The organism is Spirillospora sp. NPDC127506 (assembly GCF_040302145.1).
In the GTDB taxonomy this organism is placed as follows: Bacteria; Actinomycetota; Actinomycetes; order Streptosporangiales; family Streptosporangiaceae; genus Spirillospora.
Map to the genome: position 1 here is coordinate 55,616 of NZ_JBEORG010000017.1, position 55,269 is coordinate 110,884.

The 55,269-nt window shown below is 73.0% G+C and carries 53 protein-coding genes and 1 pseudogene (2 of these 54 only partly in view); 25 read left to right on the forward strand and 29 right to left on the reverse strand.

Annotated features, from left to right (window positions below; translation table 11 throughout):
* From ABTW95_RS17940 to ABTW95_RS17960, 5 genes and pseudogenes are all read left to right on the forward strand, one after another.
* Window positions 1–147, forward strand: partial view of a zinc-dependent alcohol dehydrogenase gene (locus ABTW95_RS17940; protein ID WP_500226837.1) — the final stretch only. The gene continues 825 nt to the left of window position 1, outside the view; only the last 147 of its 972 coding nucleotides appear in the window; the start codon falls outside the window, past its left edge; the stop codon is at window positions 145–147.
* A 40-nt stretch (window positions 148–187) separates the two neighbouring features.
* Entirely contained in the window at window positions 188–586 is a 399-nt protein-coding gene (locus tag ABTW95_RS17945) for a 6-pyruvoyl trahydropterin synthase family protein (RefSeq protein ID WP_396445356.1), read from the forward strand.
* A complete protein-coding gene (locus ABTW95_RS17950; RefSeq protein ID WP_500226838.1) occupies window positions 583–1,656 on the forward strand; it encodes a glycosyltransferase family 4 protein in 1,074 nt (357 codons plus the stop codon). The genes ABTW95_RS17945 and ABTW95_RS17950 overlap by 4 nt, the downstream gene beginning before the upstream one ends.
* Window positions 1,653–2,447, forward strand: coding sequence for a small ribosomal subunit Rsm22 family protein (locus ABTW95_RS17955; protein WP_396445358.1), 795 nt, complete (start codon window positions 1,653–1,655; stop codon window positions 2,445–2,447). Before ABTW95_RS17950 ends, ABTW95_RS17955 begins: the two co-directional genes overlap by 4 nt.
* Window positions 2,444–3,208: pseudogene (locus ABTW95_RS17960) on the forward strand (lysylphosphatidylglycerol synthase transmembrane domain-containing protein); the annotation flags it as partial. The gene ABTW95_RS17955 and the pseudogene ABTW95_RS17960, both read left to right, overlap by 4 nt.
* Window positions 3,209–3,211: 3 nt before the next feature.
* Here ABTW95_RS17960 and ABTW95_RS17965 read toward each other — a convergent pair.
* From ABTW95_RS17965 to ABTW95_RS17980, 4 genes are all read right to left on the reverse strand, one after another.
* Window positions 3,212–3,973 carry a creatininase family protein gene (locus ABTW95_RS17965; RefSeq protein WP_500226839.1) on the reverse strand — a complete coding sequence of 254 codons (762 nt, stop codon included), beginning with the start codon at window positions 3,971–3,973 and terminating at the stop codon, window positions 3,212–3,214.
* Between the two features lie 40 nt (window positions 3,974–4,013).
* Complete coding sequence (gene metX / locus ABTW95_RS17970; RefSeq protein ID WP_500226879.1) at window positions 4,014–5,162, reverse strand: homoserine O-acetyltransferase MetX; 1,149 nt, start codon at window positions 5,160–5,162, stop codon at window positions 4,014–4,016.
* A gap of 2 nt (window positions 5,163–5,164) precedes the next feature.
* Window positions 5,165–6,493, reverse strand: coding sequence for a bifunctional o-acetylhomoserine/o-acetylserine sulfhydrylase (locus tag ABTW95_RS17975; RefSeq protein ID WP_396445360.1), 1,329 nt, complete (start codon window positions 6,491–6,493; stop codon window positions 5,165–5,167).
* 334 nt (window positions 6,494–6,827) lie between these two features.
* Complete coding sequence (locus ABTW95_RS17980; RefSeq protein ID WP_500226840.1) at window positions 6,828–7,598, reverse strand: phosphatase PAP2 family protein; 771 nt, start codon at window positions 7,596–7,598, stop codon at window positions 6,828–6,830.
* 148 nt (window positions 7,599–7,746) lie between these two features.
* On the opposite strand from ABTW95_RS17980, the gene ABTW95_RS17985 reads away from it, so the two are divergent.
* From ABTW95_RS17985 to ABTW95_RS17995, 3 genes are read left to right on the forward strand one after another with little or no spacing between them, the layout of a single operon-like run.
* Window positions 7,747–8,310: a DUF1349 domain-containing protein gene (locus ABTW95_RS17985; protein WP_500226841.1), complete on the forward strand. Its 564-nt coding sequence runs from the start codon at window positions 7,747–7,749 to the stop codon at window positions 8,308–8,310.
* A 55-nt stretch (window positions 8,311–8,365) separates the two neighbouring features.
* Window positions 8,366–9,331 carry an alpha/beta hydrolase gene (locus tag ABTW95_RS17990; RefSeq protein ID WP_396445363.1) on the forward strand — a complete coding sequence of 322 codons (966 nt, stop codon included), beginning with the start codon at window positions 8,366–8,368 and terminating at the stop codon, window positions 9,329–9,331.
* Between the two features lie 43 nt (window positions 9,332–9,374).
* The gene (locus ABTW95_RS17995) at window positions 9,375–9,758 is read left to right on the forward strand and encodes a VOC family protein (RefSeq protein WP_396445364.1); all 384 of its coding nucleotides are present in this window, start codon (window positions 9,375–9,377) and stop codon (window positions 9,756–9,758) included.
* Between the two features lie 42 nt (window positions 9,759–9,800).
* On the opposite strand, the gene ABTW95_RS18000 is transcribed toward ABTW95_RS17995, so the two are convergent.
* Both ABTW95_RS18000 and ABTW95_RS18005 read right to left on the reverse strand, forming a co-directional pair.
* Window positions 9,801–10,328 carry a DUF4352 domain-containing protein gene (locus ABTW95_RS18000; RefSeq protein WP_396445365.1) on the reverse strand — a complete coding sequence of 176 codons (528 nt, stop codon included), beginning with the start codon at window positions 10,326–10,328 and terminating at the stop codon, window positions 9,801–9,803.
* Window positions 10,325–10,588 carry a YbaB/EbfC family nucleoid-associated protein gene (locus ABTW95_RS18005; RefSeq protein ID WP_500226842.1) on the reverse strand — a complete coding sequence of 88 codons (264 nt, stop codon included), beginning with the start codon at window positions 10,586–10,588 and terminating at the stop codon, window positions 10,325–10,327. The genes ABTW95_RS18000 and ABTW95_RS18005 overlap by 4 nt, the downstream gene beginning before the upstream one ends.
* 155 nt (window positions 10,589–10,743) lie before the next feature.
* Between ABTW95_RS18005 and ABTW95_RS18010 the strand changes: the two genes are divergently transcribed.
* Window positions 10,744–11,163, forward strand: a complete 420-nt coding sequence (locus tag ABTW95_RS18010; RefSeq protein ID WP_500226843.1) for a hypothetical protein — start codon at window positions 10,744–10,746, stop codon at window positions 11,161–11,163.
* Between the two features lie 70 nt (window positions 11,164–11,233).
* Here the strand turns inward: ABTW95_RS18010 and ABTW95_RS18015 are convergent, their stop codons facing one another.
* The gene (locus tag ABTW95_RS18015; RefSeq protein WP_500226844.1) at window positions 11,234–12,355 is read right to left on the reverse strand and encodes an ROK family transcriptional regulator; all 1,122 of its coding nucleotides are present in this window, start codon (window positions 12,353–12,355) and stop codon (window positions 11,234–11,236) included.
* Window positions 12,356–12,503: 148 nt separating this feature from the next.
* On the opposite strand from ABTW95_RS18015, the gene edd reads away from it, so the two are divergent.
* From edd to ABTW95_RS18035, 4 genes are read left to right on the forward strand one after another with little or no spacing between them, the layout of a single operon-like run.
* Complete coding sequence (gene edd, locus ABTW95_RS18020; RefSeq protein WP_500226845.1) at window positions 12,504–14,315, forward strand: phosphogluconate dehydratase; 1,812 nt, start codon at window positions 12,504–12,506, stop codon at window positions 14,313–14,315.
* Between the two features lie 31 nt (window positions 14,316–14,346).
* Window positions 14,347–15,324, forward strand: a complete 978-nt coding sequence (glk, locus tag ABTW95_RS18025) for a glucokinase (protein ID WP_396445370.1) — start codon at window positions 14,347–14,349, stop codon at window positions 15,322–15,324.
* The gene (gene eda / locus ABTW95_RS18030; RefSeq protein ID WP_396445371.1) at window positions 15,321–15,941 is read left to right on the forward strand and encodes a bifunctional 4-hydroxy-2-oxoglutarate aldolase/2-dehydro-3-deoxy-phosphogluconate aldolase; all 621 of its coding nucleotides are present in this window, start codon (window positions 15,321–15,323) and stop codon (window positions 15,939–15,941) included. Before glk ends, eda begins: the two co-directional genes overlap by 4 nt.
* A 48-nt stretch (window positions 15,942–15,989) precedes the next feature.
* Complete coding sequence (locus ABTW95_RS18035; RefSeq protein ID WP_396445372.1) at window positions 15,990–16,373, forward strand: PPOX class F420-dependent oxidoreductase; 384 nt, start codon at window positions 15,990–15,992, stop codon at window positions 16,371–16,373.
* Here the strand turns inward: ABTW95_RS18035 and ABTW95_RS18040 are convergent.
* The gene (locus ABTW95_RS18040) at window positions 16,360–16,518 is read right to left on the reverse strand and encodes a hypothetical protein (protein WP_500226846.1); all 159 of its coding nucleotides are present in this window, start codon (window positions 16,516–16,518) and stop codon (window positions 16,360–16,362) included. The two genes, ABTW95_RS18035 and ABTW95_RS18040, sit on opposite strands and share 14 nt — an antisense overlap.
* 74 nt (window positions 16,519–16,592) lie before the next feature.
* On the opposite strand from ABTW95_RS18040, the gene ABTW95_RS18045 reads away from it, so the two are divergent.
* Entirely contained in the window at window positions 16,593–17,522 is a 930-nt protein-coding gene (locus tag ABTW95_RS18045; protein ID WP_396445374.1) for a LysR family transcriptional regulator, read from the forward strand.
* A gap of 112 nt (window positions 17,523–17,634) precedes the next feature.
* Window positions 17,635–17,889, forward strand: a complete 255-nt coding sequence (locus ABTW95_RS18050; RefSeq protein WP_500226847.1) for a response regulator transcription factor — start codon at window positions 17,635–17,637, stop codon at window positions 17,887–17,889.
* A gap of 29 nt (window positions 17,890–17,918) precedes the next feature.
* On the opposite strand, the gene ABTW95_RS18055 is transcribed toward ABTW95_RS18050, so the two are convergent.
* Window positions 17,919–18,398: a DUF1707 SHOCT-like domain-containing protein gene (locus tag ABTW95_RS18055; RefSeq protein ID WP_500226848.1), complete on the reverse strand. Its 480-nt coding sequence runs from the start codon at window positions 18,396–18,398 to the stop codon at window positions 17,919–17,921.
* A gap of 2 nt (window positions 18,399–18,400) precedes the next feature.
* Window positions 18,401–19,090: a PadR family transcriptional regulator gene (locus ABTW95_RS18060; protein WP_500226849.1), complete on the reverse strand. Its 690-nt coding sequence runs from the start codon at window positions 19,088–19,090 to the stop codon at window positions 18,401–18,403.
* 218 nt (window positions 19,091–19,308) lie between these two features.
* Between ABTW95_RS18060 and ABTW95_RS18065 the strand changes: the two genes are divergently transcribed.
* Window positions 19,309–21,291, forward strand: coding sequence for a bifunctional phosphatase PAP2/O-acyltransferase family protein (locus tag ABTW95_RS18065; RefSeq protein ID WP_396445378.1), 1,983 nt, complete (start codon window positions 19,309–19,311; stop codon window positions 21,289–21,291).
* A 3-nt stretch (window positions 21,292–21,294) separates the two neighbouring features.
* On the opposite strand, the gene hpnH is transcribed toward ABTW95_RS18065, so the two are convergent.
* The 6 genes from hpnH to hpnC form a co-directional block, all read right to left on the reverse strand.
* Window positions 21,295–22,299 (reverse strand): adenosyl-hopene transferase HpnH, encoded by a 1,005-nt coding sequence (gene hpnH / locus ABTW95_RS18070; RefSeq protein WP_396445379.1) that lies wholly within the window; start codon window positions 22,297–22,299, stop codon window positions 21,295–21,297.
* 2 nt (window positions 22,300–22,301) lie between these two features.
* On the reverse strand, window positions 22,302–24,191 hold the full coding sequence (shc, locus tag ABTW95_RS18075; RefSeq protein ID WP_500226850.1) for a squalene--hopene cyclase: 1,890 nt from the start codon (window positions 24,189–24,191) through the stop codon (window positions 22,302–22,304).
* Window positions 24,191–25,180, reverse strand: a complete 990-nt coding sequence (locus ABTW95_RS18080) for a polyprenyl synthetase family protein (protein ID WP_396445381.1) — start codon at window positions 25,178–25,180, stop codon at window positions 24,191–24,193. The genes shc and ABTW95_RS18080 overlap by 1 nt, the downstream gene beginning before the upstream one ends.
* A gap of 79 nt (window positions 25,181–25,259) precedes the next feature.
* A complete protein-coding gene (gene hpnE / locus ABTW95_RS18085; RefSeq protein WP_396445382.1) occupies window positions 25,260–26,579 on the reverse strand; it encodes a hydroxysqualene dehydroxylase HpnE in 1,320 nt (439 codons plus the stop codon).
* A gap of 37 nt (window positions 26,580–26,616) precedes the next feature.
* The gene (locus ABTW95_RS18090) at window positions 26,617–27,534 is read right to left on the reverse strand and encodes a phytoene/squalene synthase family protein (protein WP_396445383.1); all 918 of its coding nucleotides are present in this window, start codon (window positions 27,532–27,534) and stop codon (window positions 26,617–26,619) included.
* A complete protein-coding gene (gene hpnC / locus ABTW95_RS18095; RefSeq protein ID WP_500226851.1) occupies window positions 27,531–28,394 on the reverse strand; it encodes a squalene synthase HpnC in 864 nt (287 codons plus the stop codon). The genes ABTW95_RS18090 and hpnC overlap by 4 nt, the downstream gene beginning before the upstream one ends.
* 209 nt (window positions 28,395–28,603) lie before the next feature.
* Here hpnC and ABTW95_RS18100 point away from each other — a divergent pair, with 209 nt between their 5' ends.
* Window positions 28,604–29,587 carry a DUF2804 domain-containing protein gene (locus ABTW95_RS18100; protein ID WP_396445385.1) on the forward strand — a complete coding sequence of 328 codons (984 nt, stop codon included), beginning with the start codon at window positions 28,604–28,606 and terminating at the stop codon, window positions 29,585–29,587.
* A gap of 121 nt (window positions 29,588–29,708) precedes the next feature.
* On the forward strand, window positions 29,709–31,283 hold the full coding sequence (locus ABTW95_RS18105; protein ID WP_396445386.1) for a carboxylesterase/lipase family protein: 1,575 nt from the start codon (window positions 29,709–29,711) through the stop codon (window positions 31,281–31,283).
* 36 nt (window positions 31,284–31,319) lie between these two features.
* Here the strand turns inward: ABTW95_RS18105 and ABTW95_RS18110 are convergent, their stop codons facing one another.
* Window positions 31,320–31,613 (reverse strand): DUF1905 domain-containing protein, encoded by a 294-nt coding sequence (locus tag ABTW95_RS18110; protein ID WP_396445387.1) that lies wholly within the window; start codon window positions 31,611–31,613, stop codon window positions 31,320–31,322.
* 167 nt (window positions 31,614–31,780) lie between these two features.
* Between ABTW95_RS18110 and ABTW95_RS18115 the strand changes: the two genes are divergently transcribed.
* The 5 genes from ABTW95_RS18115 (at window position 31,781) to mug (ending at window position 37,757) form a co-directional block, all read left to right on the forward strand.
* Window positions 31,781–32,212, forward strand: a complete 432-nt coding sequence (locus ABTW95_RS18115) for an acyl-CoA thioesterase (protein WP_500226852.1) — start codon at window positions 31,781–31,783, stop codon at window positions 32,210–32,212.
* A 222-nt stretch (window positions 32,213–32,434) separates the two neighbouring features.
* Window positions 32,435–35,200 (forward strand): aconitate hydratase AcnA, encoded by a 2,766-nt coding sequence (gene acnA, locus ABTW95_RS18120; RefSeq protein ID WP_396445389.1) that lies wholly within the window; start codon window positions 32,435–32,437, stop codon window positions 35,198–35,200.
* Between the two features lie 260 nt (window positions 35,201–35,460).
* Window positions 35,461–36,390 (forward strand): aldo/keto reductase, encoded by a 930-nt coding sequence (locus ABTW95_RS18125; protein ID WP_396445392.1) that lies wholly within the window; start codon window positions 35,461–35,463, stop codon window positions 36,388–36,390.
* Between the two features lie 37 nt (window positions 36,391–36,427).
* A complete protein-coding gene (locus tag ABTW95_RS18130) occupies window positions 36,428–37,147 on the forward strand; it encodes a sulfite exporter TauE/SafE family protein (protein ID WP_396445393.1) in 720 nt (239 codons plus the stop codon).
* Window positions 37,148–37,196: 49 nt separating this feature from the next.
* The gene (gene mug / locus ABTW95_RS18135) at window positions 37,197–37,757 is read left to right on the forward strand and encodes a G/U mismatch-specific DNA glycosylase (RefSeq protein WP_396445394.1); all 561 of its coding nucleotides are present in this window, start codon (window positions 37,197–37,199) and stop codon (window positions 37,755–37,757) included.
* Here mug and ABTW95_RS18140 read toward each other — a convergent pair.
* From ABTW95_RS18140 to idi, 5 genes are all read right to left on the reverse strand, one after another.
* Window positions 37,747–38,160 carry an ASCH domain-containing protein gene (locus ABTW95_RS18140; protein WP_396445395.1) on the reverse strand — a complete coding sequence of 138 codons (414 nt, stop codon included), beginning with the start codon at window positions 38,158–38,160 and terminating at the stop codon, window positions 37,747–37,749. The two genes, mug and ABTW95_RS18140, sit on opposite strands and share 11 nt — an antisense overlap.
* Window positions 38,161–38,501: 341 nt before the next feature.
* On the reverse strand, window positions 38,502–39,428 hold the full coding sequence (locus tag ABTW95_RS18145) for a carbohydrate ABC transporter permease (protein ID WP_396445396.1): 927 nt from the start codon (window positions 39,426–39,428) through the stop codon (window positions 38,502–38,504).
* Window positions 39,425–40,390 (reverse strand): carbohydrate ABC transporter permease, encoded by a 966-nt coding sequence (locus ABTW95_RS18150; RefSeq protein WP_396445397.1) that lies wholly within the window; start codon window positions 40,388–40,390, stop codon window positions 39,425–39,427. Before ABTW95_RS18150 ends, ABTW95_RS18145 begins: the two co-directional genes overlap by 4 nt.
* A complete protein-coding gene (locus tag ABTW95_RS18155) occupies window positions 40,387–41,694 on the reverse strand; it encodes an ABC transporter substrate-binding protein (RefSeq protein WP_500226853.1) in 1,308 nt (435 codons plus the stop codon). The genes ABTW95_RS18150 and ABTW95_RS18155 overlap by 4 nt, the downstream gene beginning before the upstream one ends.
* A gap of 106 nt (window positions 41,695–41,800) precedes the next feature.
* Window positions 41,801–42,376, reverse strand: a complete 576-nt coding sequence (gene idi, locus ABTW95_RS18160) for an isopentenyl-diphosphate Delta-isomerase (protein ID WP_500226854.1) — start codon at window positions 42,374–42,376, stop codon at window positions 41,801–41,803.
* Between the two features lie 150 nt (window positions 42,377–42,526).
* Between idi and dxs the strand changes: the two genes are divergently transcribed.
* Entirely contained in the window at window positions 42,527–44,476 is a 1,950-nt protein-coding gene (gene dxs, locus ABTW95_RS18165) for a 1-deoxy-D-xylulose-5-phosphate synthase (RefSeq protein ID WP_500226855.1), read from the forward strand.
* Between the two features lie 48 nt (window positions 44,477–44,524).
* Here the strand turns inward: dxs and ABTW95_RS18170 are convergent, their stop codons facing one another.
* From ABTW95_RS18170 to ABTW95_RS18190, 5 genes are all read right to left on the reverse strand, one after another.
* A complete protein-coding gene (locus ABTW95_RS18170) occupies window positions 44,525–44,890 on the reverse strand; it encodes a hypothetical protein (RefSeq protein ID WP_396445401.1) in 366 nt (121 codons plus the stop codon).
* Between the two features lie 81 nt (window positions 44,891–44,971).
* Window positions 44,972–46,321 (reverse strand): FAD-dependent oxidoreductase, encoded by a 1,350-nt coding sequence (locus ABTW95_RS18175; RefSeq protein WP_500226856.1) that lies wholly within the window; start codon window positions 46,319–46,321, stop codon window positions 44,972–44,974.
* A 102-nt stretch (window positions 46,322–46,423) separates the two neighbouring features.
* The gene (locus ABTW95_RS18180; RefSeq protein WP_500226857.1) at window positions 46,424–47,908 is read right to left on the reverse strand and encodes an amino acid permease; all 1,485 of its coding nucleotides are present in this window, start codon (window positions 47,906–47,908) and stop codon (window positions 46,424–46,426) included.
* Between the two features lie 217 nt (window positions 47,909–48,125).
* Window positions 48,126–50,213, reverse strand: a complete 2,088-nt coding sequence (locus tag ABTW95_RS18185) for a 3-hydroxyacyl-CoA dehydrogenase NAD-binding domain-containing protein (RefSeq protein WP_500226858.1) — start codon at window positions 50,211–50,213, stop codon at window positions 48,126–48,128.
* A 160-nt stretch (window positions 50,214–50,373) separates the two neighbouring features.
* Window positions 50,374–51,576, reverse strand: coding sequence for a thiolase family protein (locus tag ABTW95_RS18190; RefSeq protein WP_396445405.1), 1,203 nt, complete (start codon window positions 51,574–51,576; stop codon window positions 50,374–50,376).
* Between the two features lie 196 nt (window positions 51,577–51,772).
* Between ABTW95_RS18190 and ABTW95_RS18195 the strand changes: the two genes are divergently transcribed.
* Window positions 51,773–53,563, forward strand: coding sequence for an AMP-binding protein (locus tag ABTW95_RS18195; protein WP_396445406.1), 1,791 nt, complete (start codon window positions 51,773–51,775; stop codon window positions 53,561–53,563).
* On the opposite strand, the gene ABTW95_RS18200 is transcribed toward ABTW95_RS18195, so the two are convergent.
* Entirely contained in the window at window positions 53,478–54,683 is a 1,206-nt protein-coding gene (locus ABTW95_RS18200; protein ID WP_500226859.1) for a sensor histidine kinase, read from the reverse strand. The genes ABTW95_RS18195 and ABTW95_RS18200 overlap by 86 nt on opposite strands.
* Window positions 54,680–55,269 carry the 3' portion of a response regulator transcription factor gene (locus ABTW95_RS18205; RefSeq protein WP_500226860.1) on the reverse strand. The gene runs 73 nt beyond the window's last position, so the window shows 590 of its 663 coding nt (coding positions 74–663); its start codon lies beyond the right edge, outside the window; its stop codon occupies window positions 54,680–54,682. The genes ABTW95_RS18200 and ABTW95_RS18205 overlap by 4 nt, the downstream gene beginning before the upstream one ends.

The following is a 55,269-nucleotide window of genomic DNA, read 5'->3' on the forward strand; positions in this document are numbered from 1 at the left end:
CGGCTCGCGCTGGCGCTGCGGTTCCTCGCGAACCCCGCCTTCGACTCGCTCATCACCGGGGAGAGCCCGTTCGCCGAGCTGCCGGAGCTGATGCCGCGGCTGGCGGGCGGGGAGCTCCCCGCGCTCTGCCATCGGATCGTCTACTGACCCGGATCTTCTACTCGGATCTCTCTGGAGGAGGACGCTGTTGTTCGGTATCACCGTCCGCGACCACGTCATGATCGCGCACAGCTTCCGCGGCGAGGTCTTCGGGCCCGCGCAGCGGCTGCACGGCGCCACGTACGTGGTGGACGCGACGTTCCGCCGGGCCGATCTCGACCCGGACGGGCTCGTCGTCGACATCGGGCTCGCCACCCGCGAGCTGGGCGAGGTCCTGGGCGGGCTGAACTACCGCAACCTGGACGACGAGCCGGACTTCGCCGGGGTCAACACTTCGACGGAGTTCCTCGCCAAGGTCATCGCCGACCGGCTCGCCGACCGGGTCCGCGCCGGCGCGCTGGGCGAGAACGCGCGCGGCCTGTCCGGCATCACGGTGACGCTGCACGAGTCGCACGTCGCCTGGGCCAGTTACGAGCGCGACCTATGACCGCCCCGGAGATCCGCGTCGTCGTCCCCGGCGGCATCGACGACACCGCCGCCCCGAGCGGCGGCAACCGCTACGACCGGCGGCTGTGCGACGAGCTCGCCGCGTCCGGGCGCCCCGTCCGCGAGGTGGCGGTGCCGGGCGCGTGGCCGCGCCCGGACGAGCGGGACCGGGACGGCCTCGCCCGCGCCCTCGCCGAGTTCCCGGACGGGGCCGTCGTCCTCATCGACGGGCTGGTGGCGTGCGGGGTGCCGGACGTCGTCGTGCCGGAGGCGGGACGGCTGCGGATGGCGGTCCTGGTCCACCTCCCGCTGGCGGACGAACCCGGGCAGGCCGACCTGAACGCCGGCGAACGGAAGGTCCTGGAGTCGGCCGGGGCGGTCGTCGCGACCAGCCCCTGGGCCAAGGACCATCTCATCGCCCACCACGGGCTCGACCCGTCCCGCGTCCACGCGGTCGTCCCGGGCACCGACCCGGCGCCGCTCGCGTCCGGCACCGACGGCGCGACCCGCCTGCTGTGCGTGGCGTCGGTGACCCCGCGCAAGGGCCACGACGTCCTGGTGGAGGCGCTGTCCACGATCACGCACCTGCCCTGGCACTGCGAATGCGTCGGCCCCCTCGGCGGCGACCCCGGCTACGTGACCAAGCTGCGCCGGAGCATCGGCGGGCACGACCTCGACGGCCGCGTCGAACTGCGGGGGCCGCTCACCGGGAAGCGGCTGGACGACGCCTACGCCGCCGCGGACGTCCTCGTCCTCGCCTCCCGCGCCGAGACGTTCGGGATGGTGGTGACCGAGGCGCTCGCGCGCGGCGTCCCCGTCGTCGCGACGTCGGTGGACGGCGTCCCCGACACGCTCGGCTGGGACCCGACCGGCGCCGTCCCCGGCCTCCTCGTCCCGCCGGACGACCCCGGCGCGCTGGCCGCGGCGCTGCGCCGCTGGCTCGTCGAACCCGAGCTGCGGGGGCGCCTGCGCGCCGCCGCCCGGCTGCGCCGCGGCATGCTGCCCGGCTGGAACGACACGGCCCGCCGCATGGCGACCGTCCTGTCCCGGCTGCGGAGGGAGGCGCGATGAGCTACGACCCCGACTGGCTCGCGCTCCGGGAGGGCGCCGACGCCGCCGCCCGCGCCGCCGAACTGCTCGACCCGCTGCGCGCCGCGCTCCCGCCGGACGAGCCGCTGGTCATCTGGGACCTCGGCTGCGGCACCGGCTCGCTCGGCCGCTGGCTGTCCGGGCGGCTGCGCGGCCCGCAGCACTGGATCCTGCAGGACCGCGACCCCGCGCTGCTCGACCTGGCCCGCGCCTCCGCCTACACCACCGCCGACGGGCTGCCCGCGACGGTCGAGACGCGCGCCGGCGACCTGGCCGGGCTGCGCGCGTCCGACCTGGTCGGCGCGTCGCTCGTCACCGCGTCGGCGCTGCTGGACGTGCTCACCGCCGCCGAGATCGAGACGATCGCGGCCGCGGCCGGCTGCCCGGCGCTGCTCACCCTGTCGGTCGTCGGCCGCGTCCGGCTCACCCCGTCCGAGCCGCTCGACGCCGTGTTCGCCGCCGCCTTCGACGCCCACCAGCGCCGCGGCGGCCGGCTCGGACCGGACGCCGTCACCGCCGCGATCAAGGCGTTCGGGCGCCGCGGCGCGACCGTCGTCACCCGGCCGAGCCCGTGGCGGCTCGGCCCCGGCCAGTCCGCGCTCACCGAGGCGTGGCTGCGCGGCTGGGTCGGCGCCGCCGTCGAGCAGGACCCGGATCTGGCCGGGATCGCGGACGGCTACCTGGAGCGCCGCCTCGCCGAGTGCGCCGCGGGCCGCCTCTCCGCCGAAGTCCACCACCTGGACCTGCTCGCCATACCTGGGGGAACATCATGAAGCGGCTCTGGCCCTGGGGGCGCCTGCTCATCGGCCTGGGCATCCTCGGCGCGCTGCTGTGGTGGCACAGCACGGACGCGTTCGTGGCGGCGTTCCGCTCCATCGACCCCGGAGCCGTCGTCCTGGCGCTCGCCATCGGGCTCGTCACCACGGCGCTCAGCGCGGCCCGCTGGCGGCTGGTCGCCCGGCGCCTCGGCCTGCACCTGCCGCTGGCCGGCGCCGTCACCGACTACTACCGGTCCCAGTTCCTCAACGCCGTGCTGCCCGCGGGCGTCCTCGGGGACGTGCACCGGGCGGTGAGCCACGGCCACCGGTCCGGTGACGTCGCCCGCGGCGTGCGGGCCGTGTTCCTCGAACGGATCGCCGGCCAGGGCGTCGCCATCGTCGCCGGGGTCGCCGCCCTGTTCGCCTACCCGGCCCTGCTGTCGGCGATGGCCCCGGCCCTCATCCCGGTGGGGATCGTCCTGGTCGCGCTGCCGGTGCTGTGCCGCTGGCGGCATCCCGCCCTGGCGTCCACGTTCAGCGACCTGCGCGCCGCCGCGCGCGCCTGGCCGGGCGTCGTCGGCCTGTCGGCCGCGGCGCTGGGCGGCCACCTGGCGCTGTTCGTCGTCGCGGCCCGCCTGGCGGGCGCGACGGCGCCGGTCCTCACCCTGCTGCCGCTGATGCTGCTCGCGCTGCTGGCGATGGTGCTGCCCGTCAACGTCGGCGGCTGGGGGCCGCGCGAGGCCGTCCTCGCGCTGGCGTTCGGCGCGGCCGGGCTCGGCTCAGCGCAGGGCCTGACCGTCTCCGTCGTGTACGGGGTGCTGAGCTTCGTCGCCTGCCTGCCCGGCGCCGCGACCCTGCTGCTGAAGCACCGCGAGGACGTCCCCGAACGCCGCGACAAGGCTCCGCAGCGCGTCCCGGCCCTTGCCGGCGCGGGCCAGTGAGGGCCGCCCGATGACGCCCGACCGGGTGTAGGCGGCCATCCCGGCCGTCAGCAGATGCCGCCGGTCGCCGGCCAGGTGGTCGGCGGTGTCGTACCCGTCCCTGAGCAGCTCGGGATGCGCGTGCAGCAGGATCGACGCCTCAAGCTCGCCGGCGTGCATGTCGCCGTCCCCGGACGTCTCGACGCCCGCCGCCCGCCGCGCGTCCTCCCAGTCGTCGAAGCCCGGGAACAGCGCCATGTCGCCGTGCGCCTCCTGCACGACGTTGCCGAGGACGTAGTTGCCGCCGTGCCCGTTGACCAGCACGAGCTTCGGCACCCCGGTCCTGCGCAGCGACCCGGCGACGTCCCGGACCACCGCGTGCAGCGTCGCGGCCGAGATGCTCACCGTCCCGGGCCAGCCGGCGTGCTCGTGCGAGCAGGAGATCGTCACGGGCGGCAGCAGCCGCACCGGGTGCGCCTTCGCGATCTCCTCCGCGAGCGTGCAGGCGATCACCGTGTCCGTCGCGAGCGGCAGGTACGGCCCGTGCTGCTCGAAGCTGCCCACCGGCAGCACCGCCACGGGGACGTCCGGGACCTCGGCGCTCGTATGCATCGGCAACATGCCCCAACTCTGCCGCATCCCGCCGCGGCCCGGCGCCGGCTCACCCGCCGAGCAGCTCCCGGACGAGCCCGCCGACCTGCCCGGTCTCGGTGAGGAACCCGTCGTGCCCGGACGGCGACTCGATCACCCGCGGCCGGTCCGCGCCCGGGATGCCGGCCGCCAGCTCCTCCTGCTGGCGCAGCGGGTAGAGCCGGTCGGAGTCGACCCCGGCCACCAGCGTCCGCGCCGTCACCCGGCGCAGCGCGGCGGCCGTCCCGCCCCGCCCGCGGCCGACGTCGTGGCCGTTCATCGCCTCGGTCAGCACCACGTAGCTGCCCGCGTCGAAGCGCCCCACCAGCTTCCCCGCGTGGTGGTCGAGGTAGGACTCCACCTGGTAGCGCCCGCGCCGCCACGGGTCCTCGCCGTCCTGCGGCCGGCGGCCGAAACGGGCCTGCAGCTCCGGCTCGCTGCGGTAGGTGATGTGGGCGAGCCTGCGGGCCGTGCCGAGGCCGGCGTGCGGGCCGTCCCCCGGCGCGGCGTCGTGGTAGTCGCCGCCGCGCCAGCCCGGGTCCGACCGGATGGCGTGCAGCTGCACGCTCGCCATCGCGATCTGCTCGGCGCTCGCCGCCGCCGCGGTGGCGAGCAGCAGCAGCGACGCCGTGCGCTCCGGATGCGTCACCGCCCACTCCAGGGCGCGCATGCCGCCCATCGACCCGCCGGCCACCATCGCCCAGCGGCCGATGCCGAGCTCGTCCGCCAGCCGCGCCTCGGCGGCGACCATGTCGCGCTGCGTCAGGTACGGGAACGACCCTCCCCAGGGCCGGCCGTCCGGGCGGCGCGAGGCCGGCCCGGTGCTGCCCTGGCAGCCGCCCAGCACGTTGGGGGCGACGATGAACCACCGGTCGGTGTCCAGCGGGCGGCCCGGCCCGACCAGGCCGTCCCACCAGCCGGGCGTGGGATGACCCGGCCCGGCCGGCCCGGCGACGTGGCTGTCCCCGGTGAGGGCGTGCAGCACCAGCACCGCGTTGGAGGCGTCGGGGGCGAGCCGCCCCCAGGTCTCGTACGCGAGCCGCACGCCGGGCAGCGCGCCGCCGGCCTCCAGCGGCAGCGGGCCGTGCAGGGCGAACCACTGCCGCCGCCCGGGCGGGTCCCCCTCCCGCCAGGCCCCGGAGGCCGGCGGGAGGGAGACCGGTGCGGTCTCGGCGCCGATGCTCAGGACGCTCCCTTCGCCGCGCGGAAGCCGGCCTCCAGGTCCGCCTTGAGGTCGGCGACGCTCTCGATCCCGATGCACAGCCGGACCAGGCCGGGGGTGACGCCGGCGGCGGCCAGCTCGGCCTCGTTGAGCTGGCTGTGCGTGGTGGACGCCGGGTGGATGATCAGGCTGCGCACGTCCCCGATGTTGGCCAGGTGGCTGAACAGCTGGACGCCCTCCACGAACCGCCGTCCCGCCTCGCTGCCGTCGCGCAGCTCGAAGCACACGATGGCGCCCGTGCCGCGCGGCAGGTACCGCTCGGCGGCCCCGTTCCACGGGCTGGACGCGAGCCCCGGGTAGTGGACGGCCGACACCTCCTCGCGCCGCTCCAGCCACCGGGCCAGCTCCAGCGCGCTCGCGGACTGCCGCTCCATCCGCAGGCTGAGCGTCTCCACGCCCTGCAGCAGCAGGAACGCCGAATGCGGCGCGATGGCGGGGCCGAGGTCGCGCAGCAGCTGGACGCGCAGCTTGATCCCGTAGGCGCCGGGGCCGAGCGCCGGCCAGTACCGCAGGCCGTTGTAGCTCGGGTCCGGCTCGGTGAAGTCGGGGAACCGCTCGGGGTGCGCCCCGAAGTCGAACGTTCCGCCGTCGACCACGACGCCCGCGATGGTGGTGCCGTGCCCGCCGATGAACTTGGTCGCCGAGTGCACCACGATGTCGGCGCCGTGCTCGATCGGCCGCACCAGGTACGGCGTCGCGATCGTGTTGTCCACGATCAGCGGGACGCCCGCGGCGTGCGCGACGTCGGCGACGCCCCGGATGTCCAGCACGTTGCCGCGCGGGTTGCCGATGCTCTCGGCGAACAGCGCCTTGGTGTCCGGCCGGATCGCGGCGCGCCAGGCGTCCAGGTCGTCGGGATCCTCGATGAAGGAGACCTCGATGCCGAACTTCGGCAGGGTGTGCTGGAACAGGTTGTGCGTCCCGCCGTAGATCGTCGAGCTGGACACGATGTGGTCGCCGGCGCGCGCCAGGTTCCAGATCGCCATCGACTCCGCGGCCTGCCCCGAGGCCACCGCGACCGCGCCGACCCCGCCCTCCAGCGCCGCGATGCGCTTCTCGAAGGCGTCCTGCGTCGGGTTCATGATGCGCGTGTAGATGTTGCCCGGCTCGGCGAGCGAGAACAGGTTCGCGGCGTGCTCGGTGTCGCGGAAGACGAACGACGTCGTCTGGTAGATCGGCACCGCCCGCGCGCCGGTGGCCGGGTCGGGCTCGGCGCCGGCGTGCACCTGCTTGGTCTCGAACGACCAGCCGGCCTCGGCGGACGTGGCGGGGTCGGCGTGTTCACTCATGGCTCTCCTAGGACTGGGGCGAGGAAGAAAGGGGTTTCCTGCCGGTCCGGCGCATCACGGCCGTGCGGATGCGGTGGGCGCGGGTCGACGGGCGCCGGGGGCGCGCGGCGCGGGCGCGCCGGGCTCGCGGGACGGCGCCGGGCAGGGCGGCGGCGTCAGCGCGTCGTGCGGCGACAAGCGCAGCTGGTGACGCGCCCGTAGTCGACATTGCGGCGCGCCACGAGCATGGTCATTCGGGCAGTTTATCCTGGTCAGGACGGTTCTCCCGAGTAACGTGCATCACAGCCGAACGGGATTCGCCCTGCCCCCGCCGCGGAGGCGCCGGGCCGCCCGCTCAGGCGGCGACGAGTTCCTCGTCGCGCTCGTCGCGAGCCTGGAGCGGGGCGGCGGTCACCGGGACCGGCCGCCGCCGCGCCCGCCCGGCCGCCGCGACCAGCGCCATGGAGCCGGCGAGCAGGAAGGCGGCCACGATCCCGTCCAGCCAGTAGTGGTTGGCCGTCACGACCACCACGAGGACCGTGACCGGAGCGTGCAGCGCGACGACCCACCGCCAGCGGCTCCGCGACGTCCTGACCACCGCGACCGCGACGAGCAGCGCCCAGCCGACATGCAGCGACGGCATCGCCGCGTACTGGTTCGCGATCCCGTCGGCCGCCGCCGGATAGGCCGACGGCCCCACGGCCAGCATCGTGTCGACGGCCCCGACGCCCGCCAGCCGCGGCGGCGCGAGGGGGAACAGCGTGTGCACGACCAGGCCCGCCGCCGTCAGCACCACCAGCTCGTTGCGCACCCTGCCGTAGGAGGGGCGGTGCCGTACGTACAGCCAGACCAGCAGCAGCGCCGTCCCGGGGAAGTGGACGCCCACGTAGTAGACGTTGGCCAGGAAGGCCGTGTGGTCCCACCCGAGCGCCCACCGCTGGAGATCGATCTCGCTGGGCAGCCATTGTCGCTCGAAGCCCCACAGCCGGTGCGCGTTCGCCATCGCCTGGCCGGGGCCGTGCTCGATGACCGTCCGCCCCCACTTGTAGAAGGCGAACAGGATCGCGAGCAGCCCGGCCTCGGTCGCCAGCGGGCGCAGCCTGCCCGTTATCGTCCCGCTCGCCATCGCGTGCCCCCTCCGTGCCGGTCGTCGTCCAATCACAACCCTCGCGTCCGACACTTCCGGGGACGATGGGCCCAGCCACCCGGTGGCGGGAGGAAAGGTCCATGGAAGAGGGTGGAGCTAACCCCACCCGTTCCGTAGATTTCGGGACATGATCTCCGGTGAATGGCTCAACCGGCCTCCCGCGTCCACCCAGGACGGACCGGCGCTCCTCGTCACCGCCGAGAAGGGCAGCGACTTCTGGCGGACGACGGCCTACGGCTACGACCGCGACAGCGGCCACGCCCTCCTGTCGCCCCTCGGCCCCGAGGCCGCGATCGAGGTCTCGTTCGTCGCCGACTACGACCAGCAGTTCGACCAGGCGGGCGTCCTCGTGCGCCTGGACGAGGAGACCTGGATCAAGGCGGGCGTCGAGTACTGCGACGGGGTCCTCCAGCTCGGCGCGGTCGTCACGCACAAGGCCTCGGACTGGTCGTCGGCCCCCGTCCCGTGGACGGGACGCGAGGTGACGCTCCGGGCCAGCCGCTCGGGCGACGCGGTGACGATCCGGGCGCGCGCCGGCTCCGACCCGTGGCGGATGATCCGCCTGGCCCCCTTCCCGCCGGGCGTCCCGGCGACGGCCGGGCCCTACTGCTGCGCCCCCGAACGCGACGGCCTCACCGTGCGCTTCACCCGCGTGTCCATGGGCCCGCCGGACGAGACGCTGCACAGCTAGATACCCAAGCACTTACTTGGTATCCTCCCGTCGGCGACCGACGGGAGGACGGCACATGGCGCTCGCACCGGTGATCGAGGAACGCGCGGGCTGCGGCCCGGCCGCCCGGGCGGCCGCCCGCATCGCCCGCCGGCTCGTCCGCCCGCTCGTCGCCCGCCTCCCGTGGACCCCGGTCACGCTGCGCCTCGCCCCGCTGATCGACCTGGGCGCCGCGCTGCTGCTCCCGCCGCGCGGCACGAAGGTCACCAAGGTCCGGAACCTCGGCTGCGGGGCCGAGTGGGTCCGCGGCCGCGGCGTGCCCGCGGACTCCCGCCGGGCGATCCTCTACTTCCACGGCGGCGGCTTCGTCGCCTGCGGCCTGCGCACCCACCGCCGCATGATCGCCCGCATCTCGCAGGCCGCCGGCATGCCCGTCCTCTCCGTCGCCTACCGCATGCCGCCGCGCGTCCCCATCCGGACCACGATCGACGACTGCGTGGCCGCCTACCGCTGGCTCCTCGAAACCCGCGCGCCCGGCGACATCGTGATCGCCGGCGACTCGGCGGGCGGCTACCTCGCCTTCATGGCCCCGCTGCACGCCCTGCGCGCCGGCCTGCCCCGCCCCGCCGGCATCGCCGCGCTGTCCCCGTTCACCGACCTGGACATCGCCCCCAAGATCGCGCACGCCAACGCCCCGCTCGACCCGTTCATCCCGGCCCCGCGCATGTGGGACATGGTCCGCACCTGCTTCCCGGACGCCGAGTACACCGACCCCTGGCTGAGCCCCGTCCACGCCGACCTCGGCGGGCTGCCGCCCACGCTCATCCAGGCCGGCTCCATCGAGGTGATCCGCGCCGACGCCGAGCTCATGGCCGAACGCCTCGGCGCCGCGGACGTGCCCTGCACCCTCCAGATCTGGGAGGGCCAGATGCACGTCTTCCAGATCTTCGCCGACATCTCCCGCGAGGGCCTGCTCGCCATCAAGGAGATAGGCGCCTTCGCCCGCTCGGCCACCGCCGGCGCCCACTCCCAAGCCGCCTGACGAGCGCCCGGAATCCCCGATCTTGATCGGTTAGGGTGCCACCATGCACCGCAGCCGCCTGGTCGGAATCCTCATCGACACCCCCGCCGCGCAGGCGGGCGCGGAAGCGGACTTCTGGTCCGCGGCGCTCGGCGCCGAGCCCTACCCCGCGCCGGGCGAGGAGCAGTTCACCGTCCTGGTCGGCGCCGCCGAGAACCTGTTCACCGTCGTCCAGGCGGTCGACGACGGCGGCCCGCGCTACCACGTCGACATCGAGACCGACGACGTGGAGGCGGAGGCCGCCCGCCTGACCGCACTGGGCGCGGAACCGGTGTCGAGCTGGAAGGAGGCCCGCACGCTGCGCACGCCCGGCGGCCACCTGCTCTGCGTGGTCCCGGTCCACAGCGCCCCCGAGACCTTCGCCGCCTCAGCCCGAACCTGGCCCTGACCCGCTGCACGCCGCTGGTCTGCCGAGGGCAGAACCCGCCCTTCAGAGGTCGATGCGGGCCTTGCCTTCGCCGGATATATCGACCCCTATCTCCAACTGCACGGGAGTCGCGCTGCTCGATATGTCGAAGAGCAGTGTCCCACTGTAGTGTTCGGCCGCCGGTACACGATCGGGAAGGGCATGCCCGCCGGATTTCCCTAGAGCCCACTCGACGCTGTAGTTCGCGTTACCGGCGTACAGGCCCGCATTCCATGATGCCGTCGAGTCGCTCGGATTGCGGACTTCCAGGGTGAGTTCGCAGAACTGCCCGTTCTCCGGTCTCTCCCGGGGCACGCCCGGCGCCGCGGAAAGCCCGCAGCGGACGCCGGTCAGACGGTACGCGAGCGTGCCGTCGGTCACCTCCTGCCTCATCCCTCCGCTGCGCGGAAGGTCCGGCCCGTCGTCACCGGAGAAGAAGATCACATAGGCGAGGAAGGCCAGGCTGAGGGAGGTGATGATGAACGACCCCAGCCTCAGCGGGAAGTCCCACCGCGGCCTGGTACGGGCTGCGCGCTCGGCGGGGACCATCATGCCCTCGGAGCGCAGCCCCGGGACAGCCCCGTGGGGTGCCCCCTGGTGATCTCCGCTACTTTCCGCTCGACATCCTGTCGAGCGGCGGTGACCGCAGTGACCATATCGGCCGCAAGGACCTCGGACCCCTTGTCGGCGTATTCGCGCGGGCTTACCTCGACCGAGCGGACGCTGCCACGTGAGTCGCACACCACTGTTACCAGGCCATCGGAGGATCGGCCGGTGAGATCCAGATCGGGTATCGCCCTTGATTCGCTCATCGCTGATCGTCCACCCAGAGTCCGGGATTATTCAGGTCCGCCTTCACCGTGTGAGCAGTGACGTTACCCTTTTCTTGAGGCTCTTGATGTCGTGGAACGGCTTGGTTCCGCTCCAATCCTTCAGGGTGCCGCCGAAGACGCCGAAGAGAGCGGAGATGGCGCTGACGATCACGCCGGCCGCGCCGACCGCCCCGGACATGGCGGCAGCAGCTGCAATTTCGGTTCTGACCTGCTGTGATCATCGGGTGGCCCGGCCGGTGGCAGACGATGCCGGAGGATCCGGTGGGCCGGGCGGCGTGGAGGTGCAAGCGGGTGGAGATCCGACGGCGGTTCGGGGCCCGGCTGGAGGGGCTTCGCCCAAACAAGCGCCCCTCGAGAGATGGCAGGCCACTCCCATCACGATCACCGGAGTCCCCGGCAATCCAGCAAGCGAAGAGGGCACCGTCCGCACATACGGCTGCGGCATCTGGGCCATGATCCCCGAACTCGCCCCCGGCCCGCACAAAGTGGCCATCCGCGGCACCAGCGGCAATTTCCGCACCTCAGTGAACTACGACCTGACCATAGCCTCCTAGCCGCAGTATTCGTGTCCTGCGGCACTGCATCGCCGGCGAGTTCGTGGGCGCGTTAGAGCGCTTCAGTTGGTTACGGGGTGGCGTCTATGGCCTCGGGGGAGAGGATGTTCGTCAGGACCATCGCGGCGCAGCCCGTCAGGCCCGCCTGCTCGCCCAGGCGGCTCGGTTCTATGCGCAGGTTGCGGGTGGCCAGGGCTGTGGAGCGCTGGTAGACGGTCTCGCGGAGGCCCGCTATCAGGGGTTCGTCGGCGCCCACCAGGTCGCCGCCGAGGATCACCAGGGCGGGGTTCAGGAGGTTGACGGCGGTCGCGACGACCTCGCCGATGCGGCGGCCGGCGTCGCGGAGGAGGGCGACGGTCGCCGGGTCGCCGGAGCGGGCCAGGGCGGCGAGGCCGGGCAGGTCGTGCGCCGGTGAGCGGGCCAGGAGGGCGGTGCCGCCGGCGATCGCCTCGACGCAGTTGACGTTGCCGCAGCGGCAGGGGGCGTCGAGGTCGGACGGGACGGGCACGTGGCCGATCTCGCCGGCCGCGCCGAGCGCGCCCCGCTGGATGCGGCCGCCCGCGATGACGCCCGCGCCGATGCCGGTGGAGACCTTGACGAACAGGAGGTCGTCCACGCCGGGGTGGGCCCGGTGCTCGCCGAGGGCGGCGGCGTTGACCTCGTTGTCCAAGTAGGCGGGGACGCCGAAGCGGTCGGAGATCGGGCCGGTGATCTCCACGGCGTCCCAGCGGCCGGCGGCGTGCTCGACCGCGTCCGGGACGCCGAGGCCGGCGCCGCGGATCGACGACTCGTCGATGCCGGCCGAGGAGAGGAGCGACGTCCACTCGTCGAGGAGGCGGGGGAGGGTCTTGCCCGGGGACGTCTCCGCCGGGGGGCCGTCGGTGCGCGCGAGGATCGTCCCGGCGAGGTCGCAGACCGCCAGCTGCCCGCGGGACTGGCCGAGGTTCGCGACGAGGACCGTGCCGCCGGCGGCGTTGAACTCCAGGCGGGCCGGGGGCCGGCCGCCGGTCGACGGGCCGGCCGCGCGCTCGGCCACGAGGCCCCGGGAGATCAGGGACGCCACGCGGGACGCCACCGCGGGACGGGACAGGCCGGTGATGCGGCCCAGGTCGGCGCGGGTGGCGACGCCGTCCTCGCGGATCAGGCGCAGGATGTCGCCGGCCGTTGAGGGACGGTTGACGGGGCGGGCCATCAGGCCAGTCAAGCATGGTCTTGTTCGGTGCGTCCAGTTGGCACAAGAGGCGGACTTTTGTTAGTTGAAGTTCATAAGTGGGTTGAACGGATGACCTATGTCTCGGTAGCTTGCTGATCGAGACACCACCCCTGGTCTGGAGCGTCCAATGCCCGTACATCCCGCGCTGGAGGCAGTGACCCGGCGCGTCGCCGAACGGAGCGCCGAAACGCGCGGCGCGTACCTGAGCCGGATCCGGGACGCCCGGACGGAAGGCCCGGTGCGCACCGGCATGGGCTGCGCGAACCTCGCCCACGGCTTCGCGGCGTGCGGCGTCCAGGACAAGCTGTGGCTCCGCGGCGACGTCACGCCGAACATCGCGATCGTGTCGGCCTACAACGACATGCTCTCCGCGCACCAGCCGCTGCAGGACTACCCCGACATCCTGAAGGGCGCGATCCGGTCCGCGGGCGGGACGGCGCAGTTCGCCGGGGGCGTGCCCGCGATGTGCGACGGCATCACGCAGGGCCGCGCCGGCATGGAGATGTCGCTGTTCAGCCGGGACGTGGTGGCGATGGCGACGGCCGTGGCGCTGTCGCACGACATGTTCGACGGCGCGCTGCTGCTCGGCGTCTGCGACAAGATCGTCCCCGGGCTGGTGATCGGCGCGCTGTCGTTCGGGCACCTGCCGGTGATCCTGGTGCCGGCCGGGCCGATGGCGTCCGGGCTGCCGAACGGGGAGAAGGCGAAGGTCCGCAAGCAGTTCGCGGCCGGGGAGATCGGGCGCGACCGGCTCCTCGCCGCCGAGGCCGCGTCCTACCACTCGCCCGGCACCTGCACCTTCTACGGGACGGCCAACTCCAACCAGATGCTGATGGAGGTCATGGGCCTGCACCTGCCGGGGGCGAGCTTCGTCCCGCCGGGCACGAAGCTGCGGGACGCCCTGACCGAGGCGGCCGGCCGGCGCATCCTGAAGATCACGAACCTGGCGGACGAGTACACGCCGGTCGGCGAGCTGCTGGACGAGCGCGCGTTCGTGAACGGCATCGTCGCCCTGCTCGCCACGGGCGGCTCCACCAACCACACGCTGCATCTCGTCGCGATGGCCGCGGCGGCGGGCATCGAGCTGGCCTGGGACGACTTCGACGAGCTGTCCGCGGTGACGCCGCTGCTGACCCGGCTCTACCCGAACGGGACCGCCGACGTGAACCACTTCCACGCGGCGGGCGGCACCGCGTTCCTCATCGGCGAGCTGATCGACGCGGGGCTCCTGCACCCGGACGCGCGCACGGTCGGCGGCGGCGCCCTCGACGAGTACCGCAAGGTCCCGGAGTTCGCCGGCGGCAAGGCCGAGTGGCGGGAGACCGTGACCGAGTCGGGCGATCCGGGCGTCCTGCGCCCGGTGGCGGAGCCGTTCGACACGCACGGCGGCCTGCGCACCGTGCGCGGCAACCTCGGCCGGGCGGTCATCAAGGTGTCGGCGGTGCGGCCGGAGCACCGGGCGATCGAGGCCCCGGCCCGCGTGTTCGGCTCGCAGGAGGAGCTCCAGGAGGCGTTCGCCGCCGGGGAGCTGGACCGGGACGTGGTGGCGGTCGTCCGCAACCAGGGCCCGCGCGCCAACGGGATGCCGGAGCTGCACCGGCTCACCCCGCCGCTGTCGGTCCTGCAGGACCGCGGCCACCGGGTCGCGCTCGTCACGGACGGTCGCATGTCGGGCGCCTCGGGGGCGGTGCCCGCCGCGATCCACGTGTCGCCGGAGGCGGCCGCGGGCGGCCCGCTCGCCCGCGTCCGCGACGGCGACGTCGTCCGGCTCGACGCCGACGGGGGAGTGCTGGAGGTCCTCGTCCCGGACGAGGAGTTCGCCGCCCGCGAGCCCGCCCCCGGCGCCCCCGAGCAGACCTACGGCACGGGACGCGAGCTGTTCCAGGCGTTCCGCAACGCGGTCGGCCCGGCCGAGCGAGGCGCGGGAGTCTTCACATGAGCGCAGCGGACCGGGGGGAGTGGGGGGTCGCATGAGCGCCCCGTGGCTGGTGGCCGACGTCGGCGGGACCAATGCGCGGTTCGCGCTGGTGGACGGCCCGGACGGCGTCCCGTCCCAGGTGAGGTCGCTGCCCACCCGCGACTACCCGGGCCTGGCCGAGGCCGCCGCAGCGTACCTGGAGGACACCGGCGCCCGCCCGTCCGCCGCCTGCCTGGCCGTGGCCGGGCCGGTCGCCGGCGGGACGTACCACCTCACCAACGCGGGCTGGCCGAAGGGCACCCCGGAGGCGGTGCGCGCCCACCTGGGCCTGCCCCACCTCGACGTCATCAACGACTTCGAGGCGCTGAGCCTCGCCCTCCCGCGCCTCACCGCGGACGACCTGATCGTGATCGGCGAGCGGGCGCCGACCGGGGACGCGCCGCTCGCCGTGGTCGGGCCCGGCACGGGCCTCGGGGTCGCCGGGCTGGTCCCGGCGCCGTGCGGCTGGGTGCCGGTGCCCGGCGAGGGCGGTCAGGTCGACGTCCCGGCGGCGACCGACCGGGAGATCGAGGTGACGCGGCTGCTGCGCGCCGAGAAGGGCGCGGTCCCCGCCGAGTACCTGCTCTCCGGCGCCGGACTGGCCCGCATCCACCGGTACCTGGCGGCCCTCGACGGAGAGCGGGGCGAGGAGCTGACCGCCAAGCAGATCTGCGAGCGCCGCGACGACCCGCGGTGCGACGAGGCGCTGCGCATGTTCTGCGCGCTGCTCGGTTCGCTGGCCGGCAACGTCGCGCTGACGTTCGGCGCCCGCGGGGGCGTCTATCTCGGCGGCGGGATCCTGCCGCGCATCGTGGACGTGCTGCGCGGCAGCGCGTTCCGCGACCGCTTCGAGGGGAAGCCCCCCGTCGAGGACTACGTGCGCGGCATCCCGACCGCGCTGATCGTCCATTCCGGCCCGGCCCTGGTCGGCGCCGCCGTCCGGCTCGCGCAGAGCCTGCCCGACGCTCCGCCCCGGAGGGAGCCCGCATGATCGCCGAAGACCTGCTCGACCTCGCGCCCGTCATCCCGGTCGTGGTGCTGGACGACGCGGACGCCGCCGTCCCGCTCGCCCGCGCCCTGGTCGAGGGCGGCCTCCCGGTGATCGAGGTGACGCTGCGCACCTCGTCCGCGCTGGAGGCGATCGCCCGGATCGCGGCGGAGGTCCCGGACGCGGTGGTCGGCGCCGGCACGGTCGTCCGCCCGGAGGACGCCGAGCGGTCCGCCGCCGCCGGTGCGCGGTTCCTGGTGAGCCCCGGCTGCACGTCCCGGCTGCGGGCGGCGATGGTCGCGACCGGGCTGCCGTTCCTGCCGGGCGTCGCGACCGCGTCGGAGGCGATCGCGCTGCTGGAGGCCGGGATCACCGCGATGAAGTTCTTCCCCGCCGAGGCCGCCGGCGGCACCGCCTACCTGAAGTCGCTCGGCGGGCCGCTGCCGCAGATCCGGTTCTGCCCGACGGGCGGCATCGGCCCGCGGAACGCGGCCGACTACCTCGCGCTGGCGAACGTCGGCTGCGTGGGCGGCTCCTGGCTGACCCCGGCGGACGCCGTCCGGAACGGGGACTGGAAGCTCATCCGCGACCTCGCCTCCGAAGCGGCGTCCCTGAGGTGACGTGACGGGTGATGTCACGCCCAGGACGGGGTATCCCGTCTCCTGGGCATGAACACCGCAACGACGCTGGAAAGCTGGAAGAAGCAGAAGACGTTCCTGCTGACGTCCTACCGCAAGGACGGCACGCCGGTCGGGACGCCGGTCAACGTCGTCGTGCGCGGCGACCACGCCTATTTCCGCACCTACGACAAGGCGTTCAAGTCCAAGCGGCTGGCGCGCAACCCGGAGGTGGAGATCGCGCCGAGCACGTTCCGGGGCGAGGTCACCGGCCCGGCGGTGCGCGGCCGCGTCCGGCTGCTGACCGAGGAGGAGGCGCGGCCGATCCGGCGGCTGCTGGCCCGCAAGCACCCGTTCCTGCAGGGTTTCGCGGTACCGCTGTTCCACCGGATGAAGCGCTACCGGACCCTCCACTACGAGGTCACGCTTGACTAGGGCCGTGGGGGCAGGGGCCGGCGGTCAGCCGCGGGGCGCGCCCGTCGGGGATGAGGTCCATGCGCAGCCGGCCGCAGGTGCAGCGGGTCCAGATGACGACGCCGTCGCTGGTGACGTGGCGGGAGACAACCGTGTTCTCGTTCATGTACGGCAGTCTGCAGCCCACCGATCGTTGGCGTCTATTTCAGGTTTCCGCACTAGATCGTGCAATATGGTTGCATGATTGATCTGCGCCGCCTGCACATGCTCCGGCTCGTCCACCAGTACGGGACGGTGACGTCCGCGGCGGAGGCGCTGCACCTCACGCCGTCGGCGGTGTCCCACCAGCTGCGCGAGCTGGCGCGGGAACTGAAGGTGCCGCTGCTGGAGCCGCAGGGCCGCAAGGTGCGGCTCACCCCGGCCGCGCACCTGCTGATCGAGCACGCCGACGGGCTGCTCGCCCGGTGGGAGGAGGCGCTCGCCGATCTGGAGTCGCACCGCGCCGGGGCCGCCGGGCCGCTGCGCATGTGCGGGTTCACCACGGCGGTCGGCGGGCTCATCGCCCCGGCCGCCGGCGCGCTGCTGCGGGACGACCCCGGCCTGCGCGTCGAGGTCCGCGAGTGCGACACCGACGTGGCGATGGGGCTGCTCGCCGCCGGCGAGACCGACATCGCGGTCATCGAGCCGACCCCGGACGCGCCGCCGCCCGGCGACCCGCGCTTCGACCGCGAGCCGCTGCTGGAGGAGGCCTACGACCTGATCGTCCCCGCCGGGCACCCGCTCGCGGGCCGCGCCGGCGTCCGGCTGGAGCACGCGGCGGAGGAGGTCTGGATCAGCGTCGCGCCCGAGGTGTGCGCCCACTACCAGCAGGTGCTGACGTACTGCGGCGCCGCCGGGTTCACGCCCCGGTTCGCGCACCACGCCACCACCTGGTCGGTGATCTGGGCGCTGGTCGCCAACGGCCTCGGCGTGTCGCTCGTGCCGCGGCTGGCGGGCGGGCCGGCCGACCAGCCGGTCGTGCGGGTCCCGCTGACCGGCGACGCCGTCCCGAGGCGGCGCGTGCTGACCTGCGTGCGGCGCGGCAGCCGGAGCAACCCGCTGATCGTGCGCGGCCTGCGTGCCCTCCACGACGCCGTCCCCGATCGCTGCGCCCGGCTCGCGGCCGCATAGCCGGGCGCAGCGGTCGCTACTCCGCCGCGATCGCCTCCAGGACGTTCATCCGCGCGGCGCGGCGGGCCGGCCACGCGGCGGCGACGACGCCGATCAGCGCGCCCGCCGCGACGTGCGGCTGCTCGGCACGGCCGCCGGGCGCGCGTCCGACCGGGACCGGACCCGCGCGCTCCTGCGCGGCCTCACCGAGCGGGAGACGCAGGTGCTGGCGTGCCTCGGCGAGGGGCTGTCCAACGCGCGGATCGCGCGCCGCCTCCACCTCAGCGAGGCGACCGTCAAGGGGCACGATTCCCGCGTGCTCGACGAGCTCGGCTGCGCGAACCGCACGCAGGCCGGCCTCATCGCCCGCGACGCCGGCCTGCCCTGACGCCGGCCTGCCCTGACGGGGGCGCCGCGTCAGGCGCCGGGCATGTGGCGGCGCGACCGCCGCACCCCGAACGCCAGCATGACCGCGCGGATCACCCAGACGGCGAGCGCGATCTGCAGGACGGTGAGGAACCCCGTGCCCGGCCCGACCGTGAACGTCAGCACCAGGAACACCCCGAGCAGCAGCGGGAACGCCGGGAAGCGCGGCCCGTGCCGGTGGTGGCGGGCCAGGTGCCGGTGGCGGCGCTGCCACGCGGGGTGCCCCGGCCCGCCGAACATCATCGGCACCGCCCGCACGGGTTCGGGTTCCGGTTCGCGCAGCCCGGTCGGGGACGGCAGGTCCTCGACGAGGGCGCGCAGGTCGCCGCGCGTCCGGGCGGACAGCGCGGACTCCAGCCGCTCGTCCAGCTCGGCGCGGTCGAGCCGCCCCTCGGCGAAGTGGTCGTGCAGGGCCACCATGACGGCGTCGCGCTCGGCGTCGCCGATGCGGATCTCGTCTTGACGCGCCATCTCTACTCCTCGTCGCCGGCGGCCGTCGGCCCCGGGTCGTCGTCGGTGCCTTCGAGGTCGTCGGCCAGGATGCGGTACAGGCTGCGCCGGGTCTCCGCCAGGACGTCCTTCGCCTGGGCGACCTGCGCGGACGACCCGGAGTGGACGATCTGCATCACCGCGGCGCCCGTCTGCGCGGCCTGCTTGAACAGCTCGGGGACGCCCTCGCCGTAGTCGGGCGTCATCTCCGCCCACGGCTCGGCGAGCCGGTCGGCGTTCTCCTCGACGTAGCGGCGGCCCTCGTCGGTGAGGTGGTAGGTGCGGCGGCCGCCCGCCTCGTCGCCGCTGATCAGGCCCTCGTCGGCGAGCTGCTGCAGGGCCGGGTAGACGGCGCCGGGGCTCGGCTTCCACGCCCCGCCGCTGCGCTCGTGGATCTCCTGGATGATCTGGTAGCCGTTGCGCGGCTCCTCGGCCAGCAGCACGAGGATCGCCGCGCGGACGTTGCCCTTGCGCGCCCGGCCGCCGCCGGCGCCCCGGCCCCACGGACCGCCGCGCCCGCGCGCCCAGGGGGGCCGCGGGCCGGGCCCGTGGCCGAACCCGCCGGGCCCGCCCGGTCCGCCGCCGAACGGGCCGCCGAACGCGCCGCCGAACAGCGCGCCGAGGTTCGGGAAGTCGCCGCGGCCCCAGGGGCCGTGCCCGTGTGTGTGTCCCATGTTCTGCACCACCTTCTGAGATCTTCTGAGATCTCTCTCTGATCCTTCGCGATACGACAACGATATATCGAAGACGTACCGCTGAGCCAGATGGTTCCCGAACATTCCGGGGCGCCGTCTCAGGCTTCGCTCTCGGCGAACCCGGGCATGATCCCCAATACCGGGCGGCACCGTCTGATTCCGCGAATCTTGGGTAGGCACCCGACCCGAGGGGGACGATGGGCACACACGAGGTGGTGACCGCGCGGGACGCGGTCGTGATGCCGGGCGCCGCCGGCGCCAGGCCCCGCGCCAGGAACGAGCTGCTGCTCGGCCTGGCGCTCTTCGCTGTGTACTCGCTGGTCACCATGCTGCCGGAGGAGGCGCGGCGGCTGGAGGCCCGCGACCGCGGCGAGCTGCTGTACCGGCTGGAACGCGCCCTGCACATCGACGTCGAGCCGGCCCTCAACGGCTGGCTCGCGCACCAGCCCGTCCTGCGCGTGTTCGCCAACTACGAGTACGCGATCACCTACATCGCGAGCGCGCTGGCGCTCCTCACCTGGCTGTTCGTCCGGCATCCCGAGCGGTACCGCACGGCCCGCAACGCCTTCGTCATGCTCAACCTGGGCGGCCTCGCCTGCTTCGCCCTGTTCCCCGTGATGCCGCCGCGGCTGATGCCCGACCTCGGGTTCGTCGACACCGTCACCGAGGGCCGGACCTGGGGCTCCTGGGGCTCCCCGATGGTCGAGCACGCCGACCAGTTCGCCGCCGTCCCGTCCCTGCACATGGCCTGGACAATGTGGGTCGGCGTCGAGCTCGCCCGCGTGAAGGCCAAGCGCTGGGTGCAATGGTTGAACGTCGCCCACATCCTCCTTACCCTCTACGTCATCCTGGCGACCGCGAACCACTTCCTGGTGGACGCGGTGGCCGCCGTCCCCTTCGTGGTGGTCCCCGTGTACATCGCCGAGCGCATCGCCCATCCGCAGGCCGCCCGCGTCCAGGGCCCCGACGCCTTCTTCCTCTCCGTGGAGACGCCCGCCGCGCCGCAGCAGGCCGGCGGCGTCATCATGCTCGACACCTCGCAGGGAGAGGTGGGGCGCGAGGATCTCGTCCGCGTCATCAAGGAGCGGCTGCCCGGGCTGCCCCGGTTCCGGCAGCGGCTCGTCCGCCGCGGCCGCTGGCGCCGCCCCGTCTGGCACGACCACGACCCGGTCGACTGGGAGTGGCACGTCGCCGAGCGGCACGTCGACGGCATGGCCGGGCTGCGCGCCGCGGTCGCCGAGATCCAGTCGGAGCGGCTGCCGCTCGACCGGCCGCCGTGGCGGATGGTCGTGATGAAGGGCGCCGAGCCCGGCCGGACCGCCGTCGTCTACCTCATGCACCACGTCGTCGCCGACGGCGTCGGCATCGTCGCGCAGGCGATGTACCTGATGGAGCCGCCGCCCGACAACCTCGGCGCGCGCTTCCCGCGCCGGCCGTTCCGGAAGGCCCTCGCCACCGTGGTCGGGCTCGCCCAGCTCGCCACCGCGGTGACGAAGCCGGAGCGGCTGCCGGCCGGCGGGACGGCCGAGCGCCGGTTCAGCTCGATGCGGCTGCCGCTCGCCGAGGTCCGGGACGTGGGCCGCCGCTACGGCGCCCGCGTCACCGACGTCGTGCTGTGCGCGGTCGCGGGCGCGCTGAACCGCGTCGTCAGCGAGGACGACGGGCGCCCCGACACCTGCCGGGTCGCCGTGCCGCTCATGATGCGCCCGCCCGGCAGCGCGATGGTCGGCAACCACACCACCGCCGTCATGGTGGACCTGCCGGTCGGGAAGATGGCCGAGGTCGACCGGCTCGCGCTGATCGCCCGGCGGGGCCGCGTGCTGCGCTCCGGCACCCGCGCGCAGGCCGCCTGGTTCGTGATGTGGCAGGCGGGACGCGTCCTGCCGGTGCCGCTGCACGCCCGGTTCGCCCGCATGTCCTACAGCGGGCGCTTCCTGCAGGGCACCGTGTCGAGCCTCCCGGGGCCGGACAAGCCGCTGCGGCTGGCCGGAGCGCCCCTCACCGCCGTGTACCCGATCGTCCCGCTCGCGCCCGGCGCGCCGCTCGCGGTCGCCGCGCTCGGCGTCGACCGCGAGCTGTGCTTCGGCGTCTCCCTCGACCCCGGCCTGGCCGACGACGCCGACGCCTTCATGGCCGCCGTCCACGACGTGATCGAGGAACTCCGCAGCGAGCCGGAGTAGCCGTCACGCGCTCCGCATCGCGCGCAGCGACTCCTTGAGCGAGCCCATCGTCGCGAACACGGCGGTGGGCTCGTAGCCGCAGTGCGCCATGCAGTTCGCGCACCGGTCGTCGCGGCCCCGCCCGTAGGCGTCCCAGTCGGTGGTGTCGAGAAGCTCCTGGTAGGTGGCGCAGTAGCCGTCGTCCATCAGGTAGCAGGGACGCTGCCAGCCCTTCAGCGAGTACGACGGGATCGCCCACGCCGTGCAGCGGAAGTCGGCCTTGCCTTCGAGGAAGTCCAGGAACAGCGGCGAGTGGTTGAACCGCCAGCGCCGGCGGCGGCCGTCCGCGAACGCCTTGCGGAACAGGTTCCGGGTCTCCTCGACGCCGAGGAAGTGGTCCTGGTCCGGCGCCTTCTCGTAGGCGTACGCCGGCGAGATCATCATCTGGTCGACGCGCAGGTCGTCGTTCAGGTAGTCGAGGACGTCGATCACGGTCTGCGGGGTGTCGGTGTTGAACACGGTGGTGTTCGTCGTGACCCGGAACCCGCGCTCCCTGCACATCCTGATCGCCTCGACCGCCTGGTCGAACACGCCCTCCTTGCACACGGACGCGTCGTGCCGCTCCCGCAGCCCGTCGATGTGCACCGCCCACGCGAAGTAGCGGGACGGCCTGAACTGGTCGATCTTCTTCGGGATCAGCGCGGCGTTCGTGCACAGGAACACGTACCGGCGCATCCCGACGAGCCTGCCGACCAGCTCCCCGATCCGCGGGTGCATCAGGGGCTCGCCGCCCGCGATCGACACCATCGGCGCGCCGCACTCCTCGACGGCGGCGATCGCCTGCTCCACCGGCATCCGCTGCTTCAGCACGTCCGCCGGATGCTGGATCTTGCCGCAGCCCGCGCACGCCAGGTTGCACGCGTACAGCGGCTCCAGTTCCATGATCAGCGGGAACTTGGCCCGCCCCGCCAGCTTGTTGCGCAGGACGTACCCGCCGACGCGCAGGCTCTGCCGCAGTGGCATGCCCATGGTCAGGCCCCTCTCAGGTACCGGCCCAGCGCCGAGAGCGGGAACACCAGCCGGTACAGGTGGTAGTTGATGTAGAAGTCGCCGGGGAAGCCCGTGCCGGTGTAGTGGTCCTCGTCCCATGTGCCGTCGGGCCGCTGGTGCTCGACGAGCCAGCGGATCCCGCGCTCCACGGCGGGGCCGCGCTCGCCGGCGGCGAGCAGCGCGAGCAGCGCCCACGCGGTCTGCGACGGGGTGGACGCGCCGTGCCCGACCCACGACCGGTCGCGGTAGGAGCGCAGGTCCTCGCCCCAGCCGCCGTCGTCGCGCTGGTGGCGCCGCAGCCAGCCGACCGCGTCCCGGATCACCGGCTTCTCCGGCCGGACGCCCGCCGCGATCAGCGCCGGGACGACGGCGCCCGTCCCGTACACGTGGTTGGCGCCCCACCGGCCGAACCACGACCCGTCCGGCTCCTGCGCCCGCAGCAGCCACACCACGGCCCGCTTCACCGGCAGCGAGTCGGCCATGCCCCGGTGCGACATCGCCTCCACGACGTGCGCGGTGACGTCGGCGGACGGCGGGTCGATCACCTCGCCGAAGTCGCAGAAGGGCAGCCTGCGGCACAGCGCGCGGGTGTTGTCGGCGTCGAACGCGCCGAACCCGCCGTCCTTCGACGCCATCCCCGCCATCCAGCGGACCCCCCGCTCGATCGCCGGTTCCGCCAGGGGGTGCCGGACGCGGTTCAACGCGATCACGACCTCGGCGGTGTCGTCGGCGTCGGGGTAGCAGTCGTTGTCGAACTCGAACGCCCAGCCGCCCGGCGGCAGGCCGGGGCGCCGCACCGACCAGTCTCCCGGCCCCCGCACCTCCTCGCCGACCAGCCACCGCGCGGCCCGCTCCAGCGCCGGGTGCCCGGCGGGCAGGCCCGCGTCGGCGAGCGCGTTCATCGCGAGGGCGGTGTCCCAGACGGGGGACTGGCACGCTTCGAGGCGCCGGCCCTGCTCGTCCCGGATCGTGAACCGTTCCAGGCCGTCCAGGCCGCGCTGGATGACGGGGTGGTCGAGGCCGTAGCCGAGCAGGTGCAGCGCCAGCAGCGAGTACACCCACGGCGGCTGGATGCCGCCCCACGACCCGTCCCGCTCCTGCCGCGCGACGATCCACTCGGCGGCGCGGCGCAGCGCCGCCTCCCGCAGGCCCCGCAGCGGGCGCCGCTGGTACACGTGGAGGGCACGGTCGAGCGCGCCGAACGCCTCGCCCCAGCCGGGCAGGCCCCGCCGCCCCGGCCGCGGGAGGCGGTAGTCGGGGACCAGCTCGTCCAGCCCGAACGGCAGCGGCCGGACCGGGCGCAGCGCGCCCACCACCGACAGCGGCACGATCGTCTGCCGCGCCCAGCACGCGAAGTCGTACACGTTCAGCGGGAACCAGCGCGGCAGGAGCACCATCTCCGGCGGCACCACCGGCAGCTCGTCCCACGGCCAGCGGCCGAACATCGCCAGCCAGAACCGGGTGAACACGCGGGTCGCGGGGAGGCCGCCCTCGCCGCGGATGTAGGCGGCGGCGCGGGCCATGTGCCCGGCGTCCGGGAGGTCGCCGGCGAGCCGCAGCGCCACGTACGCCTCGACGGTCGTGGACAGGTCCGGCGGGCCGTCGTGGAAGTTCGCCCACGTCCCGTCCGGGGATTGCCGCGACCTGATCCAGCGGGCCGCCTCGCGGGTGTCCTCGCCGGTGCGGATGCCGAGGAACTCGCGCAGCAGCAGGTCCTCGGCGTCCATCGTGACGTTGGTCCGCAGCTCGCCCTTCCACCAGCCCTCCGGGGACTGGAGCAGCAGCAGGTGCTCGCGGGCGGCGTCCAGCGCGTCGGCGGCCGTCCGGGGCGCGGCGGCCTCCGGGGTCTCGGGTGTCTCCAGCGTTGTCATCAGTGGTCCCGGTGGGTGACGAAGTCGGCGATGCGGAGGAACTCGGCGCGGACGGAGTCCGGCAGCCGGGCGCCGAGCAGGTGCCCGGCGGCGCGCTGGACGCGGTTCTCGGCCTCCAGCTCGGCCCAGGCGCGCCCGCCCGCGGCCTCCACGAGCGCGGCGGCCTCGGCCAGGTCGTCCTCGGCCGGGTCGGGCCGCGCGTAGAGGTCGGCGAGCTTCGCCGCCTCCGGGGTGCCGGAGTCGAGCGCGGCGACGACCGGCAGCGACATCTTCCGGGACCGCAGGTCCGACATGGCGGGCTTCCCGGTGGCCGCCGGGTCCCCCCAGATGCCGAGCAGGTCGTCGGCGAGCTGGAACGCGACGCCGAGCTCCGCGCCGAACGCCTCCAGCGCGTCCGAGACGGACTCGGGCGCCCCGTCCAGGACGGCGCCGATCGAGCAGGAGCACGCCAGCAGCGCGGCGGTCTTGTCGGACGCCATGGCGAGGCACTCGTCCACGCTCACCTGGCGGCGGGTCTCGAAGTCCATGTCGAGCGACTGCCCGGCGATGAGGCGGCGCGTCGCGGCGGCCAGCGCCCGCGCCGCCTTCGCCGACCCCTGCCCCGGCGCCTCCAGCAGGACCTCGCCGGCGAGGGCGAGGAGCGCGTCCCCGGCCAGGATCGCGGACGCCTCGCCGAACACCGTCCACGCCGCGGGGCGGTGCCGGCGCGTCCGGTCGCCGTCCATGATGTCGTCGTGCAGGAGCGAGAACGCGTGGACCAGCTCCACCGCGACGGCTCCCGGCAGCGCGCTCTCCGGCGGCGCCACCGCGGCGCGCGCCGACAGCAGCGCCAGCGCGGGGCGCAGCGCCTTCCCGACGGGCGCCCTGCGCGGGCGGCCCTCCTCGTCGGTCCAGCCCAGGTGGTAGGCCGCGACGCGGTACGTGCGCGGATCGAGCCGGCCGACGGCGGCGCGCAGCGCCCCGTCGACCAGCTCGCGAACATCGGTCATCGAGACCGGAACGGCAGTCACCGGCCCCTCACCCCCTCCAGTGGCGATGGGTCGGCGGAGGGCCGGCGGCGCGCGGCGGTCACCGGTCCCTCACCCCGTCCAGGTGGCGGCGGACCAGCCGCGCGGCGGTGAGGCCGCTGCGCACTGCTCCCTCCATCGTGTCGGGCCAGCCCGTGTCGGTCCACGCGCCGGCCAGGAACAGCCCGGGCGCCCGCGTCGCCGCGCCCGGCCGGGCCGCCGCGCTGCCCGGGCACTGCCGGAACGTCGCCCGCCGCTCCCGCGTCACGAACAGCTCCCGCACGGCGGCGCCCCGCGCGGCCGGCAGCAGCCGCCGCAGCTCGGGGACGAACCGGGCGCGCAGCTCGGCGGTCGGCATGTCGATCCAGCGGTCCGCGGCCGACAGCGACACCGCGAGGTACTGCCCGCGGCGCAGCCCGCTGACCGCCGTCCGGTCGAACACCCACTGGACGGGCGAGGCGACGGCGGCGGCGAACGGCGCGTCCAGCACCTTGCGGTCGTAGACGACGTGCACGTTCACGATCGGGCTGGCGTCCAGCTCGGGCCAGCGCAGCGGCTCGGGCAGCGCCTGCGCGGGCAGCAGCCGCGCCGCCGCCTCGTGCGGCACCGCCATGACCACCGCGTCGGCGGCCATCGGCACCCCGTCCACCACCACCTTCGGGTCGGTGGTGACGGCCTCGACCTTCGCCTTCAGCCGGACGGTCCCGCCCATCTCCGCGATGCGGCGCAGCGCGGGCCCGCCGTGCAGCTCCTCCAGCGGTACCAGCGGGACTCCGATGTCGGCGGCGTCGGCGCGCCCCAGCAGCGCCCGCCCGCACACCATCGCGGACAGCCCGAGCGCCGCGTCGTCCACCTCGGCGTTCAGCGCCGCGGTGATGAACAGCCCCCACAGCGCCTGCCGCGCCCACGCCCGCTGCCCGTGCTCGGCCAGCCAGGTCCCCGCCGACATCGTGTCGAGGACGGGGTCGGCCGGGTCGAGGCGGCTCAGCCCGGCCGCGGCGCGGATCGCGCGGAGCCGGTCGCCGGGCGGCAGCGGCGAGTACCGGGCCAGCGCGGGCAGCAGGTGCAGCGGGCCCGGCAGCCTCGATCGGCGCAGCCGCGCCGCCTTCGCCCCCGGCCGCAGGACGGGGACGTCGAACCGGTCCTGCACCTCCACCAGGTGGTCGGCGCGCAGCCTGCGCAGCAGCCCCTGGTACGCCGAGCAGCAGCGCAGGAACACGTGCTGCCCGTTGTCCACGCTCAGCTCGCCCCGGACGAACGAGTGCGTCGCGCCGCCCAGCCACGGCCGGGACTCCACGACCGTCACCGGCACGCCCGACTCCTGCAGCGCGATGGCGGCGCTGATGCCCGCGAGCCCGCCGCCGACGATGACCACGCTCACCGTGCCGCCCCCGCTCCGGGCGCCGGTCCCGCACCGCTCACCGCTCGACCCCCGACAGGGCGCGCGCCGCCACCACGGCCTTCTGCCACGTCGGCAGCGACGCCCGGCTGTGCAGCGCCGTCGACGGGCGGGCCGCGATCGTCTCCAGCAGCCGCCGGTAGATGCCCGCCATCGCCGCCGTGCAGGCGGCGCTGCGCCGGTCCAGCAGCGGCAGCAGCCGCAGGCCCTCCGCGTACCAGGCGCGGGCCCGCTCCGCCTGGAAGCCGATGAGCTTGTTCAGCCGCCACGGCGGGTCGACGAACGTGCCCGACTCGTCCAGCTCCAGCGTGCAGCCGAACTGCGCCAGGTCCTCCCGCGGGATGTAGGTGCGGCCCGCCAGCCGGTCCTCGCGCAGGTCGCGCAGGATGTTGGTGAGCTGCAGCGCGACGCCGAGCGAGTCGGCGAGGCCCTCGGCGCGCTGCCGGCCGTCCGACCCGAACACCCCGAGCGACAGCCGCCCGACCGTCCCCGCGACCGCCTGGCAGTACCGCAGCAGGTCGTCGAAGGTGTCGTAGTCGGCGCCCCGCACGTCGTTCTCGCAGCCGTCGATCAGCTCGTCGAACGCCTCCAGGGGGATCGGGTAGCGGCCCGCCGCGTCCGCCAGCGCGGTCAGCACCGGATGGCCCTCCAGCGCCCGGACGTCCGCGCGGCGCCGCAGCACGTCCTGCACGGTCCGCAGCCGCCGCCGGGACCGGTCCAGCAGGTCGAGCCGCACGCACGCCGGCTCCGGGCCGTCCCCGATGTCGTCGATGCCGCGCGCGAACGCGTAGATCGCGCTCATCGCCCGCCGCTTCGGCGCCGGCATCAGCCGGATCCCGTAGGAGAAGTTGCGGGCCTCCTCGCGCACCACCCGCTCGCAGTGCCGGTACGCCTCCACCACCCGCTCGGAGCGCTCGCACGCCTCCAGCGCCGTCATCGCACACCTCCTCGAAGAACGCGCAGCCACCCGGCGGGCAGCGTCGCGCGGCGCGGGCGCAGCCGGCGCGCGAGCACGTCGTAGCGCCCCCGCTCCAGCGCCGCCAGGGCCGCGCGGCCCCCGGCGACGTAGCCCGCGACTGCGATCCGCGCCCATCCGGTGAGCCCGGCCATGAGCGGCGGCGCGCCCCGGTCCAGCAGCTCGGCGGCGCGGCCCGCCTGCAGCGCCAGCACGCCGCGCAGCCGCGTCGGCGTCACCGGGCCCGCCAGGTCCCGCTCGGCGCAGCCGAACCGCCGCAGGTCCTCGCCGGGCAGGTACACGCGCCCGTCCCGGTAGTCCTGGCCCGCGTCCTGGCAGTGCTCGATGACCTGCAGCGCGGTGCACACGTCGTCCGACGCGGCCACCAGGCCGGGCCGGTGCGCGCCGAACAGGTGCAGGACGATCCGCCCCACCGGCGCGGCCGACGGCGCGCAGTAGCCCGTCAGCTCCTCGAACGTCTCGTATCGGTGGACGACCTGGTCCTGGCGGTTCGCCTGGACCAGGTCGCGGAAGGGCGCCTCCGGGATCCGGTGCGCGTGCACCGTGCCCGCCAGGCGTCTCAGCTGCGGCAGGTTCGGCGTCCGTCCGGCGAACACGCGGTCCAGGTCGTCGTCCACGAGGCCGAGCAGCTTGGCCCGCTGCTCCGGCGGCGCCTCGTCGCCGATGTCGTCGACGAGCCGCGCGAAGCCGTAGACGGCCCGCAGGGCGGCGCGGTGCCGGGCGGGCAGCACCCGCGCCGCCACCGGGAAGTTCTCCCGCGCCGCGAGCCGGTCCAGCGCGCGGTCGTGCTCCTCGGCGCTCCAGGGCGGTTGAATGATCACCTTGGAGAGATCGGCAGGTACGGCACCAGAAAAACTCTGGCCCAGGTATGGACTTATTTAAACGCCGCGTGTCCTGCCCTGGACCGTTGCGGAGTCCTGGGCGTCCGCGCCATTGGAACAGGCCATTCCTCGCATGTGGCAGATTGAGGAAATAGCGGTGCGGGCGCGGGGAGCGCCCGGTGTTGGCGGCCGGTCAGTAGGCTCGGGGGATGGGGACGCACGAGCGCGAGATCACCGAACCCGTCGACCTCTGCCTGCCGGACGGGCGGCTCAACCCGGACGCGGTCGGCTGGACGCGCCGGCCCCTGCACCGCTCGAACCTGCGCGGATGGGGGCGGGTGAAGCGCTGGGAGTACTGGGGGATCGTCACGCCCCGGCACATCATCGGGCTGGTGGCGTCGTCGCTCGACTACGCCGGGGTGCACGGCGTGTGGGTGCTGGACCGCGAGACCGGCGAGGAGTCCGCGAAGGACGCCGTCGTTCCGTTCGCGCGAGGCGCCGTCTTCCCGGACCGCAGCGGGGTCGGCGAGGCGTCCGTGCGGGGCGGGGGAGTGGCAGTCGGCGTGCGGCAGCGTCCGTCCGGGTCGCGGGTGCGCGCCCTGGCGCCCGGGGTGATGGACCTCGACGTCGAGATCCCGCTGCCGGACGGGCACGAGTCGCTCGGCGTGGTGATCCCCTGGGGGCCGACGCGCTTCCAGTACACGGTGAAGGACGTCGGGCGGCCGGTGGCGGGGCGGCTGACGCTCCCGTCGGGGGAGCACGAGATCGGGGAAGGGGCGTTCGCCGTCCTCGACCACGGGCGCGGGAAGTGGCCGTACCGGATGACGTGGAACTGGGCGGCGGCGAGCGGTCCGGGCCTGGCCCTGCAGTTCGGCGGCAAGTGGACGGACGGCACCGGCATGACCGAGAACGCGGTCTTCGTCGACGGCCGCCTCCACAAGATCGGCGAGGAGCTGGACTGGTCGTACGACCGGGCCGACTGGCTGCGCCCCTGGACGATCAGCGGCGAGCGGGTCGAGGCCGAGTTCCGCCCGTTCCACGAGAAGGTCGCGCGCACCGAACTCGGCGTCGTCGGCACGGAGACCCACCAGTGCTTCGGGCACTTCAGCGGGCGGGTCCGGACCGACTCCGGCGGATGGATCGATTTCGACGGCCTCACCGGGTGGGCGGAGGAGGCCCGGCAGCGGTGGTGAGCCGCCCGGTCGTTCCGGCGCCGTGCCGGGGAGGGGCTTGCATCCATCTTAGAATCAAGTTCTAATTTGGGTCCGGGGGAATCGGGGGGCGCCAGAAGCGTCGTGCTGAAAGGAAGCCCCAGTGAGGCTCACCGGCATCCCACTGCTCGCATCCGCACTCCTCCTCGCCGGCGCGGCTCCCGCCGCGGCCCAGCCGCGCCCGCCCCGCCCGCCCGCCGTCGTCCGCACCGACCTCGGCCCCGTCCGCGGCCAGGTGCAAGGAGACCACCGCCTCTTCCAAGGCATCCCGTACGCCGCCCCGCCGACCGGAGACCTGCGCTGGAGGCCCCCGCAGCCGGCGCGGCCGTGGCACGGCACCTACGACGCCACGTTCCCGCGCGGCCAGTGCGCGCAGCTCGCCCCGCCCTACGGCGGCGAGACGACCTACGGCGAAGACTGCCTCTACCTGAACGTCACCACCCCCGCCCGCGCGCACGGCCGGCACAAGCTGCCGGTCATGGTGTGGGTGCACGGCGGCAGCAACACGACCGGCAGCGGAAGCGCCTACGACGCGACCAAGCTCGCCGTGGACGGGGACGTCGTCGTGGTCACCGTCAACTACCGGCTCGGCCCGCTCGGCTGGCTCGCGCACCCGGCCCTGGAGACCGGCTCCGACCGCCGCTACCAGGCGGGCAACTACGGCCTGCTCGACCAGCAGGCGGCGCTGCGCTGGGTCCGGCGCAACGCCGCGGCCTTCGGCGGCGACCCGCGCAACGTGACGCTGTTCGGCGAGTCCGCCGGTGCCGCGGACTCGTGCGCCAACCTGGTCTCGCCGTCTGCCGCGGGGCTGTTCCACAAGGTGATCTCGCAGAGCTTCAGCTGCGCTACCCCGGTGCGCACCGAAGCCTCGGCCGAGGCCGACGGCGAGGCGCTCGCCAAGGCCGTCGGCTGCGACGAGGGATCACCCGCCGCGAACGCGGCCTGCCTGCGCGCCGTGCCCGCCAAGACCCTGCTGGAGACCTTCGACGCCGAGGGGATGAGCGCCGGCCCCGTCGCGGGCGGCGACCGCGTCCTGCCGCTGCAGCCCGTCCAGGCGATCGAGCAGGGCCGCTTCAACCGGGTGCCCGTCATGCACGGCAACACCCTGGACGAGATGCGCCTGTTCGTCTCGCTCTACTACCCGAACCCCATCACCGCGGCGCAGTACGAGGGCATCGTCCGCGCCACCTACGGCGCCGCCGCCGACGCGGTCCTGGCCCGCTATCCGGCCGGCGACTACCCCGACCCGAGGATCGCCCTGTCCACGATCCAGACCGACGCCGGTGGCGCGCTGTCGTCCTGCCTGCACCAGGACGCCTTCCAGCTGCTCGAGCGGGCGGGCGTCCCGGTGTACGCCTACCAGTTCGCCGACCGCACGGCTCCTCCGCTGATCGACGTCCCGGGCTTCGACGAGGGCGCCGAGCACGCGACGGAGCTGACATTCCTGTTCCCGGGCCTCCTCGGCGACCTGAACCCGGAGCAGACGCGTCTCTCCGACGCCATGGTCGGCTACTGGACGTCCTTCGCCCACAACGGCCGGCCTAGGGCGCATCGCGCCCCGCACTGGCCGCGTTTCCGCTCGTCGGACGACGTCCTGTCGCTGGCGCCCGGCCCGGGCGGCATCCACCGGACCGACACGTCCGAGAGGAGCATGTGCTCCTTCTGGAACTCCCTCTGACCCCGCCCGCCGGGCCGCTCAAGCAGGGCGAGTCGTCTAGCCGAGGCGTTCGGTCAGGTGGACGGTGACCTTGTCGCCTACCTCCTTGCCGAGCGCCTCGCGGAGTTCCGCCTTCACCGCCAGTTTGTGGTCGCCGTCGCCCAGCGCCATGAATGAGCCCTGGAACGGGTGCCCGTCGATGGTGCCCTTGACCTTCACCAGGCCGCGGGTGCCGAAGAACTCCGCCGACTCGGGCCAGACGACGTACGTCCAGCCGCCCTTGGCGGGACTCTTCTGCAGCGTCTCGGTGAACTCCTTGTCCAGGGGCGTGCTCTTGGATCGGGTCGTCATGGTGTCCTCCGGAGCGGCTGGTGCTCTTCCTGGAAGAGACCTCGCGGGACGGCGGAACTCATCGCTCCGGCTCATTCCGCGACCAGGGCGCGGGGCCAAGGCCGAGGGCACGTGGGCGAGGCTCCGCCGGTGAGTACTCGCGTGCGGGACGGTACTAGCGTGGCGGCATGGTGGAGAGAGACGCGGGGTCGGGGTACGTGCATCGGATCCGGGTCCGGTACGGCGACTGCGACATGCAGGGAGTGGTGTTCAACGCCAACTACTTCGCCTACATCGACGACGCCATGGACATGTGGCTCCAGCACGCGCTCGGCGAGGAGTACCTCGACGAGTTCGACTACGCGGTGAAGAAGGCGGCCATGGAGTGGGCCTCTCCGGCTCGCGCCCGCGAGGTCGTCGACCTGCGGCCCGTGGTCACGCGGTGGGGGCGCACGTCGTTCGATGTCCGCATCGGGCTCAGCGTCGGTGACCGTGCCGTCGGCGAAGGAGAGCTGGTGCTGGTCAGCATCACGCCGGGCGGGTACGAGCCGGCGCCCGTCCCCGAGAGGGTCCGGCGGGCGCTGTCGGACGGAGATTCAAGTAGCTCGATATCGAGATAAATTGGAGATAGCTTGACGTCGAGAGAAATCCTGCGGAAGTTAGGCGGCCCTGATTGCGGGTGATGTGGTCGACTAAGGCAGGATCAAGGTAGACGAGCACCCGGCCCGTCCCGCCGCGCGCCGCCACGTGCCGGCCCCGCGGACGGGCGCACTGCAATTCACGAGGAGCGCCGCGCGCTCATGTCCCGGACCGGACGCGCGGTTGCGATGGAGGAGGAGTCCGTGTCCGCGAACAGCTTCGGCAGCCTTGACAAGCTGCAGGTTGGCGACAAGTCGTACGACATCTATCGGCTGGACGCCGTCGAGGGCGCGGCCCGTCTCCCGTACAGCCTGAAGGTGCTGCTGGAGAACCTGCTGCGCACCGAGGACGGCGCGAACGTCACCGCAGACCACATCCGCGCGCTCGCGCAGTGGGACCCGCAGGCGCAGCCGAGCAAGGAGATCCAGTTCACCCCCGCCCGGGTGATCATGCAGGACTTCACCGGCGTGCCGTGCGTGGTCGACCTCGCCACGATGCGCGAGGCCGTACGGGACCTCGGCGGGGACCCCACGAAGATCAACCCGCTGGCGCCGGCCGAGATGGTGATCGACCACTCGGTGATCGTCGACTACTTCGGCACCCCGCAGGCGTTCGAGCGGAACGTGCAGCGGGAGTACGAGCGCAACAAGGAGCGCTACCAGTTCCTGCGGTGGGGGCAGACGGCGTTCGACGAGTTCAAGGTCGTCCCGCCCGGCACCGGCATCGTCCACCAGGTGAACATCGAGCACCTCGCGCGCGTGGTCTTCGACCGCGACGGCGTCGCCTACCCCGACACCTGCGTCGGCACCGACTCCCACACGACGATGGAGAACGGCATCGGCGTCCTCGGCTGGGGCGTCGGCGGCATCGAGGCCGAGGCCGCGATGCTCGGCCAGCCGATCTCGATGCTCATCCCGCGCGTGGTCGGGTTCAAGCTGACCGGCGAGCTGCCCGCCGGGACCACCGCGACCGACCTGGTCCTCACGATCACCGAGATGCTGCGCGAGCACGGCGTCGTCGGCAAGTTCGTCGAGTTCTACGGCGAGGGCGTGCACGCGCTGCCGCTGGCGAACCGCGCCACGATCGGCAACATGAGCCCCGAGTTCGGCTCCACCTGCGCGATCTTCCCGATCGACGACGAGACGCTGAAGTACCTGCGGCTGACCGGGCGCACCGAAGAGCAGATCAGCCTCGTCGAGGCGTACGCCAAGGCGCAGGGCCTGTGGCTCGACCCGTCGGTGGAGCCCGAGTTCTCCGAGTACATGGAGCTGGACCTCGGCACGGTCGTGCCGTCGCTCGCCGGCCCGAAGCGCCCGCAGGACCGCATCCCGCTGTCGGACGCCAAGCGGATCTGGCGGCGTGACGTGCAGAACTACGTCTCCAGCATCATGGGCGCGCTGGACGAGGCGTCCGACGAGAGCTTCCCGGCCTCCGACACCCCGGCGATCACCCACGCGACCAACGGCGACAAGCCGCGGCACGTCGACCCGGAGGGCTCCACGCGGCCGCACAAGCGCGTCCCCGTCAAGCTGGAGGACGGCACCGAGTTCGTCCTCGACCACGGGCACGTCGCCGTCGCGGCCATCACGTCCTGCACCAACACGTCCAACCCGTACGTGATGATCGGCGCGGCGCTGCTGGCGAAGAACGCCGTGGAGAAGGGCCTCACCCGCAAGCCGTGGGTGAAGACCTCGCTCGCGCCCGGGTCGCAGGTCGTCACCGACTACTACGAGCGCGCCGGGCTCACCCCCTACCTCGACAAGATCGGCTTCAACCTGGTCGGGTACGGCTGCACCACCTGCATCGGCAACACCGGGCCGCTGCAGCCGGAGATCTCCAAGGCCGTCAACGACAACGACCTGGCGGTCACCGCGGTGCTGTCCGGCAACCGCAACTTCGAGGGCCGCATCAGCCCCGACGTGAAGATGAACTACCTGGCGTCGCCGCCGCTCGTCATCGCCTACGCGCTCGCCGGGACGATGGACATCGACATCCTCAACGACCCGATCGCCGAGGGCACCGACGGCCCGGTCTACCTGCGCGACATCTGGCCCGCGCCGGAGGAGGTCGCGGCGATCGTCGAGTCGTCCATCGGGCAGGAGATGTTCGTCGAGAGCTACGCCGACGTCTTCAAGGGCGACGAGCGCTGGCGCAACCTCGCCATCCCCACCGGCGACCTGTTCGAGTGGGACCCGTCGTCCACCTACGTCCGCAAGGCCCCGTACTTCGACGGCATGGGCGCCGAGCCCGAGCCGGTCGCCGACATCCACGGCGCCCGCGTCCTGGCGAAGCTGGGCGACTCGGTCACCACCGACCACATCTCCCCGGCGGGCGCCATCAAGGTCGGCACCCCCGCCGCGCAGTACCTCCAGGACAACGGCGTCGCCGTCAAGGACTTCAACTCCTACGGCTCGCGCCGCGGCAACCACGAGGTCATGATCCGCGGGACGTTCGCCAACATCCGGCTCCGCAACCAGCTCCTGGACGGCGTCGAGGGCGGCTACACCCGCGACTTCACCCAGGAGGGCGCGCCGCAGGCGTTCATCTACGACGCCTCGCGAAACTACCTCGAGCGCGGCATCCCGCTCGTGGTCATCGCGGGCAAGGAGTACGGCTCCGGCTCGTCCCGCGACTGGGCGGCGAAGGGCACCGCGCTGCTCGGCGTCCGCGCCGTGATCGCCGAGTCCTTCGAGCGCATCCACCGCTCCAACCTGATCGGCCTCGGCGTCCTGCCGCTGCAGTTCAAGGACGGCGAGTCCGCCGAGTCGCTCGGCCTCACCGGCACCGAGACCTTCGACATCACCGGCGTCACCGCCCTCAACGAGGGCGGCATCCCGGAGGAGGTCACCGTGAAGGCCGACGACAAGGAGTTCACCGCCATCGTCCGCATCGACACCCCGGGTGAGGCGGACTACTACCGCAACGGCGGCATCCTCCAGTACGTCCTGCGCAACCTGATCCGCAAGTAACCCGCACGACCGCGACGGGCCGCTCCACCCCGGAGCGGCCCGTTCCGTCTCCGCACGGCTGGAGGGGCCGGGGCCGGACCGCCGGTCGCGGTGCTGCGCAGCACGAGCATCGTGTCGACGCCGGGGTGATCGTCAGCAGTGCGGCCGGGCGGCGAGGGTGTGGCAGGCGGGGGGGTCATGCCGGAGATGTCGCAGGAGTGTTCCGCGGCGCGGTGGGAATGGGCGTTCGGAACGTCTGATTGGATCTGGGGATGGCCGGCATGAACAAGATCGGTGACCTCGACGTCTTCCCGCTGTGCCTGGGCGGGAACGTCTTCGGCTGGACGACCGGCAAGGAGCGCTCGTTCGAGATCCTGGACGCCTACGCGGCGGCCGGCGGCAACTTCATCGACACGTCCGACTCCTACACGGCGTCCGCGCCGGGCAACAGCGGCGGCGAGTCCGAGACGATCATCGGGGAGTGGGCGGAGTCCCGCGGCAACCGGGACGACATCGTCATCGCCACCAAGGTGGGCAGGCACCCTGACCGCCAGGGGCTGGCCCCGGCCAACATCAAGGCCGCCGCGGACGACTCCCTGCGCCGGCTCCGCACCGACCGCATCGACCTGTACTACACGCACTTCGACGACCCGTCCGTGCCCGTCGGGGACATCATGGGCGCCCTGGACGAGCTGGTGACGGCGGGCAAGGTCAGGCACATCGCGGTGTCCAACATCGAGCCGGACCGGCTTGAGGCGTCACTGGAGTTCGCCGAGCGCGAGGGCACCGCCCGCTACGTCGCCATCCAGCCGCACTACAACCTCGTGTCCCGCGACACCTACGAGGGGCCGCGCCGCGACCTCGCCGAACGGTACGGACTGGCCGCCGTCCCCTACTACGGACTCGCGTCGGGCTTCCTGACCGGCAAGTACCGCCCCGGCGGCAAGGTGGACAGCGTGCGCGCCGGCCGCGCGGCGAAGTACCTGGAGACCGAGCGCGGCCGCAGGGTGCTCGCCGCGCTCGACCTCGTCGCCGAGGAGCAGGGCGTCGCCGTCGCCACCGCGGCGCTGGCCTGGCTCGCCGCGCAGCCGACCGTCGCCGCGCCCATCGCCAGCGCCCGCACCCCCGACCAGCTCCCGCCCCTCGTCGAGAGCGCCCGGACGACCCTGACCGACGACCAGCTGAAGCGCCTCACCGAGGCATCCGCCTGATGATGACCGGATAAGTAGGGATGTAGCGTCACGCGTTGTGCCGCCTTTCGAGTTCCTCCTGTTCGGCGGCCTGGCCGCGCTGGTCGGCGCGATCGTGCAGGGAAGCGTCGGCCTCGGCGTCGGCCTGGTCGCCACCCCGATCGTCACGATGCTGTACCCGTCGCTGATGCCGGGCGCGATCCTGGTCGTCGCGCTGGTCCTGCCGCTGGCCACGCTCGCGCAGGAGGTCGGGCACGTCGACTCCCGCGGCCTCGCCTGGGCGTTCGGCGGCCGGCTCGCCGGGACGCCGTTCGGGGTGTGGCTGGTCGCCGCCGTCCCCACCCGCGTCCTCAGCATCGTCATCGGCGTGATCGTCCTCGCCGCGCTCGCGGTGACGGCCCGGTCGGCGGACGTGCCGCGCAACCGCCGGACGCTCGCCGCCGCCGGAGTCGTCTCCGGCACCACCGGGACCGCGTCCGGCATCGGCGGCCCGCCCATCGCGCTGCTCTACCAGCGCGAGAGCGGCCCCCGGGTGCGGGCGACGCTCGCCCTGTACTTCGTGGGCGGCACGCTGCTCTCCCTGACCGTCCTCGGCGTCGCGGGGCACCTCCCCGCCCGGCAGGTCGTCGCGGGCCTGCTGCTGCTCCCGTTCGTGTTCGCGGGGTTCCTCGCGGCCGGTCCGCTGCGCCGCTACCTGGACGCCGGGCGCCTCCGGCTGGCGCTGCTCCTCGTCGTCGGGACGTCCGCGGTGGTGCTGATCGTCCGCAACCTGATCTGAGGCGCCCGGTGAGGCCGCCCTTCCGCGGTACCGCCGGTAGTTTTGCCTGATGCGTCCCAGCAAGGCCGACCTTGAGGCGGCTCGCGACCGTGTCATCGACGATGTCCTGCCCCTGGACGGCGGGACGCTCCGGGTGCTGTTCAGCGGCATCAACCCGGGCCTGTACTCCGGCGCCACCGGGTACCACTTCGCGCGTCCCGGCAACCGCTTCTGGCCCGCGCTGCACCGCTCCGGCTTCACCGACCGGCTCCTGGACCCGTCCGAGCAGCACCTCCTGCCCGGCTACGGCCTCGGCATCACCAACCTGGCGCACCGCACCACGGCCCGCGCGGACGAACTGACCGGCGAGGAGCTGCGCGAGGGCGGACGCCGCCTGAAGGCCCTCGCGGACCGGCACCGTCCCGCCTACCTGGCGGTCGCCGGGGTCACCGCCTACCGCACCGCCTTCGGCCGCCCCCGCGCCCAGATCGGCCCGCAGGACGAGCGGTTCGGCCCGGCGAGGGTCTGGGTGCTGCCGAACCCGAGCGGGTTGAACGCCGGGTGGCCGCTCGACCGCATCGCCGCCGAGTTCCGCCGGCTGCGCGAAGCCGCCGAGGCCCTCAGGGGTTGAGGGCGAACATCGTGTTCACCTCTTTGACCAGGGACGGGTGCGGCTGCCACAGGTCGGTGCGGCCGAGGGCGACGATGGGCCGGGGGAGGGGGCGGACGCCGCTGAGGTGCCAGTGGTGGTGGCCGCGCTCCGCCCAGGGGCCGCAGTCGCAGGAGCCGCCGCGGACGGCGGCGGAGCAGACGTCGTCGAGCTCGGCGACCGCGATGACGGCGCCGATCGTGGCGAGCGGGTCGCGCGGGTCCCAGCCGGCGGCCTGGATCAGCGGCGAGTCGCACGCCTTCAGGTCGACGCGCATGGAGGCGTGGACGAGGAGGGGGCCGCGGTAGGCCGTCGGCAGGCTCTGGTTCGAGACCGACTTGCCGCCGCGCGCGATCGCGAACGCCCAGGGCTGCTGAACACTCATCGCCTGCACGCGGCCACCTCCACTGCTCGTCCCCGTCTCCGTCGACCCGGGATCGCCGAGGCCCCGGCGGATGCCGGTGTGCCGCGCGACGATGCCCGAGAGGCTAGGCGCATCCCGGCGGAATTGCCAACGGGCGGGTCGAAAGGATTGATGTCCGCCATGGGACGGCTGCCGGGCCGTGCAATTCCCATGCGGATCTCCTTTGATCATCCTTGTGACGCGTGAGCACCGTGCCGGGTTGACGTGCTCCTGCGACTAATACGGATTAACACGAATTGACGCGGGGGTCCATAACGGACGGGCCAGAGGTGCGGCGCGCGCGGCCGGTGTGTTCGTCCGTCTCATCCCTTGAGCGCTCCCGCCATCAGGCCGCGCATGAAGAACCGTCCCAGCAGCAGGTACACCAGGAGGGTCGGCAGGGACGCCAGGAGCGCCTCGGCCATCTGCTGGTTGTACTGGACGGCGACCGCGCCCGAGCCCGCCGTGTTGTTCAGCATCACCGTGACCGGCCAGCTGTCGGGGGCGCCGAGGAACACCGCGAACAGGAAGTCGTTCCACATCGAGGTGAACTGCCAGATCAGCGTCACCGCGAACGCGGGCGCCGACACCGGCAGGACCACCGACCAGTACGTGCGCAGCATGCCGGCGCCGTCCACGCGGGACGCCTCGATCAGCTCGTCCGGGATCGTGACGTAGTAGTTCCGGAAGATGAGCGTGCAGATCGGGATGCCGTACACGACGTGCGCGAGGACGAGGCCGCGGATCGTGCCCGCCAGCTCCATGTCCGTCAGCAGCCCCGCCAGCGGGATCATGACCGCCTGGTAGGGGATGAACATGCCGAACAGGAACAGGGTGAACACGACGTCCGCGCCCGGGAACCGCCACTTGGACAGGACGTAGCCGTTCATCGAGCCGAGCACGGCCGAGATGACCGACCCGGTCACCGCGATCTTGACGCTGTTCTCCAGGCCCGGCTTCAGCGCGTCCCAGGCCGTGCTCCAGCCGGACGTGCTCCAGTTGCTCGGCAGGCTCCACGCGCTGCTCGGGTCCGCCTCGGCCAGCGGTTTGAAGCTGGTGACGATGAGGACGTAGACGGGGATGAGGAACAGCAGCACGAACGCCAGCAGGACGGCCAGCTTGACCGCCTGCACGGCCCGCGACGACCGGCCGGGCGCGCTCGTGCCCGCGCCGCCCCCGCCGCGTCCGCGCAGGCCGCCCGCCAGCCGGCGCCACGCCGGCGCCGCGGGGGGTGCTTCCACGCGCGTCATCGGGTCCGCTCCGATCGCACCGACCAGACCAGGTACGGGATCACCAGGACGGCGACGGCGACCAGCATGTAGGTCGCGATCGTCGCGCCGTTCGCCGGGTCGTGCCGGTCGAAGATCTCCACGTAGGTGGCGATCGCCGGGACGTAGGTGATGATCTGCTTGCCCGCGATCGCCATGATCAGGTCGAACACCTTCAGCGAGATGTGCCCGAGGATGATCAGCGCGGACAGCGTCACCGGGCGGAGCTGCGGGAACACCACGTACCGGTACACCTTCCACTCGGAGGCGCCGTCCACCCGCGCCGCCTCGCGCAGCTCCTCAGGGACGCTCCGGAACCCGGCCAGATACAAAGCCATGACATATCCGGACATCTGCCAGATGGCGGGGAGGGCCATCGCCGCCATGCCCCAGTCCGGATGCTGCCACCAGCTGTTCGACAGGAACCCCAGATGGAGCTTGTCGAACAGCTGGTTGAACCCGACGGCGCGCTGCGGCGGCGCCGGGTTCATCAGCCATCGCCACACGACCCCGCTGGCGATGAACGACACCGCCATCGGGAACAGGTACACCACCCGGAAGCCGGCCTCGGCGCGGATCCCCTTGTCCATGAGGAACGCCAGGAAGGCGCCGAGCGCCAGCGCGCCGACCACGAACACCGCCGTGAACAGCAGCGCGTGCTTGACCGCGCCCGGCCAGCTCGGCTGGGACCACAGGTCGACGAAGTTCCTGCCCTTGTCGAACCCGTACTCGGAGACCTCGTCGTGCTTGCCGCTCAGCGCGACCCGCGTGTTCCAGAACAGCAGCCCGTAGACGAACAGCCCGATCGCGGCGATGGACGGCGAGACGAGCAGCAGCCCCGGCAGCCACTTGCGGCTGCGCCGGAGGAGCGACGAGCGGTGCTCCTCCGGCGTCTCCCGGCGGCCGGCGCCGGCTGCTTTCAGGCCCTCATCCGACGCGGTCACTGTCCGCTGTTCTTGGCCGCGGTCACCAGCCCCTGCTGGAGCTTGGCCACGTCCCGGTTCTGCAGGAACAGGCCGATCGCGGTGTCGATGTCGGTGTGCCACTTGTTGTTGGCGTTCACGCCGTGCCAGAACGAGCCCGCCAGCTTGGTCTGCGGGTTGTTCCACTCCTCGAACGCGGTCTGCAGGTAGCCGGTGTAGAGGCTCTTGTCGGCGTCCTTACGGGCGGGGATGGAGCCCTTCTTCGGGTTGAAGAGGTCCTGCCCCTCCTTGCTGGACACCTCCTTCAGCCACGCGGTCGCCCCGGCGCGGTGCGGCGCGCCCTTGGGCAGGGTGAAGCTGTCCGACAGCCACATGTAGGTGCCCTCGGTGCCCGGCGCCGGCGCGAACTTGAAGTCGGTGTCGAGCTTCTTGCCGAGGCCGTTGGGCGCGTCGCCGATGAAGTACCCGTAGGCCCAGTCGCCCATGATGTTGAACGCGGCCTTGCCGTCCACGACGGCCTTCGCGGCGCCCTGCCAGTCGGTGGACGCGGCCTCCAGCGTCGTGTACTTCATGATCTCGCCGAAGTCGTTCAGCGCCTTGGTGACCGCCGGGGTGCTCCAGTCGGCGCCCGGCTTCCACAGCGCGTTGTAGCCGTCGGTGCCGAGGCTGCCGAGCAGGACGTTCTCCAGCAGGTGGTCGGCCGTCCACTGCGCGCCGAGCGACAGCGGCACCTTCTTCGTCTTGCTCTTGACGGCCTTCAGCGCGGTGATGAACTCGGGGATCGACTTCGGCGGCCCGTCGATCCCGGCGTCCTCGAGGATGCCCGGGTTGTACCAGAGCACGTTGGACCGGTGGATGTTCACCGGGACCGAGTAGATGTGCCCCTGGTAGGTGATCTGGTCGAGAAGCTGCTGCGGGTAGACCGACTTCAGGTTGTTCTCCTGGTAGAAGTCGTCCAGCGGCTCGATCTGCCCGGCCTTGATGTAGTCCAGCAGCTCCGCGCCCGCGTGGCCCTGGAACGAGTCCGGCGGCTTGCGGTTCTGCAGCCGGCTCGCCAGGACGGCCTTGGCCTGCGTCCCCGACCCGCCGGCGATCGCCGCGTTGACGAACTTCGTACCGGGATTCTTCTTCTCGAAGTCTGCCTGCATGGCCTTCAGCCCGTCGGCCTCGCCCGGGCCGGTCCACCAGGAGAAGACCTCGACCTCGGACTTGTCGTCGTTCGAGCCTCCGCCGTCGTCTCCGCCGCAGCCCGACAGGGCGAGGGCACCGGTCATGGCCACGGCCGCGAAGACGGTCCAGCGGCGCCGGAAAGCACGTACTCGCATCGTCCGTCCTTTCGGTAACCCCGGGAGAGCAAGCGTCCGTTCGGACGCGCGGGCGGTCAACACCGGGGACCGAAAAGTGATCAAGCGGTGATGCGGTCGCTCCGGCCTACCAGGCGAGCGCGGGCGGGAGGTCGTCCTGCCCGGCGTCCGGCCAGTCGAGCGGGGCGCCGAGCGGCGCCAGCTCGGCCAGCTGCAGCCGGTACCAGGGCGAGGACTCGGGGCGCTCGGCCAGCTCCAGGCAGCGCTCCCACGTCCACCACTCGGCCGCCTCGACCTCGTCGGGGTTCGGGTGGACGGCCCCGTCGGCGGCGGTGGCGCGCACGACCGGGCAGCGCTCGTGCTCGACCGTTCCGTCCGCGGCCGCGGCCCGGTACCGGAACCGCGGCAGGACGGACGTGAGCGACGCCGCCGCCATGCCCAGCTCGTCCCGCAGCCGGCGCAGCACCGCGTCGCGCAGCTTCTCGCCCGGCGCGGGGTGCCCGCAGCAGCTCCCCGTCCAGACCCCGGGGAACGTCCGCTTGTCGAGGGCGCGCTGAGTGATCAGGACGCGACCTTCCGTATCCACGACATAGCAGGAAAAGGCCAGGTGGTACGGCGTGCGCCTGTGGTGGCTGGCGCTCTTCGGAGCGGTTCCGACGGCTTCGTCCGCCGCGTTGAGCAGCACGATCTCTTCGACGCCCATGCTCTACTCCTACCCCATCCCTGCCCCGGGGGTCAGTCTTTTCACACCCGGCGCGCGGGCGGCCTTCGGCGCGTCGCGGGCGAACCGGGATTAAACTCGGAACGGCCCGAGCCAGGGGAGACCCGATCCCCGACGGAGGAGTTGAAACGAGTGAGCTTGCTTGAGTCGATCAAAGGTCCCGACGACCTCAAACGACTGGACGCCGCTCAACTGCCTCGGCTCGCGGAGGAGATCCGCGAGTTCCTCGTCCAGGCGGTCTCCAAGACCGGCGGGCACCTGGGGCCCAACCTGGGCGCGGTCGAGCTGACGATCGCGCTGCACCGCGTCTTCGACTCGCCGCACGACAAGGTCCTGTTCGACACGGGGCACCAGGCGTACGTGCACAAGATCCTCACCGGGCGGCACGACTTCGAGCTGCTCCGCAAGCGCGGCGGCCTGTCGGGGTACCCGAGCCGCAACGAGTCCGAGCACGACGTCATCGAGAACTCCCACGCCTCCACCGCCCTCTCCTACGCCGACGGGTTCGCCAAGGCGTTCCAGCTGCGCGGCGAGACCGACCGCGCGGTGGTCGCCGTCGTCGGCGACGGCGCGCTGACCGGCGGCATGTGCTGGGAGGCGCTGAACAACATCGCCGCCGGCGTCGACCGGCCGGTCATCATCGTCGTCAACGACAACGGCCGGTCCTACTCGCCGACCATCGGCGGCCTCGCGTCCCACCTCGCCGACCTGCGCGTCACCCAGGGCTACGAGAACGCGCTCGAACTCATCAAGAAGACGGTGCCGCGCGCCCCCGTCGTCGGGAACCTCACCTACGAGGCGCTGCACGGCATCAAGAAGGGCCTCAAGGACGTCCTGCAGCCGCAGGCCATGTTCGAGGACCTCGGCATGAAGTACGTCGGCCCGATCGACGGCCACGACGAGGACGCCGTCGAGCGCGCGCTGCGCCGCGCCCGCGGGTTCGGCCGCCCGGTCATCGTGCACTGCATCACCACCAAGGGGCGCGGCTACGCGCCCGCGGAGAACGACACCGAGGACTGCATGCACGGCGGCGGCGCGTTCGACCCCGCCACCGGCAAGTTCGTCGTCAAGAGGAGCGGCCCCGCCTGGACGAAGATCTTCGGCGAGGAGATGGTGGCGATCGGCCGGGAGCGCCGCGACGTCGTCGCCGTCACCGCCGCGATGCTCCACCCGGTCGGGTTCGCGCCGTTCGCCGAGGCGTTCCCCGACCGCATCTTCGACGTCGGCATCGCCGAGCAGCACGCGGTCACCTCCGCCACCGGGCTCGCCATGGGCGGCCTGCACCCGGTCGTCGCGGTGTACGCGACGTTCCTCAACCGGGCCTTCGACCAGGTCCTCATGGACGCGGCGCTGCACAGGCAGCCCGTCACGTTCGCGTTGGACCGCTCCGGCGTGACCGGCGACGACGGCGCCAGCCACAACGGCATGTGGGACCTGTCGATCCTGCAGCTCGTGCCGGGCATGCGCATCGCCGTCCCGCGCGACGGGGCGCGGCTGCGCGAGCTGCTGCGCGAGTGCGTCGCCGTCTCCGACGGCCCGACCGCGATCCGCTACCCCAAGGGCCCGGCGGCCGACGACATCGAGGCGATCGACAAGGTCGGCGAGATGGACGTGCTGGCGCGCCACGACGGCTTCAACGGCACCCGCGTGCTGCTGGTCGCGGCCGGCTCGATGGCGACGCCCGCGGTCGAGGCGGCGGGGCTCATCGCCGCGCAGGGCATCGGCGTCACCGTCGTCGACCCGCGCTGGGTGAAGCCGCTCGACCCGGCGCTGCTCGACCTCGCCCGCGACCACGCGCTCGTCGCCGTCGCCGAGGACAACGGCCGCGCCGGCGCCGTCGGCGACGCCGTCGCGCGGCTGCTGCGCGACGCCGAGGTGGACGCCCCGGTCCGCACGTTCGGCATCCCGCAGGAGTTCCTCGACCACTCCTCGCGCGGCGAGATCCTCGCCGACATCGGCCTGACGCCGCAGGCGCTCGCCCGCGACATCACCGAGTACGTGGCCCGCATCACCGCGACGGAGAGCGACACCCCGGAGGCGTCCGAGCGGGCCTCCGAGCAGACCAGCGACGAGAAGCCCTGACGCCCCGGACGGCAGGCCCCGGCCGGGGAGGCCCGGCCGGGCCGGCGGCTAGACGCCGTCGGCGGACAGCAGGCGCCAGGAGTGGGTGATGGACGCGGCGGACGTGCCGAGTTCGCGTCCGGAGTACGTCCATTGCCCGCGCAGGCGCCAGGGGCGCCCGGCGCCGTCCTGGACGAAGACCTGCAGCGGGAAGCAGGCGTCGTGCGCGCGGATGACGCCCGCCGGGTCGACCGAGGGGGCGAGCCGGGGCCGACCCTCGCACCGCACGCCCATCACGGACGTGCGCGGGTCCTGGCGCAGGAGCCCCTGCGTCAGGTCGTACACGAGTACGGACACGTAGTCGGGGCCCAGCCACCTGAGGTCGGGGACCGTCTCGGGTGGGGGGAACCCGTACAGTTCTGGACCACCGGTCACACGCGCACCGTAGCGCCCGGGTCACATGTCCGTCACTACCTTGCGGCCGGGCAATTCGCGTGAAGGTGAATTACAGGGGCGTCACTCGGCGCCGCGGCAGGCGGCCGTCATCGCCTCCCAGCGGGCCAGCTTGACCCGCTCGCCGCGGTCGAGGCTGCGCGCGAGGGCGATCTCGGCGGCGTCGAGCCTCAGCCAGTCCGCGTAGGTGACGACGGGCAGCCCGCGCGCCTCCAGCAGCTCCTCGATGGTGCGCTTCGGCGACGCGTCGGTGCCGGCGGCGTCCTCCAGGAGGTTGCGGACGGTCTCGGCCGCGTCGGACTTGTTGGTGCCGACGACGCCGGACGGGCCGCGCTTGATCCACCCGGCGACGTACTCGCGGGGGACGGGCGCGCCGTCCGGGCCGAGGATCCGGCCGCCCTCGTTGGGGACGACGTAGGAGCGCTCGTCGAACGGGACGCCGTCCAGCGGCACGCTCTGGTAGCCGACCGACCGCAGCACCATGCCGACGGGCAGCGTCTCGAACTCGCCGGTGCCGACGACGCGGCCCGACTCGTCCAGCCGCGTCCTCTCCAGCTTCAGGCCCTCGACCCGGCCGGTGCCGAGGATCTCGACGGGCGCCCGCCAGAACCGCACGTCGATGTGCCGGGCCCGGCCGGCGGCCGGCTCGCCCGTCCAGCCGTTGAGGACCTTGACGTTGCCGCCGGTCTTGCGGTCGCTTGCGGCCAGCTCGGCGCTCGCCGGGTCGAGCTCCATGTCCTCCGGCCGGACGTGGATGCTGGCGTTGGGCAGCTCGCCCAGCTCGCGGGCCTCCTTGGTGGTGAACTTCGCCTGCGCGGGGCCGCGCCGCCCGATCATGTGGATGCGCTTGACCCTGCTGCGCGACAGCGCCTCGATGACCTGCTCGGGGACGTCGGTGTCGCGCAGCTCGCCCGCCGACTTGGCGAGGATGCGGACGACGTCCACGGCGACGTTGCCGACGCCGACCACCGCGACCTCCTCCACGGACAGGTCGAACTCGTGGTCGGCGGCGTCGGGGTGCCCGCAGTACCAGTTCACGAAGTCGGTGGCGGCGATGCTGCCGGGCAGCTCCTCGCCGGGGATCCGCATGTGCCGGTCGACCATCGCGCCGGTGGCGTAGATGACGGCGTCGTAGCAGTCGAGCAGGTCGGCGCGGGTGATGTCGCGGCCCAGCTCGACGCAGCCGAAGAACCGGACGGCGGGGTTCTCCAGGACCTTCTGCAGGTACCGGGCGATCGACTTGATGGACGTGTGGTCGGGCGCGACGCCGTAGCGGACCAGCCCGTACGGCGAGGGCAGCCTGTCGAACACGTCCACCCGGACGTCGCCGCCGGTCTGCTTGACGAGGGCCTCGGCGGCGTAGATCCCCGCCGGGCCGGAACCGATCACCGCGACGAGCACTGGAGAAGCCATGCGGGCCATTGTGCCCACCCGCCGCGCAAAAGGACACAGTGACGCCCGTCACGAGATCAGGTCGCCCCGGAGCCGTCCCGGGAGTCGTCCCACGGGGCGGAGTCAGGACTTGATGGACGCCGGTTCCGCGCGGCCCACCCGGCTGTGCCGGTACCCGTAGAACCCGTAGACGACGATGCCGATCACCATCCAGGCGAGGAACCGCAGCCACGTGTCCACCGGCAGGTTGATCATCACGAACAGGCAGCCGAGCACCGACAGGACCGGGACGGCCGGGACCCACGGCGTGCGGAACGCGCGGGGCAGGTCCGGGCGGGTGCGGCGCAGCACCATCACGGCGATCGAGACGACGAGGAACGCGAACAGGGTGCCGATGTTGACCAGCTCGGCCAGCTTGGCGAGCGGGATGAACCCGGCGAGCACGGCGACCACGGTCCCCATCAGGATCGTCGAGCGGTAGGGGGTGCCGAACCGCGGGTGGACGGCCGACAGCCAGGGCGGCATGAGGCCGTCCCGGCCCATCGCGAAGAAGATGCGGCTCTGGCCGAGCAGCAGGATCAGCACGACGCTGGTGAGGCCGATGACGGCGCCGACGTCGATGAAGGTGGCGAACACCGGGCGCCCGGCGGCCTTGAACGCGTCGGCGAGCGGCGCCTCGGTGCTCAGCTTCGTGTAGTTCTGCATCCCGGCGACGACGGTGGACACGGCGGCGTACAGGACCGCGGTGATGACGAGCGACCCGATGAGCCCGATGGGCACGTCCCGCTGCGGCCGGCGGGCCTCCTCGGCGGCGGTGGCGACGATGTCGAAGCCGATGTAGGCGAAGAACACGATCGCGATGGCGGCGAAGATGCCGAGCCAGCCGAAGTTGGCGGGGGTGAAGCCGAACAGCTCCTGCATCAGCGGCGCGGTGAGGCCGCTGCCCTCCGGCGCCGGCTTCGACGGCGGGATGAAGGGCTCGTAGTTGGCGGCCTTGACGAAGAACAGCCCGGCGAAGATGACCAGCAGCACGATCGACACCTTGATCGCGACGACCACGGCGTTCACCCGGGAGGAGATCTTGACGCCGAGGACGAGCAGCGCGGTCACCACGACCACGAGGGCGATGGCGGGGACGTTCACCGTGCCGCCCTCGCCCGGCGGCGCGGCGAGCGACTCGGGGATGGTGACGCCGATGTCGTCCAGCAGCGAGGCGAAGTAGCCGGACCAGCCGACCGACACCACGGCCGCGCCGAGCGCCATCTCCAGGATGAGGTCCCAGCCGATGATCCAGGCGGGGAACTCCCCGATGGTGGCGTAGGAGAAGGTGTAGGCGGAGCCCGCGACCGGGACGGTGGAGGCGAACTCGGCGTAGCAGAGCGCCGCGAGCCCGCACACGACCGCGGCGAGGATGAACGACAGCGCGACCGCGGGTCCGGCCTTGTCCCGGGCGACCTGCCCGGTGAGCACGAAGATGCCGGTCCCGATGATCACTCCGACGCCGAACACGGTGAGGTCCAGCGCGGACAGGGCGCGCCGGAGCCGGTGCGCGGGCTCCTCGGTGTCGCGGATCGACTGCTCCACCGATTTCGTGCGCAGCAGGTTCATCCTCGCCGCCCCTCCGCGTCCCTCGTGCCCGTCCCGGCGGTGTGCTCGGCTGTCTGCCGTATGCCCAGATGAGCGCGGCTTATGATCAGCGGGGCCGGATGAGCGCCTGTGACGTGCGGGAATGCCGGAGAAGTGGCGTTCCGAATGCGGCTCGGAACGCCACTTCTCCGGGGAGCGGCGGAGGCCGTGTCAGGCGGGCCGTGTCAGGCGGGCCGTGTCAGGCGGGCAGGGAGGCGACCCCCGGCTCCAGGAAGCGGCGGCCGGTCACCTTCTCGGCGATGCCCGACCTGTCCAGGTACGGGGTGATGCCGCCCAGGTGGAACGGCCAGCCGGCGCCGAGGATCATGCAGAGGTCGATGTCCTCCGGCGCCGCGACGACCCCCTCGTCCAGCATGATGCGGATCTCCTCGGCGAGCGCGGCGAGCGCCCGGTCGAGGACCTGCTCCTCGGTCGACGGGCTCGTCCCGCCCGCGAAGATCTCCACGACCTCGGGGTCGAGGGAGAAGTCCGGCAGGTACACGCCGGGCTTGCCGGCCGCGACCATCTTCGCGAGGTTGTCCGACAGCGGGAACCGGTCCGGGAACGCGGCGTGCAGGGTCTCGTTGACGTGCAGCGCGATCGCCGGGCCGACCAGGCCCATCAGGACGAACGGCGGCATCGGCAGGCCGAGCGGCGCGGCGGCCCGCTCCGCGACCTCGATCGGGGTGCCCTCGTCGACCGTCTTGACGATCTCGGCGAGCAGCCGCAGCAGGACGCGGTTGACCACGAACGCCGGGGCGTCCTTGACCAGCACGCACGACTTCTTCAGCGCCTTGCCGGTCGCGAACGCGGTGGCGAGCGCGGCGTCGTCGGTCCGCCCGCCGCGGACGACCTCCAGCAGCGGCAGCACCGCGACCGGGTTGAAGAAGTGGAAGCCGACGACCCGCTCCGGGTGCTTCAGCTTCGACGCCATCTCGGTGACGGAGAGGGACGAGGTGTTGGTCGCGAGGACGCACTCGGCCGAGACGTACTCCTCGACCTCGGCGAACACCTTCTGCTTGACCGCCATCTCCTCGAACACGGCCTCGATGACGAAGTCGGCGTCGGCGAACGCGTCCTTCGTCAGCGAGCCGGAGATGAGCGACTTGAGGCGGTTCGCCGCGTCGGGGGAGAGGCGCCCCTTGCCGAGCAGCTTGTCGATCTCGCCGTGCGCGTAGCCGACGCCCTTGTCCAGGCGCTCCTGGTCGAGGTCGGTCAGCACGACCGGGACCTCCAGGCGGCGCGCGAACAGCAGCGCGAGCTGCGAGGCCATCAGGCCCGCGCCGACGACGCCGACCTTGGTGACCTTGCGGGCGAGCGCCTTGTCCGGCGCCCCGGCGGGGCGCTTCGCCCGCTTCTGGGTGAGGTCGAACGCGTAGAGGCCGGCCCGCAGCTCGTCGCTCATGATGAGGGAGCACAGCGCTTCGTCTTCGGCGGCGAAGCCCTCGTCGCGGGTGCGGTCCTTGGCGGCGGCGACGAGGTCCAGCGCGCGGGTGTAGGACGGGGCGGCGCCGTGGAGCTTGCCGTCGACGTTCCAGCGGGCCGCCGCGACCGCGTCGTCCCACGCCTTGCCCTTGTCGACCTCGGGCCGGGTGACCGTGATGTCGCCGTTGAGGACGCGGGCCGTCCAGGCGAGCGACTCCTCCAGGAAGTCGGCCGAGTCGAAGATCGCGTCGGCGATCCCCAGCTCGTACGCCTGCCCGCCCTTCAGCATCCGGTTCTGGGCGAGGGGGTTCTCGATGATGACCTTGAGCGCGTTCTCCGCGCCGATGAGGTTCGGCAGCAGATACGTCCCGCCCCAGCCGGGAACCAGCCCGAGGAACGTCTCGGGCAGCGCGAACGCCGGGACGCCGGACGAGATCGTCCGGTACGTGCAGTGCAGGCCGATCTCGACGCCGCCGCCCATCGCCGCGCCGTTGTAGTAGGCGAACGACGGGACGTCCAGCTCGCCGAGCCGCCGGAACACGTCGTGGCCCAGCTTGCCGATGGCCCGCGCGTCGTCCCGGTTCGTGATGAGCGGGACGCCCTTGAGGTCGGCGCCGACCGCGAAGATGAACGGCTTGCCGGTGACGCCGACGGCCGCGATGTCGTCGCGTCCCGCGATGGTGTCGATGGCGGCGTCCAGCTCGGCGAGGCCGTTGGGGCCGAAGGTGTTGGGCTTGGTGTGGTCGAATCCGTTGTCGAGCGTGATGAGCGCGAGCGTGCCCGCGCCGTAGGGGAGCGTCACGTCGCGCACGTGCGCGTGTGTGACGACCTCGTCGCCGAATACCTCTCGAAGGCTGCTCACTGTGTCCTCCCCCCGGGGGCGGTCCCCCGGACCCCCCGAACGACTCCGTCGCTCACTGCGTCCTCTCCGGGAGTGGTCCCCCGGACTCCCCGAACGACTCCGTCGCTCACTGCGTCCTCCCCGGGGGCGGTCCCCCGGACCCCCCGAACGACTCCGTCGCTCACTGTGCATCCCCCCAGTTGACGTTCTCCCAGAGGACGGTTCCGCCCATGCCCATCCCTACACACATCGTGGTCAGCCCGTAACGCACGTCGGTGCGCTCCTCGAACAGGCGGGCGAGCTGGTTCATCAGCCGGACGCCGGACGAGGCGAGCGGGTGGCCGAGCGCGATCGCGCCGCCCCACGGGTTCACCCGCGGGTCGTCGTCGGCGATCTTGAAGTGCTCCAGGAACGCCAGCACCTGCACGGCGAACGCCTCGTTGATCTCGATGAGGCCGATGTCGTCCATGGTCAGCGCGTTGCGGGCGAGGAGCTTCTCGGTGGCGGGCACGGGCCCGACGCCCATGACCTCCGGCTCCACCCCGGCGAACGAGAAGTCGATCAGCCGCATCTTCGGCGCGAGGCCGAGCTCGCGGGCGACGTCCTCGGCCGCCAGCAGGCAGGCCGTGGCGCCGTCGTTCAGGCCGGCGGCGTTCCCGGCGGTGACGTTGCCGTGCACGCGGAACGGGGTCTTCAGCCCGGCCAGGTCGTCCATCGTGGTGCCGGGGCGCGGCGGCTCGTCCTCGGTGGCGAGCCCCCACCCCTTCTCCGCGGAGCGGATCGCGGTGGGGACGAGGTCCGGCTGGATCTTCCCGGCGGCGTAGGCGGCGGCGACCTTCTGCTGGCTGCGCACGGCGTAGGCGTCCGCGCGCTCCTTGGTGATGCCGGGGAAGCGGTCGTGCAGGTTCTCCGCGGTCGCCCCCATGACCAGGGCGGACGGGTCGACCAGCCGGTCGGCGAGGAACCGCGGGTTCGGGTCGACGCCCTCGCCCATCGGGTGCCGCCCCATGTGCTCGACGCCGCCCGCGATGACGACGTCGTAGGAGCCGAACGAGATGCCGGCGCCGGACGTGGTCACGGCGGTCATCGCGCCCGCGCACATCCGGTCGATCGCGTAGCCGGGGACGCTCTTCGGCAGCCCGGCCAGCACGGCGGCGGACCGCCCGATGGTCAGGCCCTGGTCGCCGGTCTGCGTGGTGGCGGCGATGGCGACCTCGTCCACCCGCTCGGGCGGGAGGGACGGGTTGCGGCGCATCAGCTCGCGGATCGCGCGGACGACCATGTCGTCGGCGCGGGTCTGCGCGTACAGGCCCTTCGGGCCGGCCTTGCCGAACGGCGTGCGGACGCCGTCGACGAACACGACGTCGCGTGCGGTGCGAGGCACGGGATCGTCCTCCCTGCGGTGGGCTCGGTGGGTCGTCGAGCCTCGTGCCGCCCCTGCCTTCGACGGCGGCACGAGTGCCCGCGACAGCGATGCTACTCGCTGGTAACCCTTAATGCTACTCGTCAGTAACCACTGACGCCGCGGCGCTCTTGTTCGCTTTATGACGGGTGAGTAACGTGGCGGGGGAGGAGGCACGGTGACGCACGCGAGGCCCGCGTACCGGCCGGGGATGCGCCGGCGGATCGGGCATATCCGCGATCTCACCGCGCTCCTGCTGCGCACCGGCCTGCTGTTCGGCGGCGGCCCGCGCCGCATCTTCCGGCAGCTCGGCACGCTGCGGCGCTGGGGCACCACGCTCGCCGGGCTCGTCGCCGCGGGCGCCGCGCGCTCCCCGTCCCGTCCCGCGCTCATCGACGACGAGGGCGCGCTCACGTTCGCGGAGCTGGACGAGCAGGCCGCGCGCCTCGCCGCCGGGCTGCCCCTGCGGGGCCCCCGCCCCCGCGTCGGCGTCCTGTGCCGCAACCACCGCGGCATGGCCCTGACGCTCGTCGCCTGCTCCCGGCGCGGCGCGGAGGTCGTGCTGCTCAACACCGGTTTCGGAGCGGGCCAGACCCGCGCCGTCCTCAGCGAGCTGCGGCCCGCGCTCATCGTCGCCGACGCCGAGTTCGCGCCGCTCCTGGCGAACGTGCCGATCGCGCTGCGCCGGAACGTGCTGTGGGCCGACCGCCGCCCGGACGCCGGGATGCCGCTCGCCGCGCCCGTCCCGCTCGCCGCGCTGCCGCCCGCGCCGCGGCCCGATGTGGACGCGCTGCCCCGCCCCGCCGCCGGGTCGGGCCCCAGCATCGACGAGATCATCTCCTCGGCGCCCGCGTCCGCCGCCGAGGCCGGCCCGCCGCAGATCCAGAGCCGCACGATCATGCTCAGCTCCGGGACCACCGGACGCCCCAAGGGCGCCCGCCGCCCGCCCCGGCCGGGCCTGTGGCCGCTCGCCTCGATGACCTCCCGGATCCCGCTGCGCGCCCGGCAGACCATGATCGTCGACGCGCCGCTGTTCCACACCTGGGGGTACGCCGCGCTGCAGATGGCGTGGGCGATGCGGGCGCCGGTCGTGCTGCACCGCCGGTTCGACCCCGAGCAGACGCTGCGGTCCATCGCGTCCCACCGCGACACCGCCGTGTTCGCCGTCCCGGTCATGTGCCAGCGGATCCTGGAGCTGCCGCAGGACGTCCGCGACCGCTACGACACGTCCTCGCTGCGGATCTTCGCGCTGAGCGGCGCCGCGCTGCCCGGCGACCTCGCGACCCGGTTCATGGACGCGTTCGGCGACCGGCTCTACAACGTCTACGGGTCCACGGAGGCGTCGTGGGTGTCCATCGCCACCCCGCACGACCTGCGGCTCGACCCGCGCACCGCCGGGCGCCCGCCGCGCAACACCGCGCTGGCGATCGTGGACGCCGACGGCCGCCGGGTGGGCCGCTCCACCCGCGGGCAGATCTTCGCCGCGAACGAGCTGCTGTTCGAGGGCTACACGGGCGGCGAGCCGATGGAGGTGCGCGACGGGCTGCTCGCGACCGGCGACCTCGGCCACATCGACCACCGCGGCCTGCTGTTCGTCGACGGGCGCAGCGACGGGATGGTGGTGTCCGGCGGCGAGAACATCCTCCCGAAGGACGTGGAGGACGCGCTGCTGAAGCTGCCCGAGATCCTGGAGGCCGCGGTCACCGGGGTGCCCGACGACGAATGGGGGCAGCGGCTCGCCGCCTACATCGTCCTGCGGCCCGGCGCGCGGCTCGACGCCGACGCCGTCCGCGCGTACGTGCACGCGCAGGTCGCCCGGTTCGCGGTGCCGCGCGACGTGCACTTCATCGCCGAGCTGCCGCGCAACGCGACCGGCAAGGTCGTCACCCGCTGGCTCGGCGCGCGCCCAGGCCGGCCGCTACCGGAGGGTCATGTGGCGTGGCCGCGTCCGCGGGCAGCCGGACGGTGATCGACAGGCCGCCGTCGGGGCGCGGCAGCGTCTCGATCGTGCCGCCGTGCGCGTCCACCACCGCCCGGACGATCGACAGGCCGAGGCCCGCGCCTTCCTTCGACCCCGTCCGGTCGGCGCGCAGCCGCCGGAACGGCTCGAAGATCGCCGCGACCTCGTAGGCCGGGACGGGCCGCCCGGTGTTGACGACCTGCAGGAACGCCTCGCCGTCCGCGACCCCGGTGCGGACCCACACCCGCCCGTCCCGCACGTTGTACTTCACCGCGTTCTCCAGCAGGTTCACCGCGCACCGCTCGAGCAGCACCGGATCGCCGGTCACGACCGCGGGCGCGAGCCGCGCCTCCACGTCGACCGCCGCGTCGTCCAGCTGGTCGAGCGCGCTGCGGACCACCTCCGGCAGCGGGGTCGGCGCCCGCGTGCCGAGGTCCCGCTCGGACTTCGCGAGCAGCAGCAGCCCCTCGATGAGCCGCTCGTGCCTGGCGGTGTTGCCGAGCAGGACGTCCGCGAGCGCCTTCGTCTCCGGCGGGTTCTTCCGGCTCGCCAGCGCGACCTCCAGCACCGTCCGGTTGATGGTCAGCGGCGTGCGCAGCTCATGCGAGGCGTTCGCGACGAACCGCCGCTGCGCGTCGAACGCCCTGTTCAGCCGGTCGAGCATCCGGTCGAACGTGTCGGCCAGGTCCTTGATCTCGTCCTGCGGGCCGTCCAGCGCGATCCGCTCGTGCATGTTGCTCTCCGACAGCCGCCGCGCCGTCGCCGTCACCTTGTGCAGCGGCCGCAGCATCCGCCCGGCGACCAGGTACCCGATGACCACCGCCAGGACCCCGATCACGAGCATCGTCACCAGCGAGCTCTGCAGCAGCTGCTCCAGCGCGTCGTGCTTCTGCTGCGCCATCTGCCGGTCGGCGTCCGCCTTCAACGCCATCAGCTGGTTCACGTCGCCGTCGATCGCCATGGCCCGCACCCGCGCGAGCGTCCCCGGGTCGATGTCGCGGGCCGAGAACCGGTTGTCCATCGTCCGGACCGTCAGCAGATAGGTGACGGCGACCAGCACCGCCGAGGTGACGAGGAACAGCGACCCGTAGACCAGCGTCAGCCGCGTCCGGACACTGAGCCTTTTCACCGCGCCTCCAGCCGGTACCCGGAACCCGTCACCGTCTCGATCACCGGCGGCTGCCCGAGCTTCCTCCGCAGCGTCGCCATCGTGACCCGGACGATGTTGCTGAACGGGTCGATGTTCTCGTCCCACGCCCGCTCCAGCAGCCGCTCGGCGCTCACCACCCCGCCCTCGGCCCGCATCAGCTCCTCCAGCACGGCGAACTCCTTCTTCGTCAGCCGCAGCTCCCGCCCGTCCCTGTCGACCTTCCGCCGGTACGGGTCGAGCCGGATCCCCCTGCGCTCCAGCACGGGCGGCACCGCCGTCCCCGACCTCCGCGCCAGCGCCCGCACCCGCGCCACCAGCTCGCTGAACACGAACGGCTTGGGCAGATAGTCATCGGCGCCGAGCGACAACCCGTCGACCCGGTCATCAACGTCGCCGGCCGCGGTGAGCATCAGGATGCGCCCGGGACTCCGCCGCACCACCAGCTCCCGGCACACGTCGTCCCCGTGCACCGTGGGCAGATCCCGGTCGAGGACCACCACGTCGTACTCGTTGTAGGAGGCCAGCTCCAACGCCTCATCGCCGTCATAGACAACGTCGACGGCCA

Excerpts from the sequence above, each read along its gene's own strand:
- ABTW95_RS17950 (WP_500226838.1), top strand. The coding sequence starts at position 583 with ATGACCGCCCCGGAGATCCGCGTCGTCGTCCCCGGCGGCATCGACGAC.
- ABTW95_RS17955 (WP_396445358.1), top strand. The coding sequence starts at position 1,653 with ATGAGCTACGACCCCGACTGGCTCGCGCTCCGGGAGGGCGCCGACGCC.
- ABTW95_RS17965 (WP_500226839.1), bottom strand. The coding sequence starts at position 3,973 with ATGTTGCCGATGCATACGAGCGCCGAGGTCCCGGACGTCCCCGTGGCG.
- ABTW95_RS17975 (WP_396445360.1), bottom strand. The coding sequence starts at position 6,493 with ATGAGTGAACACGCCGACCCCGCCACGTCCGCCGAGGCCGGCTGGTCG.
- ABTW95_RS17980 (WP_500226840.1), bottom strand. The coding sequence starts at position 7,598 with ATGGCGAGCGGGACGATAACGGGCAGGCTGCGCCCGCTGGCGACCGAG.
- ABTW95_RS17985 (WP_500226841.1), top strand. The coding sequence starts at position 7,747 with ATGATCTCCGGTGAATGGCTCAACCGGCCTCCCGCGTCCACCCAGGAC.
- ABTW95_RS17990 (WP_396445363.1), top strand. The coding sequence starts at position 8,366 with ATGGCGCTCGCACCGGTGATCGAGGAACGCGCGGGCTGCGGCCCGGCC.
- ABTW95_RS17995 (WP_396445364.1), top strand. The coding sequence starts at position 9,375 with ATGCACCGCAGCCGCCTGGTCGGAATCCTCATCGACACCCCCGCCGCG.
- ABTW95_RS18000 (WP_396445365.1), bottom strand. The coding sequence starts at position 10,328 with ATGATGGTCCCCGCCGAGCGCGCAGCCCGTACCAGGCCGCGGTGGGAC.
- ABTW95_RS18005 (WP_500226842.1), bottom strand. The coding sequence starts at position 10,588 with ATGAGCGAATCAAGGGCGATACCCGATCTGGATCTCACCGGCCGATCC.
- ABTW95_RS18010 (WP_500226843.1), top strand. The coding sequence starts at position 10,744 with ATGGCGCTGACGATCACGCCGGCCGCGCCGACCGCCCCGGACATGGCG.
- ABTW95_RS18015 (WP_500226844.1), bottom strand. The coding sequence starts at position 12,355 with ATGGCCCGCCCCGTCAACCGTCCCTCAACGGCCGGCGACATCCTGCGC.
- edd (WP_500226845.1), top strand. The coding sequence starts at position 12,504 with ATGCCCGTACATCCCGCGCTGGAGGCAGTGACCCGGCGCGTCGCCGAA.
- glk (WP_396445370.1), top strand. The coding sequence starts at position 14,347 with ATGAGCGCCCCGTGGCTGGTGGCCGACGTCGGCGGGACCAATGCGCGG.
- eda (WP_396445371.1), top strand. The coding sequence starts at position 15,321 with ATGATCGCCGAAGACCTGCTCGACCTCGCGCCCGTCATCCCGGTCGTG.
- ABTW95_RS18035 (WP_396445372.1), top strand. The coding sequence starts at position 15,990 with ATGAACACCGCAACGACGCTGGAAAGCTGGAAGAAGCAGAAGACGTTC.
- ABTW95_RS18040 (WP_500226846.1), bottom strand. The coding sequence starts at position 16,518 with ATGAACGAGAACACGGTTGTCTCCCGCCACGTCACCAGCGACGGCGTC.
- ABTW95_RS18045 (WP_396445374.1), top strand. The coding sequence starts at position 16,593 with ATGATTGATCTGCGCCGCCTGCACATGCTCCGGCTCGTCCACCAGTAC.
- ABTW95_RS18055 (WP_500226848.1), bottom strand. The coding sequence starts at position 18,398 with ATGGCGCGTCAAGACGAGATCCGCATCGGCGACGCCGAGCGCGACGCC.
- ABTW95_RS18060 (WP_500226849.1), bottom strand. The coding sequence starts at position 19,090 with ATGGGACACACACACGGGCACGGCCCCTGGGGCCGCGGCGACTTCCCG.
- ABTW95_RS18065 (WP_396445378.1), top strand. The coding sequence starts at position 19,309 with ATGGGCACACACGAGGTGGTGACCGCGCGGGACGCGGTCGTGATGCCG.
- hpnH (WP_396445379.1), bottom strand. The coding sequence starts at position 22,299 with ATGGGCATGCCACTGCGGCAGAGCCTGCGCGTCGGCGGGTACGTCCTG.
- shc (WP_500226850.1), bottom strand. The coding sequence starts at position 24,191 with ATGACAACGCTGGAGACACCCGAGACCCCGGAGGCCGCCGCGCCCCGG.
- ABTW95_RS18080 (WP_396445381.1), bottom strand. The coding sequence starts at position 25,180 with ATGACCGATGTTCGCGAGCTGGTCGACGGGGCGCTGCGCGCCGCCGTC.
- ABTW95_RS18090 (WP_396445383.1), bottom strand. The coding sequence starts at position 27,534 with ATGACGGCGCTGGAGGCGTGCGAGCGCTCCGAGCGGGTGGTGGAGGCG.
- ABTW95_RS18100 (WP_396445385.1), top strand. The coding sequence starts at position 28,604 with ATGGGGACGCACGAGCGCGAGATCACCGAACCCGTCGACCTCTGCCTG.
- ABTW95_RS18110 (WP_396445387.1), bottom strand. The coding sequence starts at position 31,613 with ATGACGACCCGATCCAAGAGCACGCCCCTGGACAAGGAGTTCACCGAG.
- ABTW95_RS18115 (WP_500226852.1), top strand. The coding sequence starts at position 31,781 with ATGGTGGAGAGAGACGCGGGGTCGGGGTACGTGCATCGGATCCGGGTC.
- ABTW95_RS18125 (WP_396445392.1), top strand. The coding sequence starts at position 35,461 with ATGAACAAGATCGGTGACCTCGACGTCTTCCCGCTGTGCCTGGGCGGG.
- mug (WP_396445394.1), top strand. The coding sequence starts at position 37,197 with ATGCGTCCCAGCAAGGCCGACCTTGAGGCGGCTCGCGACCGTGTCATC.
- ABTW95_RS18140 (WP_396445395.1), bottom strand. The coding sequence starts at position 38,160 with ATGAGTGTTCAGCAGCCCTGGGCGTTCGCGATCGCGCGCGGCGGCAAG.
- ABTW95_RS18145 (WP_396445396.1), bottom strand. The coding sequence starts at position 39,428 with ATGACGCGCGTGGAAGCACCCCCCGCGGCGCCGGCGTGGCGCCGGCTG.
- ABTW95_RS18155 (WP_500226853.1), bottom strand. The coding sequence starts at position 41,694 with ATGCGAGTACGTGCTTTCCGGCGCCGCTGGACCGTCTTCGCGGCCGTG.
- idi (WP_500226854.1), bottom strand. The coding sequence starts at position 42,376 with ATGGGCGTCGAAGAGATCGTGCTGCTCAACGCGGCGGACGAAGCCGTC.
- ABTW95_RS18175 (WP_500226856.1), bottom strand. The coding sequence starts at position 46,321 with ATGGCTTCTCCAGTGCTCGTCGCGGTGATCGGTTCCGGCCCGGCGGGG.
- ABTW95_RS18180 (WP_500226857.1), bottom strand. The coding sequence starts at position 47,908 with ATGAACCTGCTGCGCACGAAATCGGTGGAGCAGTCGATCCGCGACACC.